Source organism: Moraxella bovis, assembly GCF_025985205.1.
GTDB classification, from domain to species: domain Bacteria; phylum Pseudomonadota; class Gammaproteobacteria; order Pseudomonadales; family Moraxellaceae; genus Moraxella; species Moraxella bovis.
Genome location: NZ_CP087840.1, coordinates 2,022,220 through 2,076,822, shown reverse-complemented (window position 1 = coordinate 2,076,822; position 54,603 = coordinate 2,022,220). Strand labels below are relative to the sequence as shown.

The following is a 54,603-nucleotide window of genomic DNA, read 5'->3' as shown; positions in this document are numbered from 1 at the left end:
AATACACCATCATGCCCATCGATGATGTTATCATAATGCCCAAACGGCACAACCATTCTGCCTTTGGTATCAACCAAGGCGTATCGCATTCTCTCATCAATGATGGTTGCAGTATCAGACTCATCGCTTGCCTTTAACTTATCTAAGCCGTCAAGGTTCAAGGTGGTAATGACAAAAGACTGGGGGCTGACATCCGTGGCGATGGCTTGTAAGCTTTCGGGGATATGGATTTTGTGGTAAATATTATCTAGCAATAATTTGCCGTCTTTGTCTATCATGCCCAAAGGGTGGGGGCTTGACCAAAAGGGGTTTGGACATAATTACCGACCCGAGCAAGCCCTTGGTGATTTGGACATTCTACAAATTCAAAATCAGCAGAAGGCTTCATGCAGGCTTCTGTATTTTGCAGTAGCACATGGTCAAAATGTACGCCATATAACACAACGTCTCTGACATTATCCAAGGTCTTGGCATCGGATAAATCATTTGGGTTATAGACATTGACTGCCGATGCACACATGGCATAGACAAGTAATGCCAGTGGTAAATATCTCATGTGATCACCTTGGTTAATTTTTGGTAAATTATAGCACTTTCCTCCAAATTCTGCTATGATAAAGGCTTTTATTTACACCAGTTACCCAAAAGGCACACCATGAGCGATTTACACCTTTATAACACCCTATCGGCACAAAAAGAGCGGTTTGTTCCTATCCATGACGGCAAAGTGGGTATGTATGTCTGTGGCATGACGGTGTACGATTATTGTCATATCGGACACGCTCGGGTCATGGTGAGCTTTGATGTGATTTATCGTTGGTTGTCTCGTTATTTTGACGTGAACTACGTCCGCAACATCACCGACATTGACGACAAAATCATCAAACGAGCAGGCGAAAACGGCGAAACCATTGGCAAGCTGACCGAGCGTTTTATCAAAGCCATGCACGAAGATGCTGACCGTCTAGGGTGCTTGCGTCCGACCAGCGAACCCAAAGCGACCGACCACATTCCCCAGATGCTGGATATGATAAATACCTTACATTCCAAAGACTTAGCCTATCAAGGGGCAAGTGGCGATGTGTATTATAAGGTGGCAAATTTCCCCGACTATGGCAAACTCTCCAAACGCAAACTTGCCGACATGCAAGCAGGGGCAAGGGTGGAGACGGTGGACGACAAGGACAACCCGTTTGACTTTGTGCTGTGGAAATCCGCCAAACCGTCCGAACCGCATTGGCAAAGTCCGTGGGGCTTGGGTCGCCCTGGTTGGCACATTGAGTGCAGTGCGATGAGTACCTGCTGTTTGGGCGAGAGCTTTGACATTCATGGCGGTGGGCATGATTTGCAGTTTCCGCACCATGAAAACGAGATTGCCCAAAGCGAAGGGGCGACAGGCAAACCCTACGCCAACAACTGGCTACACGTTGGTTTTGTCAATGTGGACGGAGAAAAAATGAGCAAATCCTTAAACAACTTCTTTACCATTCGTGAAGTGTTGCAGGATTTTCATGCCGAGACCATTCGCTTTTTTATCCTATCTAGCCATTATCGCAGTCCGATTAACTTCTCAGATACCGCCCTAAAAGAAAGCCACACCGCCTTATCACGCCTATATCACGCCCTAAAACCGTTTGATGCGGTAGGCACGGACGAGACAGCGTGGGGAAGTGAGTACGGGCAAGCCTTTGTGCGTGCGATGAATGACGACTTTAACACCGCCCAAGCGGTCAGTATCTTGTTTGAGATTGCAGGCGAGATAAATAAAGCGGTCAAGGCGAACGACATGGCAGGCGGACAGCGATTTGCCGTGATATTAAAGACCCTAGCAAGCGTGCTAAATATCGCCCAAACCGCCCCCCAAACCTTTTTGCAAGCCCAAATTGGCGATGAGAGCATTTCTGAAAGCGAGATTTTGGCGATGATTGATAAACGCAAACAAGCCAAAGCCGATAAGGATTTTGCCCTTGCCGACCAAATCCGTGCCGAGCTAAAAGAAAAAGGCGTGGAGCTAGAAGACAGCAGGGCGGGGACGAGCTGGCGGAGAGTGTAAATAAAAAAAATTGAGCTATTTTTATGGCTCAATTTTTGTTTTTAGGATTAAAAAGAATATATCAAAGAGCTTTTAAATTACCCATAATCCGCAGGGGGAAAATTATTAAATTTAGGTTCTTTGGTTAATAAATAAAAGAGAATATCAATGAAACATCTATTTTGGTTATGTGGTATTAGTTTGGCTTTTGGCATGGTAAATGTGACAACTGCCGATGAGTTTGATGTGCCATGTGTCAAACCAACCACACAAATTCCCTTTACTTATCAAGAATGCCTAAATCAAAAAGGCGTGGCACGAGTGGGTAATGTGGTGCAAACGTCATTTGGTGATTTTCCTTATCCGTTTGGGCTGATTGACAAGACAGGCAAGCTCATTTTGCCTGCAATTTATCATGAGATTGATTTTCCTGATGATTGGGCGTATGACAGTTATACAGAGCCAAGTGATGCACTGATTGTGGTTGCACAAAGAGACAGTGGAGAGTCAATGTTTGGTAAGCTCGGTAGAGATGACACTTTTGGGCTTGTCAATGAAAAAGGCGAGTTTGTTGTGCCAATGGGGTTTTATGATGACATTGGCGGTTTTTCTGATGGTTTGTCAAGGGTGGAAAAGGACGGTGAATACGGTTATATAGATAGCCTTGCGAGTGTTGTCATTCCTGTTGTCTATGATTATGCTGGGTTGTATTTTACAGACGGCTTTGCAGGTGTAAAAGGGCAAGGTAAATATGGCATTATTGACAAACAAAACCGTCCCGTCATCGCTTTTGCTTATGACGATGCAGAAGTTTTGTCAGGGCGATTATTTGCCGTTGCCAAAGATAGGCAGTACGCCCTGATAAGTCCTGAAGGCAAATTTTTGTCCGATTATCAGTATGAGATGATAATGCCAACGCATTATGGCGATACTTATGTTGTACAGCAACAGGGTAAATATGGCTTAATCAATGAGCAAGCCGAAGTGCTAATAGCACCTAACTATGATTATGTTGGCGTGGATTTTGAGAAAACCTATGCCGATGATAATACGAATGATAAGATATATTTTAAAGCAGAGCTTGGCGATAGTACCGAGAGTTTTGCTATCACTTGTAAATAAATCATGACAAAACCCATGTATACATAAATCATTACCCATATCATCGCCTTATTATTGGCGGGTGGCAGTGCATTGTTGGCAAATGATGTGATGACATTTGGCGGATTGATGGTGCTGGGTATGATGATGTTTGTGATGACTGCTTATATTGTCTTTGCCAAAGAAGCCAAAAAAGTCGCTGACGGTATTTTTGCCGTGCTGTTTTTTGCCGTGCTGTTTTTTGTGGTGGGGTTTGGTGGTACTTTGTTTGCCTTTTTGTTTGGCTCTAACTGCTTTATCGATAACACTGGGATACAACGTTGTGTCATGCCAACAGGTCATATGTTGGTAGGATTTGTCGTTGCATTTATCGCCACGCCTTTGTCTTGGCGGTTTTACAAAACCAAACGCACTCAAAGAAGTGAGATGATATGGCTGTTGGCGATAGTGATCGGTTGGGCGGTGGGACTATTGATAAATGTGTTGGGGGTGTAATGGTTTATTGTTTAGTGATATTAACAGCTTTACGTCATTATTTATGGGTGATTTTAATAGATAAAACCAAATAATAAAAATTTTAATTTTCAATATCTATTTGGCTATTAAAAATTTGATACAACTCATCTTTCTTTTTTGGGTCTGTATTTTATCTAATAAATCTTTTGATTTTTGAATATACGCCACATTTCCAGCATTTATCTCAGCCAGATAGTACAACAAAATTTCTTTGGTATTGTCTTTTTTGTTATAGTTATTTTTCTTAATTTCTTCTTCTGCTTTTCTGGCAATATGAGAAAAGCAATTTGTTATCTCGTCATTGTCGTAATTATTGATTTTCATAAGTTGGCATTTATAAATAAGTAACCAATGATCGGGGTTTTTCCTAAGAACTTCATCAATAAAATCTATTGCTTTATGAACATCTGTTAATGTATATATTTGCAATAATGCTTTGTACTTTTCATTCTCATCATTCATGCGATTTACTTCTGGCACCAAGTCCAACAACAGCCTTTTCGTTTTTTCGTTGTCATCAATGACGCCATTTATTGCGATGTCATTTATTTTTTGCATGACATAACGGTCGTATTCGTCTGTATTAGTAGCATTAATTTTTGAAGTGACATAATGTCCAGTTTTATCATAACCGCAAGATAACAATGAAGTCATTAATATTGCTATAATAAATTTCATTATATTTTCTCCGTATTTATATAAAATTCATATATGGCAGAGCTTGCGATGGGAGACATTCAACCTGTATTAAATTTCTGTTATCAACGACCGAATCTCATCAGTGCTTGTTTGCTTGGGTCACAGTCGCCATCACGCACATCTACGACAGTTACCCCTTCATCAATAAAACTGTGAGCCGAACAGCGATTGCCAAAGGTCTTGGTAAACTGTTGTCCGTTTTGTTCAAGCGTGGCACACACAGGCATGTATTCCATGGTGCAGTGCTTGGTGGGCATGGCAAGTTTTGGCAGGGTGGATGAGTCTGGCTCTGCGATGTCGGTGGCGATGGGTTCGGCAGGGGTCGCTGTTGGCGTCGCACAGGCGGTCAGTAGTAATGGACAAAGTAGGATAAGGTATTTCATGAGCACTCCGAGCTGAGCTATTGATTGGTATGTTCATTGGGGTATTTTATATCACAAACCGTCCTGCTCTCAACTTTATTTTATAACCCATTGATAAATATGGATTAATCTAATAATTTACAAAAAACATTTGCCAAATCGGATAATCTGGCGTATAATGCACCGCTAATTTTACACGCACAAACCGATACACAATGCTAAAACGAACAAGCAACCGTATATCCAAAGGCTAGGCAGATGACTGCTTAGCCTTTTTCGGTTTTTTGATGTGTATTTTTTTCATTTTTTGCCATAAGGGGCTGTTATGTTAAGACTAAGTTATGAAGCATTGACCTTTGATGATGTACTGCTACTACCTGCTTATTCAGAAGTGTTACCCAAAGATGTGAGCCTATCCACTCGCCTGACTCGTGAGATTAACCTAAATTTGCCAATCCTATCGGCGGCGATGGATACCGTTACCGAATCAAAAATGGCAATCGCCATGGCGCAGCTTGGCGGTATGGGTATTATCCACAAAAATATGGACATCGCTCGTCAAGCCAGCCGTGTCCGCCATGTCAAAAAGTTTGAAGCAGGCACGGTTGCCGACCCCATTACCGTAAGCCCTGACACAAGCGTGGGCGAGCTACTTCGCATTACTCGTGAAAACCACATCTCAGGCGTGCCTGTGGTCGACGACAACCGTCAAGTGGTGGGGATTGTAACGCACCGTGATTTGCGTTTTGAGACCAACCTTGACCAACCTGTCAAAAATGTGATGACCCCAAAAGATAAGCTCGTTACCGTCAAAGAAGGCGAATCTACCGAGAGCATCAAACGCTTACTGCACACGCACCGCATTGAAAAAGTGATTGTGATTGATGATGAATTTCGCCTAAAAGGGCTAATTACTGTCAATGATTTTAGCAAAGCCGAAAATAACCCGAACGCCGCCAAAGATGCCCAAGGTCGCTTGCGTGTGGGGGCGGCAGTTGGTACAGGGGCGGACACCGAAGCCCGTGTGGAAGCGTTGGTGGAAGCGAACGTGGACGTGATTGTGGTGGATACCGCTCACGGTCATAGCCGTGGCGTGATTGACAAAGTCGCCTTTATCAAGAAAAAATACCCCCATATCCAAGTCATCGGCGGTAACATTGCCACAGGCGATGCCGCTCTTGCCCTACTAGACGCTGGGGCGGACGCTGTCAAAGTCGGCATTGGACCTGGCTCTATCTGTACCACTCGTATCATCGCAGGTATTGGCGTGCCACAGATTAGTGCCATTGACAACGTGGCGACTGCCTTGCAAGAGCGTATTCCGCTCATCGCTGACGGTGGCATTCGTTTTTCTGGCGACATGGCAAAGGCTCTGGCGGCAGGGGCAAGCTGTATCATGGTGGGCGGACTCTTAGCAGGGACAGAAGAAGCCCCTGGGGAGATGGAGCTGTATCAAGGTCGCTATTATAAGGCATATCGTGGCATGGGGTCGCTTGGGGCGATGAGCGGACAAAATGGCTCGTCTGACCGCTATTTCCAAGATGCCAAAGAAGGCGTGGAAAAACTTGTCCCAGAAGGTATTGAAGGGCGTGTGCCATACAAAGGCTCGGTAACAGGCATCATCAATCAGCTTGCGGGCGGTCTGCGTTCATCCATGGGCTATACAGGCTGTGCCACTATCGAAGAGCTACGCACCAAACCTGAGTTTATCAAAGTAACATCGGCAGGCATGAAAGAGTCGCACGTTCATGATGTGCAGATTACCAAAGAAGCTCCAAATTATCGTCAAAGTTAAAGACTTATCAAAGCTAATTTGCAAGATGATAAAATCCGCTCAATCAAGGTTGGGCGGATTTTTGTTATAGCGTATATATCTTGTATGCAACCCATACCGCCCCAATCGCCATAACCGTCCAATACACTTTGGCGGTTGATGTCATGCGTTCGTCATTACCGATATAAAACGGCTCATAACGTGGCGGGAATCTGTTTGATGAGTGCAAAAATCTCTTTCTCGTTGATGAGTGTTCGTCCATAACAGCAAGTATTTAATACCAAAAATTCATCATCGCCTGTCTTTAAGCTTATATCCATGCGATACACCATAAATCCAAAACGGTGATTTGCTTGAATGTGCAGTGATAAATCCGCAATGTCGTCAAACCCTATGAGTTTATCATTAAAAATACCCCGACCAATGATATAATCTTTATCAATGATAAGCATGGGTTTTTTGGTGATTAAATTTTTTAAAAAGATAATCAGAAAAAATAACCAAAACAAGCCCGATAATAAAATAGCCCCATTGATAAACCAACTACCAACATCAGATAACACATACCAAAAACAATAAGTCGCCCCGATACAAACGGCAAAAATAAAAAGCTGTATCACAAGGGAGCGTTGGGTAGGATATAGATATAGGGGCAAGCGAAAATTAACCATGTTTTTACCGTCATTTCATCAAATGACCAACAACCAATATCAGCACCACAAAACCAATCATAAACAATCCCCATGTTGTCATTCGGTCATGAATGTCCATATCAAAATCTTCAAATGTGGGCGGTATGTTGCCTTGATGAACTTGATTGATAAGATGAAAGATTTCTTTTTCATTTATCATTACTGTTTCATATTTCATACTTCTAATCGGCAGGTGTAATTTTTTGCCAGTATTTAATAAGATAGCAGTATGCCAATGTTTCACGTCTTGATGAGTATGATAATCCAATTCTAACGAGCGAATGTCTTTAAAAGCAATGGCGTTATTTTTATTAAATAATCTTTTTAATAATTCATGTCCGCCACTAATGCGATAACGGGCAATTACCAAAACGGGCTTGGAGTTGATGAACGAGATGACACACGCCAAGATAACCAACGCCTCAAAAATCATCAGTGCCATAGATAGGGCAATAATAAACCATTCGTCAGCAATCACACTAACAGTCCGCCCAAGCCAAAACATCGCACCGCCAAAAGCCAAAGAAAATAGCAGGAATTTATTGGAATGATAAAGCTCTATCGGTAGGGGGACTTTATTGCTCATGCGTGTTTAATTCCCATGATAATCGCCAATAATAGCATACTTGTCATAAAGACAATCATCAATAAACCGCCTACATTGACTCTGTCAAAAATCTCTATTTTTGTTGCAGGAATGATTAAAACATCTCGACCCTGATAGGCTTGATTGATTAGGTCAAATAGCTGTTTTTCATCAAGATGTAAATGATTGTGGCGATAGGCATTCAAAGATATTTGTTGTATATCATTATTTTTATGGATTTGTATGTACCAAAATTTAAAATCACGATAGCTTTGATAATCCAATATGCCAACATCTTGGTTGTGGGCTTGAATGTCCCTAAAATAAATTGCTTGCTGTGTGATGTGAAAAAATGAAAGGTGGTCTTTATCAATAACAAAGAAAGACTCATCTCTGACCACTTTAAAAAACTGATAAAAAGCAAAACCCAAAGCAATCAAAAATAAAACACCAAATAAAATTCTGATAAAAAATTCATCTTTGGCAACCCAAAATCCCAAACCAAATAATACCGCCAAAAAATATAAAACACAATCAATACCCAATGTACTCGCTTTTTGGGATATAAGATTAGGGGCAGGGGAATTTTATCGCTCATGGTTATGTCTGGGGTAATTTAAAATGCTCTCATAAGGGCGAATAATTATATCCGCCCCTAACAATCTTTTTAAGATACCATTGGTTTTAAAATATCATTAACGCTACTTTTTAATCCCTGTGTATTTCTCAAAATTCTCGGCATAATCATCGATATTATCGCTAAGCATTTTTTGGTATTGCTCGGTATAAAAAGCGATGATGTCCGCTTTTTCTTTGACAAAATCCGACCCCTTGACAAAACCAATGCTCGCTGCTGACACCGCAAAACGAGCAGCGGCATAAGTCAAAGACGCTGCCACTTGCCCTGCGTGGGAGTTTGGCGATAATTGGCTGTTGGCAAGGGTAATCACGCTGTCCGCCCGCTCAAAAAAGGCATTGGCATCTTGGGGTAATTCGGCGGTGTTGTTGGTCATTTGTTCGTTAAGGTTTGACATAAATTTTCCATAAGCTTGATAAAAATTAACAAAAGCCAGTTTTTGACTGGCTTTTGTGGATAAAGAACTTTAAAATTACCACAAATTTATAATTATGTGGGCGTAGGGACGTGCTGAGCATGTCCGATAAATCGCCATATCATCAAGGGCGTGTTCAACACGCCCCCACAAAGCCTGCGGTAAATATCAAATTTGTTAGATATATTTTGGCAAATCACCAATTCGTATCCGCTTTAATCGCTTCTACTTTATCGGTTTTTTCCCAAGTAAAGGCATTGTCCGTACCATGTCGCCCAAAATGCCCATAACTTGCCGTGATTTCGTACATGGGTTGTAGCAAGTCCAGCATACGAGTGATACCATAGGGGCGTAGGTCAAAATGGGTGCGGATAAGGCGGATAATCTCATCATTAGACACATTGCCTGTGTTAAAGGTATTGACCGAGATAGAAGTCGGCTCTGCCACGCCAATGGCATAGGACACCTGCACTTCAATGCGGTCGGCAAGCCCTGCCGCCACGATGTTTTTGGCGACATAACGCCCTGCATAGGAAGCACTTCTATCCACTTTGGACGGGTCTTTGCCACTAAACGCACCGCCCCCATGACGAGCCATACCGCCATAAGTATCCACGATGATTTTACGCCCAGTCAGACCTGCGTCCCCCACAGGACCGCCGATGACGAATTTGCCTGTTGGGTTGATGTGGTATTTTGTGCCTGCGTGGAGCAGTTCGGCAGGAATGACTTGTTTGATAATCTCTTCCATGACCGCTTCATATAGGTCGGCTTGACTGATGTCGGGGTCATGCTGAGTGGATAGTACCAACGCATCTACCGCCAGTGGGCGATGATTGTCATCATAGCGTAGGCTTACCTGTGCCTTAGCGTCTGGGCGTAGCCATGAGAGCGTGCCGTTTTTACGCAGTTCGGCTTGGCGTTCCATAAGGCGGTGTGATAGGGCAATGGGAGCGGGCATAAGTACGTCTGTCTCAACGCATGCATAGCCAAACATCAAGCCTTGGTCGCCTGCCCCTTGCTCTTCGGGGTGGCTTCTGTCCACGCCTTGGGCAATCTCGGGCGACTGCTTGCCAATCATGTTGATGACCGCACAGCTTGACCCGTCAAAGCCCAAATCGCTATGGTTGTAGCCGATTTTATTGACCGTACGGCGGACGATGGCTTCCACATCAATGTTGGCGGTGGTGGTAATCTCGCCCGCAAGCACAACCGCCCCTGTTTTGGTTAGGGTTTCGCACGCCACACGAGCGTTTTTGTCTTGGGTCAAAATCTCATCAAGTATGGCATCTGAGATTTGATCTGCCATTTTATCAGGGTGTCCTTCGGAGACGGACTCTGATGTAAATAATTGATAATTCATAAAAAATCACTTAAATAGATTAAAAAAACTTACGACATTCTGGTGGCTTTTCATTATTTGCCAAAAAACAAAAAGGCAAATCTAGGCTTGACAGAATGAGCAAAACTCTACATCGTAAGGCGAGAATATCTGAATTTTACTTAGATATTTGGCGGAAAATTATACCCCATTTTGGCGGATAAATGTAAAAAAATAGATGAAAAAAATTTGGCAAACCATGAAAAATTTTGTAGGGTTTGTTATTTTCCATGATTTTTTCACAATCATACAAAGAGCGAGTGATTATAATAATGCCAATTATCAACACAAAAGGCATACTATGACACAAAAATATGACATGACCGAGCTTTGGTCAAAATGGACGGTATTGGTATGGTTAAATGCTATTCTTGGATTGTTTCTTGGTGGTTTTTTAGAAATTAGGTTATGGACGTATAATATAGGTATCTTTTTTGGGGCGTTTTTCTTAACGGTGGTAACAGGTGGGATATTGTCCTTTGTGGGGGCGATATTAACGGCAGTGATTATGGCGATAATGATATTTGGCGATTATTTAAAAAATAATGGGGATAAAAGATGAATAATATTTGGTTAAAATGACAGGTCTGGTATGCTCCAATGCAATCGTTGGATTTTTATTCTTGGGGTCTTTTGGGGGTTATTTTAGTCATTGGGTAGAGACATTAAGTTTAATATTGGGCGTATTAGTATTTGTGCCTATTTATGTGATGATAGATAAATATGTCTTAGCACATTATCCGACATTTATTCTGATATTACATGATATGGTAATGGGTAGGATTTTATTACAATTTACCATTCTTATAGAATTTATGGTGGCGTTATCGGCGATAAAAATTTTAACGATAATAGCAGGGTTTTATTATATACCATATTTTAAGGGTTTTATGCTGATGTTTATGTCGGGATTATTGGTGTCTGTTTTTGTTTTAGGATTGTCGTGGATTATTTTTAAAATTAAAACCTAAAATCCTGATAATTGTGGGTATTTTTCCCTAATAATTTTATAAAATCATTTTCATCAACCACTTGGCTATTTTCTAATAATGTCAAATTATCCATAGAAAATAACGGATTTTTGTATATCAAATAAATCATTTGTAAAAATAATTTAGCAAAAAATAAAGGAATATTGATGATAAAAATAGGCTGTTTTTGATAAAAATTATTGGCTAGTATCTGTAAATAATATTTTAATAAAATGGGCGAGCCTACCATATTTATTATTCCATTTTTTTGAAAAGATAAAAGATGTAAAAACCCTAACGCCACATCATCAATATGAACAGGCTGTATGATAAAATGACCGCCATTTGGCAAAACCCAAATCGGTAGTTTGGCAAGTCTCAAAAACAGCTTGATGCTTGCTCCGCCTTGTCCAAACACCAAAGACGGACGAATGATCGTTACGCTAAAATCATCATCTGCCAATGCCAATAACGCCTTATCGCCACGCCCCTTACTACCCACAAAGGCAATGGGCGAATACTCGTCCGCCCCGAGTGCTGAAAGATTGAGCCAATGTTTTATGCCATTTTGTTTGGCGATAGTGGCAAGGCAGGCAGGCGTGTGATGATGAATGTTTTCCATAAAGGCGGTATCATCACTCATCACGCCAACAGCATTAATCACCACATCAATATCATCAAATAAATCAGGCGGTATGATTGGATAATTAAAATCAAGCGTTTTTGATGATAGGGTTTTGATATGACATAAGGGATTTTGGCTTAATAAATCATAAACCTTTTTGCCAATAAATCCTGTATGACCGAATAATAAAATATTCATGGTTTTTTATGTTGATTTAATCGCTCTTTTGGTGGTAACTGACAAATGCTATTATCACATTCATTGATGTCTTGCACATTGCCAAACAGTTTTATGATAAGCCATTTGGGAATTTTATATCGATATTTTGCAAATAAAGGATAGATAATGGCACTTAATGGCTTGATGATTGGCAAGAGAAGTAGTTTGTTAAATTTTGTGTCGGCGGTTTTGTGTAAAAGTCGCACTGCTTTTATGCCTGTGTGCATGACATTATTATCATCTAATATACATAAATAAGTCATGGCGGTTAATTCATCAATAACATGCTTTTGTAATTCTGACAATCCGTCTTTTATGGGAATGATGTGGATATAATCGCTCTTGATATGATAGGCTTCGGTGCGACAAATGAGGCAAGTGTCATCATAATACATTTTAATCATAATTTATTCTCCAAAAAATAAATATTTTTGTCTTGAAATTCAAATCCCATAGAGAGTAATTGATTGGGAAAAACTTTTTGTCCATCTATCAATAAAGTTGCCATTTCACCAAGCAATAATCTTAAAAACCAAGATGGCAAATGAAATAAAGTGGGTTTATTTAATAATTGCCCAATCGCTTTGGTAAAGTCGGCATTGGTTATCGGATTGGGGCTTGTCAGATTATAAAATTGGTGAATGGGCAAATCATCGCTTTTATTTTTGGCAATGATAAACAGCACAGCACGCACCCAATCAGACATACTGATAAAACTTAATATCTGTTTGCCATCGCCAAGCCGTCCGCCAAGCCCCATTTTAAAGGCAGGTAGTAGACGAGTCATTATACCACCTTTGGGGTCTAGTACCACGCCTGTGCGAATGATAGCGACTTTTGTGGCGGAAATATCAGTGGTGGACAGGGCAAGATTCTCCCAAGTTTGACAGAGCTCGCTGGCAAAATCTTGACAAATGGGCGATGAATTTTCATCAAAAGTCGCATTGTCCGACACGCCATAATAACCAATCGCCGACCCGCTTATCAATAATGATGTGGGATTGTTTTTGATAAAGTTTAATATCGCTAAAGTGGGGTTTATTCTACTATCAAAAAGCCGTCTTTTTTGTTTACTGCTCCACCGTTTATCAGCAATTCCTGCCCCTGCTAAATTGATGATAACATCAATGGATATTGATAAATTTTTTAGGGCGTTATAATCAATCACTTTGACATTATTCAAAATTGTTATTCTATTAGGATTTTGGCTTACCCAAATAATATGATGACCTAAGTTTAATAATACTAGGGTTAATTGTCGTCCCAAAAAACCGCTACCGCCAGTAATTAAAATGTTCATAAATTTCCCTTATTTTCTATCACAGATTTCGGTAATACAAACCACCCAATAATGAACGCTGATAATGCTCCCAATAATCCCATGAAACCCATTAAGGTTAAAATATAATAAATATCTTGCAATAATAATTCTCCTGTAAAAAATATAAATAAACCCCACTCTCAACTAACACACCACAACAAGCAGGGTGCTTGAAATAAAAACAACATAGCCCAATCCAATGTTTCACCACAAAACAGTCTAGGAGTAAGCTATGTCGTATGATGATTTTATCATTGTTGTCTATCTTTTGGTAGAGGCTTTGTATCAAAATATTGTAACCAAACCTCTAAGAAGCAAAGGCTTTTTGCCTGCCTTGTCTGACACAGAAATCATCACCATGGAGCTTGTGGGTGAAAGTTTAGGTTTTGACACTGACAAGGAGATTTGGGCTTACTTTAAAAACTGCTATCAACACTATTTCCCCAAATTAGGCTCATACCCAAACTTTGCCAAACACTGTGCCAACTTGGTTTGGGTTAAAGACAAAATGATGAAGGTACTTGGCTCTTTGTGTATTCTTGACAATCAAGACAGCCGTCCCACTAAGCCTTATTTGATTGACAGCTTTCCTTTGCCTGTCTGTGTCTATCAAAGAGCAAAAAGACACAAATCTTTTAAGGGGGTTGGGAGCTTTGGTTATTGTGCCAGTAAGAGCGAACACTACTTTGGGTTTAAAGCCCATTTACTCACAAACCAAGACGGTCAAGTGATTGCTTACACATTAACACCTGCCAATACAGATGACAGACAGGTAGTGTTTGAGTTGACACAGTCCTTGCAAGGAGGGCAAGCCAGTTTGGTCTTTGGGGATAAGGGTTATTTATCCAAAGCATTACAAGAGGAACTTGCTAAGTTGGGGGTTGATCTACAAACACCTCTTAGGGATAATATGAAAGAGGATAGAGGTCAAGGTTTTGTGTCTTATCTTAAACGAACAAGAAAAACCATTGAAACCGTCATCTCTCAATTATCACAAAGATTTAATGTTCAAACCACCAAGGCAAGAGACTTGTGGCATCTGTCCAACCGTTTTATTAGAAAACTCTTAGCTCACAGTCTTTGTGTACAAATCAACAAACAACTTGGCAATCCACCCTTAAGGTTTGAGATGATTTTAAGTTGAGAGTGGGGTATAAATAAGAATACATATATGGCAGATATCATAAATCCTATTAGTTTTATGCTGATAAAATGCCTAAAATTTTTATAAAGTTTAAATTTAGTAATCAAATATCCTGTGGCAGTTTCAGGAATAAACCCAACAAATATCCCGATAAAACCTATGAATAACACGGCATCAATATATGCTGGAATGACTTTAATGCCGTCTGGCTCGCCCACCAATGCAAATAAACCAATTATTACGCCACCCACCAGACCACTCAAGATAGCATAGGTGTATAGTATTTTGTTTGTGGGATAAGTTACCTGATTCATAATAACTCCTACATCGGCTTAAATACCATTAAAAACACAATCCCCAATACCGCCAAAAATGCAGGATAGCCTGCCAATTCCCATTTTTTGGCATAATTCCAATAGGATTGGGGTAGGGCGGTGTCGCCATTGTCGTGCGATTGTTTGGCGATGTCTCGCATTTTTAGTTGCCACACGACCACAGGAAGCCAGCACGCCCCCGAAAAGAAAAACAGCAAAAGACTTGCCCAAATCCAAGTGGCAGAAAATGGCATGCTTAGGGCGTTCATGAGCCACAGTCCCGAGAAAAACTGAAAAAACACCGCAGGGGTGGTAAACCAAAAATCCGCCCGACACACCCAATGGCTGACGACCGATTGGGCAGGGACACAGCCACTGCGATTGGTTACGAACAGATAAAATGCCGTGCCAAAGCCTGTGCCTAAAATTATCATGGCGGATAAGATATGCAAGGTTTTGATGAGTTGATATAGGGTAAAGTCGCTCATGGTTTTTCCTTAGTCTACCATAATTTCTGTAAAAACAGAAAAAATTTAATAAAAAAATAGTAAGGCGTACCCTAACTTATTTTGGGTTTGTGATGCTCATATAAAAATATCACAATTGCCAAACTGGGTAGGGTTTTTATCATACTGCCAAAGGGGTGTAACAATTGTTCTATCAGTAATGTTTTTGGCAAAAGCGTTAAAATCAATGTATTATAGCCAATGATGATAATGATTTGGGCAAGCCAAAGCAGATAATGCGTGCGGTATTTGGTCATGATAAGTAGGGCAAATAACACATCAATGCTACTGGCTCCGATAAATAACACATTACCAATCACGCCATAAAATCCCATACTTTGTAATAAATCAAGCGATGATGAATGATTAAAAACTATGGGAACGATACCGCTATATAGCCATAATAAGGCAAGGGCGTGATAGATATAATTGGGTATTTTCATAAAATGCCTTTATTTTTAATAGATGATGATTGTTAATGTGATAAAATTTTGCTATGATAAATCTTTCTAAAAGACAAACATAAGTCTAAAAATACCTACTTTGACAACCATTTACCCCCCCCAAGATTTTGAGACTCTTGATAATGCCTTAACCGCCTTTCATTAAAAGGTCTATTATGATAAAGCAAGGCGTTGGTATAAAAAACGTTTGGGCTGTTATGAAAAACCGTCCGTTCTAAAACGCAAACGCCAAAAAATGAAACGTCTATTAAGCCAACGACAAACTTATAATGCCCGTGTTTGTGATAACCCATTACCCAATCTTTGGCTAAAAATAGAATTGGATAAAAGCCTAGCACGAGATGCCCTCAATGCCGTTGGGCGTTAAGGTTTTGGATAAATATAACAGTTGCCAGTATCGCATAAGCCATTGATTTTATTTAATTTTACATCATAAACCGCTCCATACCACCATTTTACCAAATAGGCAGGGATTAAATGACGGCGTTTGGCAAAATACGGATAGGCGATATTTAATAAGGCATAAATCACAGGCAGATCAAATAACCAAAACGCCCCCACGCCAAATAGTCGTATATTTGCCGTTTTATACAACACTCGCACCGCTTCCATGCCTTTGTACCAAGCTCCCCATTCGTCTTTGACGCACAGATGAGTCATGGCTTCTTGGTAGCTGATACCTGCTTGGGCAAGCTCGTCTTGACCGTCCGATACGCTGATGATGATAATATCGCCACCACTCAGATGCCATAAAGACATTGCTTCGCTACGGCATAGGGTGCAACTGCTGTCATAGAACATGGTGAGTTTCATGATATTTCCTTTTGAAATTTCTGTTAAAACAGAAATAATAATGCAAAAAAATTTAAAAGTTATTGGGTAATTTTGGCAAAAATAATTTACCACAAATCATCGCTGATATTCCGCCAATGATAGCCAATGGAAAAGATATAAGAAAAAAATCCCAAATTGTAATTTGCATATTCGGTTGTTGATTGCTAAAAACCACCATAAGTAAAGCAAAAATTGACGTTATTAAAAAACCAATGGCAAATATTTTGACATAATCTTTTTTATCAATAAAGATAAAATTTTTAAATGATAAATAAATACCTGTCAAAAAAGCAGGAATGCCACCCGCCCAAGCACCAAGAAAAGCAAATCCAAGTATATAAAATGGTAACTTTAAGAATAAACTTATTATGCCTTTATGACTTATGTGGTTTATTATTTGTTCATAGGTAGTTTCTATCATAAAACCAATGCAACAAAACATAATACCGCCAATCATACCGCCAAGCAATCCAAACCCAAAAATCACTTTTATTTTTGGATAAATAAAGCCATGTTGTTTGGCATAAGCTAAGATTTCTTTTTTGGTTGCCATTTTACTGTCCTATTTATCAAAGTTTTTAGGTAACTTTGGCAAAAATAATTTACCACAAATCATCGCTGATATTCCGCCAATGGAGCCAAGACTAAATAAAGTATGTGTTATTTTCCAAAATTCATCAGGTAAATTTATCCAATGATTAAAATAAATTGACGAAAATATGGTGCCAACAACATACAAATGAAAATAATCTAACTTTTTTATAATAATAAAATTAAAAATCGCACAATAAATTCCTGTTAATACAGCAGGTATACAACCAAATACCGTGCCAAAAATAATGCTAAATAATAGAACAGAAAAAATCTTTTCAATCAAAGAAATTATGTTTATGTCATAAAATAAATTACCGCCATTAACAAGAAGATTAGATATTATATCAATAATAACCACAGTCATTAAGCCAATCATACCGCCAAGCAATCCAAACCCAAAAATCACTTTTATTTTTGGATAAATAAAGCCATGTTGTTTGGCATAAGCTAAGATTTCTTTTTTGGTTGCCATGTCTATTGTTCGCTTATTTTTATTTCAAAAATTTTTGCACCGTTGCCCCAAGTTTTAGGATTTTATTGAGCGTATTTGTGGAGAGTTTTAGCATTTCATTTGCCCAAGTGGTGAGCGTATCCACAAAGCCGTGCGTGTCCTTAATGCGTTGTTTGACCCCTTCATTTTCGAGTTCAAATTCAGGCGTATTCATGAGTTCATCTAAAAACTGCACGGTAGGGGCAAGCTCTCTTTTGTAGCGTTCTTCTACGATAACCCGAGCCAGAGCCCATACATCAGTGTTAGTGGTAAAATAGTCTCGTCTGTCGCCTAATATGTGCGTGGTCTGCACAAGATTTAGGCTTTGCAGTTCCTTAATGCTGTTGGAGACGTTGGAGCGGGCGACCCCGAGCGTATCTACGATTTGTTCGGCGTTCATGGGCTTTGCTGTGATGAATAATAGGGCATGAATTTGGGCGACCGTGCGGTTTACGCCCCATTTACTGCCCATTTCGCCCCAATGCAGGACAAATTTTTCGGTGGTGGGGGAGAGTTTCATGGTGTTTTGCCTTGTTAGAATTTATGATTATTTTAGATATTTTTATAATTTCTGTCAATACTGAAATTTAGAAATTTAACAAAATCATTTTTACAATCAAACAACATTTCGCCCTTGCAATTTGGTCAATTTTAAGATAATTTACAACTGTACATATCGGCAATGCCAATAGCCTGGGCGGGTTTGTACTTAGGTAATTTGTACTTGAGTAAATTGGCAAGCCGATAGGTGCAAGTCGCAGGTTAATACACCTTGCTTTTCGTTTACCATGTTTATAAGGAAATTGTATGCGTTACGCCAATCCCAATACAGACGACTCAAAAGTCAACTTCAAATCCCAATATGAAAACTTCATCGGTGGCGAATGGGTTGCCCCTGTCAAAGGCGAGTATTTTGACGACATCTCGCCTGTGGACGGCAAAGCCTTTGCCAAAGTGCCAGACTCAACGAGCGAAGACATCGAGCTTGCCCTAGATGCCGCACACCTTGCCAAGGACGCTTGGGGTAAGACATCCCCCATGGAGCGAAGCAATATCTTATTAAAAATCGCCGACCGCCTAGAAGAGAACTTGGAGACGCTTGCCGTTGCCGAGACGTGGGAGAACGGCAAGCCTGTGCGTGAGACGTTGGCGGCGGACATTCCCCTTGCCATTGACCATTTTCGCTATTTTGCAGGGTGCATTAGAGCCCAAGAAGGCGGTATCAGCGAGATTGACCATGACACGGTGGCTTATCATTTTCATGAACCGTTGGGCGTGGTTGGGCAAATCATTCCTTGGAATTTCCCCATTCTTATGGCGGCATGGAAAATCGCCCCTGCACTGGCAGCAGGCAACTGTATCGTGCTAAAACCTGCCGAGCAAACGCCTGTGAGTATCCTTGTGCTGACCGAGCTCATCGAAGACATCTTGCCAAAAGGCGTGCTAAACATCGTCAATGGGGACGGCTTAAAGGTGGGTAAACCGCTTGCCACGAACCCACGCATTAGCAAAATCGCCTTTACAGGCTCGACCGAAGTCGGTCAATACATCATGCAATATGCGACCGAAAACATCATTCCTGTAACCTTGGAGCTAGGTGGTAAATCGCCCAACATATTCTTTGCCGATGTCATGGACAAAGATGATGAGTTTTTGGACAAAGCCCTAGAAGGCTTTGCCATGTTCGCCCTAAACCAAGGCGAAGTATGTACCTGTCCGTCTCGTGCGTTGGTGCATGAGAGTATCGCTGATGAGTTTATCAAGCGTGCCATTGAACGGGTTAAAAACATCAAAACAGGACATCCGCTTGATACCGAGACGATGATTGGGGCTCAGGCAAGTCAAGAACAGCAGGACAAAATCCTAAAATACATCGACATCGGTCAAAAAGAAGGGGCAGAGCTTTTGACAGGTGGCGGGGAGCGTAAAGAGAACGAATACGGTGGATTTTATATTGAGCCGACTGTCTTTAAAGGCACCAATGAAATGCAGGTGTTCCGTGATGAAATCTTTGGTCCTGTCTTGACGGTTACGACCTTTAAGGATTTTGATGAAGCCATGCAAATCGCCAATGACACCATGTACGGCTTGGGTGCGGGCGTGTGGTCTCGTTCTGGCACGACTGCCTACCGTGCAGGGCGTGCGATACAGGCAGGGCGTGTGTGGACAAACTGCTATCACATCTATCCTGCCCACGCTGCCTTTGGTGGCTACAAAAAATCAGGGATTGGGCGTGAAAACCACAAGATGATGTTAGAGCATTATCAGCAAACCAAGAATTTGCTTGTCAGCTATTCGCCTAAGGCAATGGGGTTTTTCTAAGTTTTTACTTAGTCTTTAAAGCCTTTAAACAAAAAACAGACAATGAAAAGTTGTCTGTTTTTTATTGAAAATGACGGTCTTGAATGTGATTGAAATTTATGGTTTTGATGCCGTGATTCACTCCAAAAGCATATAAAGGCAAATCTGCGGTAATCAAAACTGTGTGGGTATCCTTTGCTAGCTCAAAAATCGCACCATCGGTTAAGCCTAAATGAATAAAAGCAGGGCTTTTTATGATGTCTTTGGCGGATAAATATATTTTTTGTTTTTGGCTAATAAAATCCGCCAAATAAGCAAACAAAATCTGCCTGTGTTCGCCTTGCACCCAATCAATTAAATTAACTGTTTTAGCCAAAATATGGGGCGTGGTAATAATATCTTTAAATTGGCTGAGTAGGTCGTTTAATAAAATAAAATCATCGCTCGTATATTGACTTGTCTTTTTGTTTTTCTCAATATAGCCCACACCCAATTGACCAACCAATAAGACGGTCAATAAGTTGGTGTCTAATAACGCCACATGGGTGGAATTGGCATAAAAGTGCATGATGACTTTAAAGTGGTCTTATCATCATTGTGATAAGACCACTTTAAAGTCATCATGGGCGTTTATTTCAAAGATTTTGTATTCTCAAATCATTTCTAGTCGCTCGCCTTTTTCGGCATTGAGATTGGCAAAATAGTCCATGGCAAGATTGGTGCGATATCTGGCGTTACTCTCAATTTTGTGGCGTTTGGTATTATAACCCAAAGTAACTTTCCAGTTATCATGTTGGTCGTCAAAATCAATCTCTTCTAGACTTAAATCTTTGATGTCTTCATCAGCATACAGCTCTTTGGCGTAGAATTTGGCTTTTTTGACAGCTTCTTGCATATTTAACATGGTGCAACCCTTGATTGAAATCAGGTTATTGTAGTGAATTTGATGGATTTTGACAAGACTGTTTTGTGATGGGTGTTTTTAAATCACCTTAAAAAAGCAGGGCTTAACAAAGCGTTGATAAAATGTATCACAATGGCAGGTTTGATGATGACGGTGGCAATCACGCCAAATGCCGCTCCTGATAGGTGAGCAAGATGGTTAATCCGTCCTGTACCACGTCTGTCCGCCCAAATGCTATAACTGATGTAGCCAATGGCAAAAATAATCGCAGGGATAGGAATAAAGAATAGGTAAATGGTCTGCCATGGTGCTAGCAGAATAAAGGCAAATAGCACCGCTGATACACCGCCTGACGCCCCAAGACTGGCAAAGCGTGGGTTGTTCTTGTGGCGGATGTAGTCAGGAATGCTAGAAGCGATGATGGCAAGGGTATAAAAGCCCACAAAGCCTAACACTCCTAGCTCATGAATATAAAACCGCTCCATGGTTCGCCCAAAAAAGTATAGCGTAATCATGTTAAACAGCAGGTGCATGCCGTCTCCATGTACAAAGCCACTGGTCAAAAAACGGTCGTATTGCTTATGGCGAGTGATGGAGATGGGGTCGAAGATGAGCCTACCAAGAAACGTTTTGTTTTGCCATGCCATAAGGCTGACAGCGACAGTAATAATAATGATGACAGTGGTGTGATTCATGATAAATAACGGTAAATGATGATAAGTGGTAATAAGTTAAATGATGGTCAGTATATCAAATTTGTACAGGGGTGCAACCATCATTACAATTTGCAACAAATAAAAATGCCATCCTAGGACGGCATTTTATCATCTTTAACATCACGCTTTTGATAGGCTTATTAGCCCAATTTGGCGATGATGTCGTTAAAGGTAGCACTTGGACGCATGGCTTTGTCAAGCAAATCACGGTTGGCAAAATAGTAGCCTTCGGTCTCAACGGCCTCGCCTTGTACGCCATTTAGCTCGCTCACGATGGTTTCTTCTTGCTCGTTCAATGCTTTGGCAATGGGAGCGAACTCATCGGCTAGGGCTTTGTCGTCTGTTTGTTCAGACAAGGCTTCTGCCCAATATTTGGCAAGGTAGAAGTGGCTTCCACGGTTGTCGATAGAGCCCAGTTTACGCTGTGGCGACTTATCGTTCATCAGCAGCTCTTCGGTGGCTTTGTCTAGGGCATCGGCTAGGATTTGGGCTTTTTGGTTGTTTGTTTTTTGAGCTAGGTGTTCAAGCGATACCGCCAATGCCAAGAACTCGCCCAAGCTGTCCCAACGCAGGTAGTTTTCTTTATTAAACTGCTGAACGTGTTTCGGTGCGCTGCCGCCCGCCCCAGTCTCAAACATACCGCCGCCATTCATGAGTGGCACGATAGAGAGCATTTTGGCAGATGTACCCAGCTCCATGATGGGGAATAGGTCGGTTAGGTAGTCACGCATGACGTTACCAGTTACGCTGATGGTGTCTTTGCCAGCCACTAGGCGTTCTAGGGTGAAGTTAGCAGCGGCGACAAGTGGTAGAATGTGAACTTCTAGACCGTCAGTGTCAAGCTCGGCAAGATAAGCATTGACTTTTTTGATGACCTCGGCACTGTGAGCACGTTTTTCGTTAAGCCAAAAGACCGCAGGCGTGTTAGACAGTCTGGCACGATTGACCGCCAAAGCAACCCAGTCCTTGACGGGGGCGTCTTTGGTTTGGCAAGCACGCCAAATGTCGCCTGCTTCAACGTCATGAGACAGTAGGACATTGCCGTCTTGGTCTTTGACTTCAACTTTACCGTCTGATTCAATCTCAAAAGTCTTATCATGTGAGCCGTATTCTTCGGCTTTTTGAGCCATCAGACCCACGTTTGGCACAGTACCCATCGTGGTTGGGTCAAAGGCACCATGTTCTTTACAGAACTCAACCACAGCTTCATATAGAGGGGCATAAGTGCTGTCAGGAATGATGATTTTGGTGTCTTGCAGTTCACCATTCTTGTTCCACATCTTGCCAGAGCTACGCACCATGGCAGGGATAGAAGCATCAATGATGATGTCACTTGGAACGTGCAGGTTGGTGATGCCTTTGTCAGAATCAACCATTGCCACATCAGGGTTGTTGGCGTAGGTCTCATCGATGAGTTTCTCAACATCGGCTTTGACCGCAGGGTCAAGGTTGTCAAGCTTGGCAAGCAAATCACCAAAACCGTTATTGACATTCACGCCAGCATTTTCTAGCTCTTTGCCGTATTTGTCAAAGACAGGTTTAAAGAATGACTTGACCGCATGACCAAAGATGATGGGGTCGGACACTTTCATCATCGTGGCTTTCATGTGCAGGCTGTATAGTACGCCTTTTTCTTTGGCGTCAGCGACTTGTTCGTCTAGGAACTTGACCAATGCTTTTTTGTTTAGCACGGTGGCGTCCAAAATTTCGCCAGCAAGTAGCGGTAGGGGTTTACGCAATTCTTTGCTGTTGCCGTCTTTGTCAGTAAAGACGATGTGAACGGTGGTGGCTTTGTCAAGAGTGATGGCTTTTTCGTTGTGGAAAAAGTCGTTATCGCTCATGGTGGAGACGTGCGTTTTGCTGTCGGCTGACCATTCACCCATTGAGTGCGGAAATTTTTTGGCGAAGTTTTTCACCGCTTTGGGGGCACGGCGGTCAGAGTTACCTTCACGAAGTACAGGGTTTACCGCTGAGCCTTTGACACGGTCATAACGGGCTTGGATGTCACGTTCTTTGTCGTCTTGGGGTTCGGCAGGATAGTCAGGCACCGCATAGCCGTCATCTTGTAGCTCTTTGATGGTTGCTAAAAGCTGTGGCATGGACGCTGAGATGTTAGGCAATTTGATGACGTTAGCGTCAGGCTTGGTGACGAGTTCGCCCAATTTGGCTAGGCTGTCTTCACGTTGTTGTTCAGGTTTTAGATATTCTGGGAATTGAGATAGGACACGGCTTGCCAAAGAGATGTCGCTGGTGGTGATGTCAATGCCTGAGCTTTTGGTAAAGGCTTGGATAATCGGCAGTAAAGAGTGCGTGGCAAGAGCAGGGGCTTCATCGGTATAGGTATAAACAATGGTCGGTTTTGACATAAAAACTCCGAGTTTGGTGATTGTAAATGCAAGTTCGCTTTGCAGGGGAATATGTTGTTTTGGGTATGACAGCCGTTCACAGATAACCCAAAATTAGTGCCTATTATGCCATATTTTTGCCAATTTTCCTAACTTTTTTTGTGAAATAAGTCAAGTATTATTTTTAAATAAAATACCAAACATAAGTCATTTTTGATGATTGTGGGCGTGCATTTGACTTTGTGGCTCATCCCCTCCCATCCCCAACCCTGCCCAACGGCACAGCTCATCAGTATCATCTAAGGCAAATTCAGGAAGCTGATAATAGCCCAATTCGACTTGTTTTTTAACGCCTGCTCGGCTTGTCCAATAGGTAAATTTTTCACACCCTTCATCAATAGACTTCTTTCCAAGCCCTGATTTTTATAGATTTTTAAAAACTTCAAACCCAGTGTTTATAAGGGTTTATTTTTAGTTTGCAAAGAAATTTAATAAAGACTTGGCGGTTGTCATCACCGGCTTTTAGATAAAGCGTGTCATCAGCGACAATGCCAAACATTTTGCCACGTTTAAAAAGGCAACCTACCTCAAACATTCGCTTGACGGTGATGGGGGCGGGGCTAATTGGTCTAAGATAAAAGCGGTAAATTCGCTGTATGCGGTCATGATGTGTGATAAATATGATAAAAACGTGTCTTACTCTAAACCAAAGCTGACCACTTTGCAATGCGTGAATGTATGGCGTTTTGGCAAATCATGCTTTTGTCAAAGCCCATTTTGTGTTATAATCATCGCTGTATCTTTTTCATTCCAATAAGGAAAGCTTATGTCTCTAACCAATCCCACCTTAGTGCTAAACTGTGGCTCATCATCCATCAAATACGCCCTTATCAGCGAAGATGGTAACACTCGCATTGAGGGCCTTGCCGAAGCGTTGGGCAATCCTGATGCCCGTATCAAGCACAAAAACCTAGACGGCTCAAAAGTAGAAATCAATATCCCAAATTCAGGGGCTCATACCGAAGCCTTGCAAATCATCCTAGGTGAGCTTATTGCCGAGCATAAGCCTGTGGCGGTGGGTCATCGTGTGGTACACGGTGGCGACAAATTCAAATCAGCAACTGTCATTACCCCAGAAGTGCTAGCAACCATCGAAGAGCTGGCAAGCCTTGCTCCACTTCACAATCCTGCGAATGCGTCTGGCATTAAGGCGATTAACGCCATTTATCCTGACCTGCCCCAAGTGGCGATTTTTGACACGGCATTCCACCAAACCATGCCTGCACACGCTTACCGCTACGCCATTCCAAAAGAGCTGTACACCGAACACCAAATCCGTCGTTATGGCTTTCATGGTACATCGCACAACTACGTCTCAAACCGTGCCAACACGCTAAGCGGTCAAGATGGCAAGACAGGTTGGCTTGTGGCTCACCTAGGCAACGGCTGTTCGGCAACAGCAGTATATGACGGTCAAAGTCTAGATACATCTATGGGTCTGACCCCGCTCGAAGGCCTGATGATGGGTACTCGCTCAGGCGACATTGACCCAAGCATTCACTTGCATTTGCACCGCACTTTGGGTCTGTCTATCCAAGAGATTGATACTTTGCTTAACAAAAAGAGCGGTCTGTTGGGCGTGTCGGGCGTGTCTAACGACATGCGTAACCTAGAACAAGCCGACAAAGAGGGTAATGCTGATGCCACGCTCGCCCTTGATATGTTTGCTTACCGTGTTGCCAAATACTTGCTTAGCTTGACCGCAGGTTTGCCAGTATTGACGGGCATTGCCTTTACAGGCGGTGTGGGCGAGAATGGTGCGGACATGCGTGCTAAGATTGTGAGCCACTTAAAGCATTTGGGCGTGCAAATTGACACCGCCAAAAATGCCGAGCTGTTCCGTGGGGCAGAGGGTAGCTTCCATGCTGAAGGTTCTGCTGTTGAGCTATGGGTTATCCCAACAGACGAAGAATTCCAAATCGCCAGCGAATCTCGTACGGTACTAGGATTGTAAGTAAAAAGAAAAGCTGGGCTAAGGTCTGGCTTTTCTTAAAATAACCATTGTTAAAAAGTGGTAAATTTAAAAATCTTACTAATAAATCGATAAAGGTAACTTATGAAAACATTATTACTCATCCCCACCACCAGCCAAATCAACATGCAAACGTTGGCTCAAAATGTTGCAAGCCTAGTCGGTGGCGAGATTGTCGCCATTCCAAGCCATGATGAGTTGGTCAGTGCCATTAGCGACAACAACCTTGATGACCTACTAGAAACCGTCATCGCCAAACAATCCGCCCCCGTGAGTGTGGTGGTGGGCGTACTTGCCGATGAAAGCCGTCCTTATGCCAACCGCGTGAACCGTGAGCTGGGGACAGGTTTTGATGCGGACGTGATTTTGGTGGGCGATAATGACGTGCGTCTGCCTGTGTTTGCGTCTGTGTTTGGCGGTATCAAAGGCGAGCGTATTTGGGGCGTGATTGGCACAGCCGAACTGTCTGGCAAAGTGCAAGTGGTGGCACGCACCGACAAAGATGGTCATCTGTCTGAGATTGACGGTGGGGCATTTGAAAGTTACAAAACGTCTGAGCGTACACAAAAGCTGTCGCCCTATGCGTTTCGTAACCAAGTGGTTCGCCTTGCCCAAAACGCCAAAAAACGTGTCGTTCTACCCGAAGGCGATGAGCCACGCACCATTGAAGCGGCGGCGATTTGCCAAAGTCGTGGCATTGCCCAATGCGTGCTGTTGGGCGACCCTGCCAAAATCCGTGCGGTGGCGGACGAGCGTGGCGTAACCTTGCCCGATGATATTGAAATCATCGAGCCGTCCACTATCATTGAAAAATATGTCGCCTCTATGGTAGAACGCCGTAAGGGTAAACTGGACGAAGCAGGAGCAAGAGAGGCTCTACAAGACACCGTGTATCTTGGTACGATGATGCTACAAGTGGGCGATGTGGACGGCTTAGTGTCAGGTGCGGTACACACGACAGCCGACACCATTCGCCCAGCGTTCCAGCTTATCAAAACCGCCCCAGAGTATAGCCTAGTATCTAGCGTGTTCTTTATGCTACTGCCCGAGCAAGTGGTCGTCTATGGCGACTGTGCGGTAAACCCCAACCCAACCGCCGAGCAACTTGCTGAGATTGCCATCCAGTCCGCCGAGTCTGCCAAAGCGTTTGGCATTGACCCCAAAGTTGCCTTGATTAGCTACTCTACCATGAATTCAGGTTCAGGCCCTGATGTGGATACGGTCAAAGGTGCGTTAGAGATTGTCCGTGAAAAAGCCCCCGAGCTAAAAGTGGACGGTCCCCTACAGTTTGACGCAGCGTCTGTGCCAAGCGTGGGCAAACAAAAAGCCCCAAATTCAGCCGTGGCAGGCGAAGCCAACGTGTTTATTTTCCCTGATTTGAACACAGGTAACACCACTTATAAAGCCGTACAACGTACCGCAGGCGTGATTAGTGTGGGTCCTATGCTACAAGGTCTAAACAAGCCTGTAAATGACCTCTCTCGTGGTTGTTTGGTGGATGACATTGTTTATACCATTGCCTTGACGGCGATTCAAGCGGTGTAAATTTGTCATATTTACAATAAATAGGGCGTGCCTGCCTTTGGTATTTGCAATGAAAAACAAGATTTAGCCATTTTTCATGCAAAAATTGATTTAAAATGTAAAATTTTTATCTTATTTTTACAAAAATGTTATCAATGGTAGGCACGCCCTAATAAGAGCGGGTTTTTCCGCTCTTTTATTTTATCAATGTAAAGTTTTGAAAAAGGGCATTGTATTTACCCAAAAAAGTATTATTAAAAAAGTGTTATGTTTAAATTGTTTTAATGCAAATTTTAATTTATACAAACTTTAAAAGGTAAAGATAGCCCATGACCCATCATATCAGCCCTGACCATGCTAGACTTACACGCACTAAACCCAAACTTATCCGCTTACACCGTTCAAAACGTCATCGCCTGATGGCAGGGGTGTTTGGCGGTATTGCTGAATACATGAGGTGGTCGCCTGCGGTGCTACGATGGCTGTTTGTGCTGTCTATTCCACTGACGGCAACGGTGACGTTGTTTGGTGGGATTTTGTTTTATCTTATCATGTGGCTCATCATGCCCGAAGCGAGCGATGAGTCTTATATTTATGAGTCATATTGATTTTGAATTTACCCCTTACCCAAAGACAACTTTGGGTATTTTTACGACAAAAAGCATACTTAGCCTTTAACATGAGATGTTATTTGTGGTAAAATACCCTGCTATTTTCTGTAACACTGGTGTAAATGGGCATGACAAAAAAGCGTGGGCTTGGCACGAAACGTGGCTTAGAAGCCTTAATGGGTAACATTAAACGAGAAAGAGATTTGACCGCAGAAGCCATCATGCCGACAGCGGAATCTGCCCCTGCCCCAAAGTCAGCCAGCCCCAAAAAAACTGGCACAAAAGCCAATGCCGACAAAAGCACCGCCCAAGTAGCCAGCAAATCTGCCAAGACTATCCAGTCTGAGCCCACCCAAGATAGTGAACAGGTCACGCTCATTCAAATCGACCCCGCCAGATTGCAATCAGGTAAATATCAGCCCAGACGAGACATTAAAGAAGAAGCCTTGCAGGAGCTTGCCGAATCGGTACGTCAGCATGGGGTCATGCAACCCATCGTTATCCGTCCTTTGTTAGATGGTGAGAGTAAGGCGGATGGCATTACTCATGAGATTATCGCAGGTGAGCGACGTTGGCGAGCCGCCAAACTGGCAGGGCTTACCACCATTCCTGCCATCGAGCGTGTGCTGTCTGATGAAGTGGCGATTGCCTTGGCACTCATTGAGAACATCCAGCGTGAAGACTTGACGGTGTTAGAGCAGGCGGCGGCGTTGGAGCGGTTTCATACCGAGTTTGGCATGAGTCATGCGATGATTGCCGATGTTGTAGGTAAGGCACGCACGACCGTATCCAACCTGCTACGCCTTAACGCCTTGCATGATGAAGTCAAGGCGTTTATGATGGATAACCTGCTTGACATGGGTCATGCTCGCACTTTGCTGTCTTTGTCCAAAGACCAACAGCCCATCATCGCCAAAAAAATCATTCATGCGGACATGACGGTGCGTGAAGCAGAAAAACTGGTCAAGTCTATCTTGCACCCCGAGCCAAAGGCAGTCTTAGTCAATAGTCGTGAAGTCATCGCCCTAAACCAGAAGCTCTCGGACGCATTGGGGGCGACGGTCAAGCTAAAACAAGGCAAAGATGGCAAGGGTAGTGTGGAGATATTTTTTCATAGCCATGATGAGCTAAGTGGGCTGATGGCACAGTTTGGCGTGGCAAAGTCTTGATGTTTTAATTAATAATTGTGTAACGGTGTAAATTATGTGGGAGCTTGTCAAAGCGGGCGGTTGGCTGATGTTGCCAATCATCGTGTGTTCTATTGTGGCACTGGTCATTATCATCGAGCGTGGCAAAGTGTTACGCATGGGTTTGCTTGCTCCGAGCGGACTTAGAGAACAGCTGATTAGCCAGTTACGCACCAAAGGTGATATCAATAAAAACACTTTGCTTACCATCAAAGGCGAGTCACCATTGGGCGATATTTTGGCAACGGGACTCTTGTATCGCCAGTATGGACTGGACAGTATGACCATGCACATGCAAAACCGTGCGAGTGTACAGATTCATACCTTAGAGAAGAACATTAACATGCTCGGTACGATTGGGGCGATTGCACCGCTTTTAGGTTTGTTAGGGACAGTACTGGGTATCATCATCTCATTTTTGGCAGTAACAGACGGCTCCATGCAAGACCCTGCCATGCTCGCAGGTGGTGTCTCTCAGGCTTTGATTACGACCGCAGGCGGTATGTTTGTCGCCATTCCTGCTCTGATGGCGTATCGTTATTTTCAAAGACGTATTGTGGATATTAATGCCAAATTTGAAAGCGAAGCGGGGCTACTCATCCAAGAGATGTATGATTATGGGCTGATGAAAGATGGTTCGCAAAAAGAGCCAATCCTAGCCAGCGAGCCTGTCGCCTAGCCCCAACACCAATAGCAGTCATAGCCGAGTATCGCCATGAGATTTCGTAAACCAACCGTTGAGCCTTTGGAAATCAATCTGACCCCCATGATTGATTGCTTGCTGTTTTTGATTGTATTTTTGCTGATGGCGACGACCTTTAATCATTTTAGTCGCATTAACATCGTCCTGCCCGAAGCCGAAGGCGTGGCAGTGACCAACGAAGGCAAACAGATAGAAGTGGCGGTACAAAAAGACGGTACTTATTTGGTTAATGGGCTTGCCTTAGGGTCTAGTACCGAAGCTGAGCTCATTAACATGCTCCAAAAAGAAGCGGGCAGTAACCGCAAACAACTGTTTGTCATCGCAGCCGATGCCGAAGCATCACACCAAGCGGTGGTGCGTGTCATGGATGTGGCAGGTAAAATGGGCTTTTTAAACCTAAACATCAGCACCGTCGTGCCAGCACCACAAAGCAGTAGTAAGTAATCGCACGATTTATGCGGTGCGATGTGGCATTTTGTGTTAAAATGCCACAAAACTTTTCTTTTAAAAATCATGTCAAAACCTACCTCCCAAACCAACTTTGACCCCAATGATAAATTGGCGGTCTTTTTGCGTCTGATGTCCTACCTAAAACCTTACTGGTGGGCGGCGATTTTTATGGCGATTGGCATGGTGCTAAGTGCAGGCTCTGAGGTTGCCAGTGCCAAGCTCTTTGAGTTTATTATTGATGCCATTAACAATAATGATGAAAAAGGCAAATTTTGGTTTCCGTTTTTGGTAATTGCTCTGTTTTTCTTTCGGGGGGTTGGGGCGTTTTTGGGGGGATATTATTCGGCGTATATTTCTCGTAATCTTGTCTATCATTTGCGTGTGGCGGTGTTTGAAAAGCTGTTACGTTTGCCGTCTGATTTTTATCTAAAAAACCCTGCCGGCACCATTTCATCCAAACTTATCTTTGATGTGGAGCAAGTTACCGCAGGCAGTAACGAGGCGATTACCACGCTACTAAAAGAAGGTTTGACGGTCATTGCGTTGTTTGGTTATCTGTTTTATAGCAACTGGCGACTTACGTTTGTTTTGATGATAGTCGTGCCACCGATTTTTTGGATTATCAAAAAGGTCTCCAAAAAATTTGCCACACTATCGACAGGCATCCAAGAGTCCATGAGTGCGGTAAGCCATATCACCAATGAAGCAGTGGCAGGCTATCAAGTCGTCAAAAACTACGGCGGACAGACATATGAAGCGAATAGGTTTAATGAGGCAAGCCTAGACAACCTACAAAAAGGCATGAAAATCACCGTGCTTGCCGCCATTAATTCGCCACTCATTCAGCTACTCATGGCGACAGGGATGTGTTTTGTGGTGTGGTTGTCGCTACGTCCTGAAGTGCTTGGGGGTATGACGGCAGGGCAGTTTGCATCTTTTCTTATCGCCGCAGGATTGCTTGCCCGTCCCGTCAAAGCCTTGACCGATGTCAATCAAAAGTTGCAACGAGGCTTGGCAGGGGGTGCGTCTGTGTTTAAACTGTTGGACACGCTCGAGGAGCGTGATACAGGCACGCTAACCCCTGTCATTCATGGTAATATCCGTTTTAATGATGTGAGCTTGACTTATGAGAGTGGCCTGCAAGCGATAAAGGGCTTTAACCTTGACATCAAGGCAGGCGAGACGGTGGCGGTGGTCGGGCGGTCAGGCTCAGGCAAGACCACGCTGGTGAACTTGCTTACTCGTTCACTCACGCCGACATCGGGACAGATATTGATAGATGGCACGCCCATTGATGACATTAAATTATCGTCTTTGCGTGAGCAGATTGCCATGGTCAATCAGCAAGTTACACTATTTTTGGATACGGTCGCTCATAACATCGCCTATGGGGCATTATCCGCCAAATCCCGTGATGACATCATACAAGCAAGCAAATCGGCCTATGCTCATGATTTTATTATGGATTTGCCAGATGGCTATGACAGTTTTATCGGGTCGGACGGCTTGCAACTGTCAGGCGGACAACGCCAACGACTCTCCATCGCACGGGCGTTATTAAAAGATGCACCGATTTTGATATTGGACGAAGCCACATCCGCCCTAGACAACGAAAGTGAATATTATATCCAAAAGGCATTAGAGTCCGTCATGCACGGTCGTACCACGCTTGTCATCGCTCATCGCTTATCCACCATCGCCAATGCCGACCGTATCATCGTCATGGATAAAGGGCAAATCGTGGAAATGGGCACGCATGACGAGCTGTTTGCCAAAGGCGGTATGTATCGCACCATGTACGAGCGTACCTTTGATGAGCAAAGCGAACAGGGCAAGGCATGAAAAACTTAGAACTTCTCATCACAAAGGCATGGCAGGACAACTCCCCCATGCTTGCCACGCTCGCCCCGTTGTCCGCTCTGTATGGCGTGGTGGGTCGTGTGCGTAAGTCCTTGTATGATAATGATAAACTTGCCAAATACCACGCCCCCATTCCTGTGATGGTGGTGGGCAATATCACGGTGGGCGGTAGTGGCAAAACACCGCTTATCATTGCCCTTGTCAAATATGTACAAGACAAAGGCGTAAACGTGGGCGTGATAAGTCGGGGCTATGGACGGGCGGACAGTCGCCCTGCGTTGGTTCGTGAAGGTAGTACCCCCAAAGAAGTCGGCGATGAGCCGTGCCTTATCGTCCAAAATACAAACGTGCCAATGGCGGTGGGGGCAAATCGTGGGCAAGTCATTGATTTATTGATGCAAAATTATCCAACTCTACAACTCATCATCAGTGATGACGGACTACAACACTACGCCCTACACCGAGATGTAGAATGGATAGTCGTGGACGGGGTGCGTGGCTTTGGTAATGAGAAACTCTTTCCGCAAGGCTTTTTGCGTGAGCCGATAGACCGCCTAAATGGGGCGACTGTGATTTATCATGATAGCCGAGCCGAGAAATATGATAATAATGCCCTTTTAATGCACTTAGCCCCAAACAATCCCATGCCACTTTTGGGAAATGACAAATCGGTAAATGATAAAACTTTACCACCCCAAAAGGTCTATGCGGTAAGCGGTATTGGCTATCCTGCTCGCTTTTTTAAAACGTTAAATGAGCTTGGTTTTGACGTGGTGGAGCGTGTTTTTGGCGATCATCATGATTTTACTCTTGATGATTTGGCGGATTTGACCGATTTGCCAATCATCACAACCAGTAAAGATGCGGTTAAATTGCGTGAACTTGCCAAATGCTCGCCCCATGCGATTTTTGACAATGTATGGGTTTTGCCTGTACAGGCGGTGTTGTCTGATGGGGTGTATGGGGAGATGGATAAGGTGCTTAGGGAGCTTAGGATTGGGGATTAAAAAGGCAGGATTTACCTGCCTTTTGTGATTGAAATTATTGAATGTGTTTGCCTGTTTTGTCGATGTAAAATGTTTCGTCATCTAATTTAACCTTAGCCTGATTATTTTTAAAACTGTGAGTGTCATCATATTGAGTGGAAATAACTATTGTGCCTGTTCTATCAATAAATCCATACTTACCGTTCTGTTCAATTACCGCTAAACCTTCACGAAAACTATAAGCACTGTCGTATTGAGCAGGCATTGCTAATTTGCCCATTTTATCAATAAATCCATATTTACCATTTTGTTCAATTGGTGCTAAACCTTCACTAAAAGTATAAACATCGTCATATTGAATGGGAATGACCACCTTGCCTGTTTTATCAATAAAACCCCATTTATTAGCCTGTTTGATTGGTGCTAAACCCTCGCTAAAACCGTAAATATCATCATATTGAGCAGGAATAATTATTGTGCCAGTTTTATCAATAAACCCATATTTACCGTTTTGCTTAACCCATGCCAAGCCCTCATTTAGGCAACTCACATCATCATAACCACTCACCTGTGGTCTTTCGCACGCCCATGCCGATAAGCCAAAAATAGCAACATAGATTAGGGTGGTGCTTAGGGAGAGTTTGGAAAGTTTGTTTTTAAATGATGTCATGACAGTTTTCATTGTAAGGAATTATCACTGATTATAGCGAAATTATCTGGTATGGTTAAGATTTTTTGTAGGGTAATTTGGGTGCCGTTGTGCTTTTCGTTTGGTTGATTTTGCTTTATAATGGGTCTTTTATCGCAACACAAAAAACTTTATGAAAACCCACATCATTATCCCTGCCCGTTACAAATCCACTCGCCTACCTGCCAAACCGTTGCTAGAAATTCACGGCAAGCCCATGATTCTCTGGACAGCTCAAAAAGCCCTGCAAGCGACTTTTGCCGACAGCGTATGTGTGGCAACGGACGATGAGCGGATTTTTGCGGTGTGTGAGTGTGCGGGCGTGCCTGTGGTGATGACGGGTGAGCATTCATCAGGCACGGACAGACTGGGCGAGGTGGCACAGATTTTGGGTTTGGCGGACAATGACATTGTTATCAATATGCAAGGCGATGAACCGCTTGTACCGCCTGTACTGCTAGAACAAGCCAAAAATCTTTTGGTGGAAAATTCTGACTGTGTCATGGCGACTTTGTGTGAAGTGATTGATAATTATGATGATTTTTATAAAAATTCGGTGGTAAAAGTCGTCCACGCTCGCCAGAATGCCTTGTATTTTAGCCGTAGCCCCATGCCTTACGACAGAGATGCTCATTTGACAGGCGAGCTTGGCGAGAGACCAAAAAACGCCTATCGTCATTTGGGGCTTTATGCGTATCGGGTCAAATTGTTAAAGGAATTTGGCACATGGGAGCAGGGCGTATTGGAACGTTTGGAGAGTTTAGAACAGCTTCGCATTTTGGAAAACGGGCAAAAAATCGCCATAGATGTCGCCAAAGTCGCCTTACCGCTTGGGGTGGATACCGAGGAAGACTTGGATAGGCTAAATGCCATGCCGATTGATGAGTTTTTGAAATTCTGATATGAACGAACAAGAACAGTTGTCCTATTTTGCCCCGTTACTGCTTTGGCAAACCCACGCTTGGGAGCAGGTGGTCGGTCAGTTTTATGACGGTAAATTACCGCATGGGCTGTTGGCGTGTGGCATGGCAGGCATTGGCAAGCGTGAATTTGTGTGGCGGTTTGTGGCGTGGCTACTTTGTGATGACAAGGGCGAGCAGGGTGCGTGTGGGTCTTGCCAAAGCTGTGCGTGGCTTAGGGCGGGGACGCACCCTGATGTTATGGTACTACCGTCCGAGAGCCTGCCTACGTCTGATGAGAGTGAGCGGTCGTCCATTAAGATTGATGACGTGCGAGCCTTGCAAGAGTATAGCCACGTCAAGGGGCATGGCGTTCGGCTCATCGTGCTAGATGATGCCGACACGCTCACGATTGGGGCGAGCAATGCCCTGCTAAAAACCTTAGAAGAGCCACGGGCAGGCGTGCATTTGATACTGATAAGCGACAACCCTGCCAAGCTCATGCCCACGATAAAAAGCCGTGTGCAAGCCCTACCGCTTGGGGCTGTTGCTCATGATGTGGCGTTGGCTTATGTGGGTGGGGTGCTGGGCGATGAGAGTCTTGCCAGACTTGCCCTGACACTGACCGACGGGGCGGTATTAAAGGCGGTAGAGTTGCCAAAGGCAGTGTGGTTTGGTAAGCGTGTATTGTGGCTAAAAACATGGCTTACGCTAAGGCATGGCGAGCGGTCGGCAGTGAGTGCGAGCGACTACTGGCAGGGCGTGATGAGTTTTGCTGATTTTGCTGTTTTGACACGGCTCATGCTTATGGACGTGGTGCGAGTGGGGCTTGGGCTTGATAGCATTCATACCGACATGGATGTGGCAGGGCTGATAAATGGGGCGGACAATCTAAGCCTTGACAAGGTAGAAAATTTCCTAGCAAGCCTTGATGACATGGCGGTGGCGGTGGGACAAAACGTACAAGAAAAAATGGCGTATGATGAGCTATTTTGTCGCTTGGTGGATTTGTAACGCTTGGTTTGCGATTGTAGGGGAAAATTATATTTTCCTTCTACATATCAATCACTTGCATAAATTTGAGAATGGGGTAGGAATATATTTGTCTTGCTTTTTAAAACCCCCATTTAATGATAAAATAAATTTCCTTTTAAATAAATACAACGCCATGCCAAAACTTCTACCCCTACTCTGCACCGCCTTAGTCCTATCCGCTTGCCTGAGTACGCACGCCCCACAGGGTAATCCACAAGGCAATTTGTGGCAATCGCCCACGCCCACATTTGCCCCAAATGCCCCAAAATCCGAACGTATCGCCCAAATCGCCCTGCGTGAACACAAGGCATGGGGCGAGCCGTTTATTACCACAAACGGACAAATCGCCAAATACAGCCATTACGAATCCGAAAACGCACGCCTGACAGACGGCTCACGAGCGTGGGAGCGTGTGGTGGCGTATTGGCGTGATAGTGGAGCGTTGGCACGGCTTGATAGAGCGTTGCCTTATGAGCGTTGCGACAAGGCGGACAGGGGCGAGAATGCCAGCACCAACATTTGCCGAGCCTTTGTAAGTGATGTGGCATGGTCGGCAGGCTTTGTGTCGTATGTGATGAGACAGGCGGACGTGGATTTTTATGTGTCGCCACGCCATTTTGATTATATCGCTACATCTTGGCAAGGCGTGGGCGATTATCGCACGAAAGACCCCAAAACGCACCCCCTAAAACAGGGCGATATGCTGTGCTATGTGCGAAGTTATGGGCGTGAGCTGATTGGTAGTTATCAGGATTTGGATAAGTATTTGGCAGAGAGTGGACGTGGCTTGCCTGCTCATTGTGATATTATCGTAAAAACTGATAAGGAAAATCGTGAGATTTGGCTCATCGGCGGTAATGTACTGCATACCGTCATGTTACGCAAAATTCCTATGGACGATGACGGCAAGGCGATATTGCCCGCCCCAAGCGAGATAGAATGTAGTCCCAATCATGAAACGGCGTGTAACTTTAATCGACAAAATTGGGTGGTGGCGTTGGTGTTGCAGGAGTGAATCAAATAACCATTTTAAAATTTGGACGTGTAGGGGCGAATCACATTCGCCTAACTGTATCATTTTTAAATTTCTTTGGGTGTATTATCCGCATTATCTTTAATCGTTTTACTTAATGCTAATAAAGTAGTTAATTCATCATTGGCTTTTCTGTCATTTTGTAATAATGCCATAAGGTTTTTGCCATCAGCCTTATCTGTTTGCCATATCAATTTTTGGGGTGCAGATTTATTATTTGCCATCGTTTAAATTAAGCATAAGCAAAGTTGGATTGGATTTTTAAAGCGTGTATAATTTTATGCACGGTCGCCCATGTTGGCTGTGTTTGCCCTTTCACGGTTTTATATAGGCTTTCACGATTTAGTCCTGTTAATTTAGCAACTTCTGCAACGCCTTTTTTCTCTATCAAATGCGATAAGGCGGTAACAAATAATTGTGGGTCATCGTCATTAAAGCAATCACTTAAATAATCCAAAATCTCATCATCACTTTCAAAATAATCAAATGCGTTAAATTTACTGGTTTTCATTGCTATTCTCCCAAGTTTTGCAATTTCTTTGGCTTTGATAATATCAGCTTGTTGGGTAGATTTATCTCCGCCTGATAATACCAAAATAAAAGTTTCACCCTTTTGTATGGCGTACACTCTAATGCCAACATTGACATGAATGCGAAGTTCAAAAACACCTTGCCAACATTATCAATATCGCCAAAATGCCCCATTTCAAGTCGCAACAAACGGCTAATGACTGCCTTTTTGGCGATTGGGTTTTTTAGTGATTTTAACCATTCATCAAACTGTTCTGTCTTTTCAATCGTAAACATAAAATTACTCTTTTTGAGTATTGTAGCCTGTAAGCTACAAAATTACAAGCTAATATTTCAATTTTTTCAAAACCCCAAAAAACATTTGCCCAAACCCCTAATTTTCATGTATCATTAACCTATTTTTAGCACACAAAAAAAGGGCAGACATGAGCAAGCAAACCCCCAAAGCCAACCTAGACACCAACCAAATCACCGATTTGCGTGGTAAGATTGACAGTATTGATGAGCAAATTCAACGACTTATCAACGAGCGAGCCAGCATCGCCCAGCAGGTCGCCATTGCCAAAAAGAACCACGAGAATCACCCCATTTTTTATCGCCCCGAACGTGAAGCCCAAGTGCTAAAAGCAGTCATGGCAAGAAACACAGGCCCGCTATCGGGTGAGAAAATGGCACGCCTGTTTCGGGAGATTATGTCGGTGTGCCTAGAACTTGAAGCTCCACAAAAGGTCGCCTTTTTGGGGCCTGTTGGTACGTTTACCCATGCCGCCGCCCTAAAACATTTTGGTAAGGCAGCGACCACCGTGCCACTTGCCACGATTACCGATGTCTTTCGTGAAGTGGAGGCAGGCTCTGCCATGTATGGCGTGGTGCCTGTGGAGAACTCGTCCGAAGGCGTGGTCAATCATACGTTGGACGCATTTTTGGGGTCAAGCCTAAAAATCATCGGCGAGGTGGAACTGCCCATTCATCACAACTTTTTGGTGGCAGAACACACCAAAGTGGACAGCCTAAGTCGCATTTATAGCCACCAGCAGTCGCTTGCCCAGTGCCGTCACTGGCTTGACGCCAATTTCCCCAATGTCGAGCGAGTGGCGGTGTCATCTAATGGCGAAGCTGCTAAACGCCTACAAAACGAATGGCACTCAGCAGCGATTGCGGGTGATGTGGCGGTGGCTGAATACGGCTTGCATAAACTTTTTGAGAACATTGAGGACAATCCCAACAATACCACTCGTTTTCTTATCATCGGACACGAAACCGTTGCCCCAAGCGGTCAAGACAAAACGTCCATCGTGGTGTCCAGCCCAGACCGTGCAGGAGCGTTGATTGAGCTACTAGAACCTCTAAAAAAACATGGCGTATCCATGACGAGCATTGAGACCCGCCCTGAGCGTCCGAACAAATGGGCATATGTGTTTTTTATCGACATGACGGGGCATATCGCTGACGACAACGTCAAAAACGCCATTGAGGACATCGCTAAAATCGCCAAAGATGTGCGGGTATTGGGGTCATATCCAAAGGCGGTGATTTGATTTATAAATTTAAATTTTGGAGTAAAAAAATGATAACTGCAACCGTATCAACTAATGAATATGGGCAAATTACTTTCCCTGCTTGGTTTTTTGAAAAAATTGGGGTAAAACAAGGCTCACCATTAACCATCAATTTTGATGAAAATGGTAGAAGTGTTGAATTTTTACCACCCAATACTTCCAATGAAGAACAAACCGAAACCAAATCAGAATTTAAATCAGGTTTTGGAATGGTAAAAACGCATTTGTCTGCAAAAGATTTGGATGTTGATGTGGCACAATTTGCACGGGATATTTTATGATTGGCTTGGATACCAATATTTTGGCTCGTTATTATGTGGAAACAACAGATAATGACATTAAAACTAAAAAGCAAAGAGAGCTTTCTAAATATATTATAGAAAACTCTCCAAATCTGTTTGTTTCCAATACAGTCATTATTGAGTTTGAATGGATATTGCGTGCCGTTTGTAAATATGATTTGCAAACCATTATAATGATTTATAATCATTTATTGACCTTACCCAATATCCAATTTGAAAATAAAGTAATGATACAAAAAGCCATTATTTTTGCTAAATCTGGCATAGAATTTACAGACGCATTTCATCTAGCAAGTTATCAAAATTGTAACTTGGTTTATTCTTTTGATGATAAAGGCTTTGCCAAAAAAGTGGCTAAAAATCAATTTTTGCCAAGTGTAATTATTCCAAGTGAACACTATGTTTAACAATATTCTTATCATCGGCTTAGGCTTAATCGGCGGTAGTATTTTACAGGGGATTATTGATAATCGCCTTGTTAATCACTTATATGCGGTGGATTTTGATAAATCGATTATTGATAATGCCATTAGTGAGAAATTAATTCAAGGTGGCGATGATGATTTACTCGCTTTGGCAAAGACGGGTGTATTAAAAGATTGTGAATGTATCATCATTGCTGTACCTGCTTTTGCGGTGAAAAATATATTATCGCAAATCAAAACCGCCATTGATGATAAATTATTGCCAAATGATATTATCATCAGCGATACCGCCAGCACCAAAGGCAATATTTTAAAAGATGCTTTTGATATTTTTGGCGAATTACCGCCCAATTTGGTTTTGGCTCACCCCATTGCAGGGGCGGAAAAGTCGGGCTTTATGGCAAGAAATGGCGAGTTATTTAAAGCTCATAAACTCATTATTTGTCCGCACGATTTTAATGACAAACAAGCGGTGGATAAAATCGCCACCCTTTGGCAATCGCTTGGGGCGAGTGTGGATTTTATGCCGTGTGATAAACACGATGAAGTGCTGGCATTAACCAGCCATTTACCGCATTTATTGTCCTATGCTTTGACTTATCAGCTTGCCAAAGATGAAGAGAGTTTAAATATTTTTCGTTATGCAGGCGGTGGTTTTCGGGATTTTAGTCGTATTTCGGCAAGCAGTCCGATTATGTGGCACGACATTTTTTTGGCAAATAAACAGGCGGTGTTAAAGGGTTTGGAAAATTATCAAGCGATTTTAGATGAGTTAAAAAATGACATTTTAAATGATAATTCCGATGACTTATTAAAAACTTTTGAAATCGCCAAAAACGCACGAGAACATTTTGGGCGGTTATTGGTGGAGAAAGAGAAATTAAAGAATTTGTAAAGTTGTGCGTAAGGTGTGTGTGTGTGTATTACGCACCATTCATTTAATCTCTATCATTCACAACAGAATAAGCAAATATGCATAATTTTTCAAAATCTTGTTTTGCATTGGGCAAAGTCATAATATCTGACGGAATGATATTGGCATTGATTGGCGAACGAATATTTCTTTCCAATGACAATTCAATTACTTTAAACATTGCCAAATCATATATGTCGTGTGGCGTCAGAAAAGTTTTTGGGGGAAAACTAAACTTTGGGGCAAAAAATTGATGTGGATTTGTCGCTAATTCTTGCATTAAATCGGCGATTGCTCTTTGGTAATTCAGCTGTCTTTGATAACCAGAGAAATAAGCATAAATAAAATAAATTGCAATAATGGCAATTATCCAAAATAATATTTTCATAATTTTTGACCTTATATAAATTTAATATATTAACTATTGGGTGGCAAGGGGTTGCCTGTTGCTTGTCTATATTTAACCGCAAAATTCCAAGTGTTAAGTATGTTATCTTTGATGTTATAAACTCTTCCTTTGACAAGAGATGCGGTTTCGTTGTGTTCGTTGTTATACATAAATCCTGCAATTACTTTTTCCCTAGAAGCCTGTTCTAGGAAATTCTGATACATTTGCAGAAAAATAGGTACATAGTTTTGTTCAAAACCACGATTGCTACGAAATTCATAATGTTGCTCACAAAATTCCAAAAATTTGATGTAAAAATCGCCATTATGGGTTTCTTTCTTTTTGCCTCTTAGCTGTGCCAATATCTCTACATAAAAATCATTTCTTTCTTTTAAGAGATTTTTTACAATAGAAATATTATTTTCGTTGTAATTTAATCCATAAACCTTTAAAATTAACTCAATCCATCTATTTTCAATACCTTGTGCGATATTTTGTCCTTTTTCTTTTTCAACATCCATTCTTTTGTATTCAGCTTGTATTTCGCCCCTTATACTTTCTCTATACACATTTCTACTATTTTCATCTGGCATAGTATCTATTGTATATTTTATCCAGTTAATTCTGCTACGGTCATATAGCATAATACAATGCTTGAAAATAATAAGCTGAAAATAAGCAATTTCTATCTCAAAAGCATAGCTCCAAGCGTTTTTATCGTGATTAGACGAGAAAAAGCCGTTGTTCTCTATAATGTTTTTGGTTTGTTCATAATTTTGTGCCAAGTATTCTAAGCCTAATGCAATTTCTCTTGTGTAATTCTTAGGTTGGGTTGCTTGATTTAATCTTGTTTGTGGGGTTGGATTTTTTTGGTCATTTTGAGCAAAATTGATAATTAGAGCAATAATGCCAAAAAGACAACACAGAAGTAGAAACATTCCCATAAGATATACCTAAAATAAAATCACAAAGCCCAATTAGATTTTAGCAATAATTCATCATCGTCATTTTGTTTTTGATGAATATTATTGATAACTTTTCTTAAATAAAAATAAGGAAAACCAAAAATAACGGCAAAAATTATTTTGATAAAAATAAAGGCAAAAACACTCGTTTCGTCATTTGGTGAAATATTTTCAACTTGACTTAATGTTAGCAATGTACCAAAAGCACCAAGAACTTGCAAAGCAAAGACAAGCCCACAAAATCCACGCACCAAGCGTAAAAAACCAAGCATAATTGCTCCCAAAAAATTTTGAATTTCAACCATTATATGTTACAATAATTTATTTTATTTTTAAACCAACCTGCACTTGTCATTTGACAACTGCGAGTGGTCTTTTGTTAAAAAATATGGGTATTTTTATGATAAATGTTGAAACCATTCGTGAGTTAAGAGAGCAAAACGACTGGACGCAAGAGCAAATGGCGGAAAAATTAGGTATTACCAGAAATGGCTATGCCAAAATAGAAAGGGGTGAGAGTATGCCAAACTTGGAACGATTAAATGATATTGCCAATTTATTTGGTGTTGAAATTAATGAATTATTGGATAATAAAAAATTTGTTTGTCAAATTAGTGAAAATCATAGCAATAATTATTATAATGGCGACCAATATTTGATTGCTGAAATTGAAAAATTAAAATTATCTCTTTCTCACAAAGATGAATTAATTTCCCAAAAAGATAAAGAAATTGAATTATTAAGAAAACTTTTGGATAAAGTTTAATATTTTAGCAGTGCGTACTTTTTATTTAAAAGCAAGCACCTTACCCCCAACAAATTAACAAGCCTTTTTTTAGGAAAACCCTATGAAATACAAACTCACCCCAAGCACGACATTTACAGGCACGCATAAAGTCGCCCCTGACAAATCCATTTCGCACCGCTCCATTATGTTTGGTTCGCTTGCGAATGGCGTAACTCGTGTTACCAATTTTTTAGAAGGCGAAGACGCCCTTTCTACCTTGCAAGCCTTTCGTGATATGGGTGTGCAAATCGAGCGAGACGGCGACAAAGTGACGATTTATGGCGTGGGAATGAATGGGCTACAAGCTCCGCAAAGAGAGCTTGATATGGGCAATTCTGGCACGAGTATGCGACTGCTCTCTGGGATTTTGTCGGCTCAGAGCTTTGACAGCACGATGATTGGCGACCCAAGCCTATCCAAACGCCCAATGGAGCGAGTCGCCAAACCCTTACGCCAAATGGGGGCGGTTGTGGCGACCACAGGCGAGCGTGGCACACCGCCAATGACGATTACAGGCGGTCAAACGCTGTCCGCCATCCATTATGAAATGCCAATGGCGTCCGCCCAAGTCAAGTCGTGCCTGCTGTTGGCGGGGCTGTGGGCGAATGGCGAAACGGTAGTGATTGAGCCTGAAATTACCCGAGACCACACCGAGCGAATGCTCACCGCCTTTGGTTATGATGTCAAAGTTACCCCACTAGAACACGGCAACGAAATCCGCCTAACAGGGGGCGGTACGCTGACTGCCTGCGACATTGAAGTGCCTGCGGACATTTCAAGTTCGGCGTTTTTTATGGTGGCAGGGGCGATTGCAGGCTGTGGCGATGTGGTACTGCCAAAAGTGGGGATTAACCCCACTCGTACAGGGGTAATTGATATTTTACGCCTAATGGGGGCAGATATTACCCTTGAAAATCAAACACTTGTCGGTGGCGAGCCTGTGGCGGACATTTGCGTCAAATCAAGCAAATTGCACGGTATTGAAATTCCGCTCAACCTTGTGCCATTGGCGATTGATGAATTTCCTGTGATTTTTATCGCAAGTGCCTGTGCGACTGGCAAGACTGTGTTGCGTGGGGCGGAAGAGCTTCGTGTCAAAGAATCCGACCGCATTCAAGTAATGGCGGACGGTCTAAAAACGCTTGGCATTGACTGCACGGTGCTTGATGATGGCATTGAAATTATCGGGCGTGGCGAGAGCGAATTTGTGTTTGGCGGTGGGACGATTGAATCTCATCACGACCATAGAATTGCGATGAGCTTTGCGGTGGCGAGCCTACGAGCAAAAGATGAAATCGTGATAAATGGCACGGAGACGGTAGCAACCAGTTTTCCGAATTTTGCTAAATTGGTAAAAGAAGCAGGACTTGGCTTGGAAGTGTTGGAATAGGAAAACTTATGTTAAGTATTGATTTGGGTTCTACCAGTCAAGAATTTATTGATTGGCAAGCGGTCAAAAACGCCTTATTAAAAGGCGAAAAAATCTCCGTTAAACAATCAGGGCAAGAAATTGGGCAATTTTTGCCCAGTTTTGCCCAGTCAAAACCAATGCCAAAAAAACGCAAATTGGGTTTTATGCTTGGCGAAGGGGTAATCCCTGATGACATTCATTGGGGCGATGATGAAGTGATGGCAATGTTTGAAGAAAGTTTTGATGAGAAATTTGACTGATCAAATATTTGCTTGATACGCACATTGTCATTTGGCTCGCCAGAGAACCCAACAAATTATCAAAAACCGTTGCTGACATATTGGAAAATCCAGGAAATACCATATATTTTAGTACGGTTAATTTGTGGGAAATTGCCTTAAAAACCAATTTGAAAAAAGACGGTTTTAAATTTGATACTGTAAAATTATATCAAAGGTTGCTTGAAAATGGGTTTTTGGAATTGGGTATTGACCACAAATACACCAAAATTTTGGAGAATTTACCAATCATTCATAAAGACCCTTTCGATAGAATGCTAATTGCTCAATCAATGATTGATGATTTGTGCTTGATTACCAATGATGACAAAATCGTTCAATATCAAGGCGTAAGATTTTTAACAAATGATTGATAAAAAATGAGCAATAAACCTACCATAACCACCACCCCAAAAGGGCTAATGACGGCTCTTTTGGCGTTTTTAATGTGGGGTAATTTTCCCTTTTATTTTAAGCTGTTGGACGGTTATCATGCTGTTGAAGTCATCGTTCATCGGGTGGTGTGGACGTTTGTGGTGTTAAGCCTTGTTGTCATCATCGGCAAACGGACGGCTTGGCTTGCCCAAATTCGCCAAAATCCCAAATGGCTGTGCCTAACCTTTGTGTCGGCTCTCTTGATTGGCACAAACTGGCTAACCTATGTGTGGGCGGTGGCAAATGATAGGGTGCTTGAAGCAAGCCTTGGCTATTTTATCAATCCTTTAATGGGCGTGGGGCTGTCGCTTGTCATCTTTAAAGAACGCTTGCGACTTTTGCAAAAAATCGCTGTCGCCCTTGCCGTGCTTGCTGTCGGCATTCAGGTGGTGCTGTTTGGCGGTGTGCCGTGGGCGAGTTTGATTTTGGCGTTGTCCTTTGCCTTTGATGGAGTATTGCAACGCCAAACGCCCTTTAATGCCATTGACGGTTTATTTATTGAGACGGCTTTACTGTTGCCTTTGTGCTTGATGTGGTTGGTCGGTGCTGATGTGGCAAGTTCAAATTTGGCATTTTGGGCATCTTATGACATTTGGCTACTGGCTTTGGCAGGTCCAATTACTTTATCGCCACTTTTATTGTATAACCAATCAACCAAACTGTTCAGTTTTAATACTTTATCTTTTTTTGGGTTATTTAACGCCAAGCATTGTCTTTATGATTGCGGTGTTTTACTATCATGAGCCGATTGATTTAAAACGCCTAATGATATTTGGGCTAATTTGGCTTGGGCTTATTATATTGAGTGTGGATATGATAAAATACAGAAAACATTGATTTGATATAATTTGGGATTGTAGGGAAAAATCACATTTGCCCTATGTTAATAGTTGATATTTGGAAAATATAATTTCCCTACCAATTTTATAAATGAGACAGATAATGAACGACATTGTTTTTATTCAAGGTTTAAAGATTAACACCCTTATCGGTGTCTATGATTGGGAGCGAGCCATTAAACAATCACTGGTGATAGATTGTGAAATGGTGTGCGACATGACCCAAGCAAGCCAAAGCGATGATGTGGCGTATGCCATCAATTACAAAACGGTGTGCGAAGACATAGAACGGCTATGCCACAAGATACAGGCGAAGTTATTGGAAAAACTTGCCGAAGAGATTTGTGCCTATCTGCTCGCCCATTACCCTTGCCAAACCATTACGCTCACCATTCATAAACCGAACGCCATAAAACAAGCAGGTAGCGTGGGCGTAAAAATCATTCGCCATAAATCTGCATAAGTGTTTTAATTAAAAATGATACACCAATATATCATCGCCTTAGGCAGTAATCATGATAGCCAGATGAGTTTTAAAATCGCCCTTGATGAATTAAAGTCATGGGGCGATGTGGACTTGTCGTCTGTAATCATTGGTAAAGATTTTACAGGCAAAACAGAGCTGATTTATCATAATGCCGTGATGATGATAAAGTTATACAAGCCGATGAATTATGATAAATTTAATGGTGTATTAAAAAACATAGAAACACAATGCGGACGAGAGCAGAATAATTTAAAAAAGGACAGTTTAAAAAAAGTGGCTATTTTAAAAGTGCCTATGGATTTGGATATTTTGGCGTATTATGAAAATGATGAATGGTGTATTATTAAAAAACGCTTGCCCTTTAAAAATCATGAAAAAACGGGACTGATTGAAATTGCCCCGTTTTTATTAATGAAGCCTTATTCTTAACTTTGTGTAAATAATTGATTTATCAAGGGCGAATTGCAATTCGCCCTTACAACTCAAAATAATTAGCTAATAATCAATCAGTTACCGTTTTAAATTAAAATTAAAGTTTATCAATTTATCTGTTCAACATTTCGCTCATTTAATTTGTCTCGCCATTCATTGACATAATCGCCACTGTGTAAGAATTTGATAATCACGCCATAATCACTATTTTGGCGAATCAAATCCACTTTGCGAAGCACGCCCCTGTCAGGCAGGATACGGCAGTCCACGCCGAGTAGAATTTGGGCGTGTAGGGTGCTGGCGATTTGGGTGAGATACAGCACGTCTTCTTTGGTATCAACCGCCCCTAAGTTTTTGACATCATCGCTCAGTCCGTGCCATAGCTCGTCATCGTTTGCCCATTCTAAGGTTGCCACGACTTTTTTGTGAGTACTAAGGGCAGTTTTGGTGGGTGTTGGCGTGCGTGGGGCAAAATCGTCTTTATCAACAATGGTTTGGTTAAAGGTGCGAAGTAGGTTTTCGTAATAATATAAATTGGGGTCAATGGCGAAACGCTCACGGGCATTAAAATGGCACAGCAGGTAAGCACACAGGCGGGGTATCATGCCATAGACCACCACGGACAACATCATGAGTGTGGCAAGGCGAGCAGGGGGCACATCGCCCCGAGATAGGCTGATTTGGCTGGGCATCTCAAAACCAAACAGGCTCGGCACAAAGCCCAAACCCTTTAAAATTATGGCAAAATGGCTTTGGGATAACAGCGTGGACTCCCACATAAAGGCATAGCTTTTGAACAAAAACAGCATGAGCAGGGCAAGGACACTGCCTGCCAATCCACAGAGCCACGCCTTGTGAATGACTTTGCCGATTTGCCATGCGGTGTTTTTTTGAAATTCTTCTTGGTGGATGTCAAAGGCTTCACTTTCTATGGCGGATTTGGGGCGAAGTCGGTCTAGTATGCCATAAATACCAGAATAGCGGTTGGGGTTGTTTAGCCCCACAAACCACAAAATAAGCGTAACCGTATGCCAGCCGAGCAGTCCAAGCAGTACATAGAAAAAATTAACCACGTGCGTGCTAAGCAGTCCAAGCACCCCCACAAACCCAGCCACGAACGAGATGCCTGCATAGAGCCTGCCGACACCCTTCACCAAAAAATCGCCTTTGTGTAGGGCGGTTTGTAAGTCGCCTTGACTGTCCATGAGCGTGGCACGATAGATGAGCTTATCGGTGGGCGTGCCGTCTGATGAGCGAGCAAGGTCGGTGGCGACTTTGGGGTCGGTGGCAAAGATAAAACCTGACTTCTCTAAGCGTCTGACTAGGTCAAGCTGTTTGTGCGTGGCAGGGTCTATCTCATGGGCATTACCCAGATTTTCTAGGCCGATATTTTCTAATGACATGGCGTGGCTCGTGGGGTTATTACTCCAATTCTCGCAATTTCTGCGTTAAATTGTCAAGTTCATCTTGTATGGCAGGGCTGTTTTTTACGCTTAGCTGTTTGGTGAGTTTTTTGATTTGGGTGCGGATTTTGGCAAGTTCAATGGCGTTTTTGGCGGTGTCTTTGTCCATGGGCGTGCCACTAGGCTCGCTCATGACGTTCGCCATGACCGACTCAACCGAGCTAACCACAGGCTTGGTGCCGTCCGTGATACTTTGGGCGACACGGTCAAGATGGCGATGATAGCGAGTGCGTAGATGTGCCTGCTCGTCCGCTCGCCCCTCTGCCGTAATGGTGCGTGGGTGTACTTCTAGGCGAATGCAGTCCACAGGGCAGGGCGGTAGGCACAGCTCGCACCCTGTGCATAGGTCGGTTAAGATGGTGTGCATGTGCTTGGCGGTGCCGATGATGGCGTCCACAGGGCAGGCAGGGATACATTTGGTGCAACCGATACAGTCGTTCTCATCGATGATGGCTCGTACCTCCACGGGGCGGTCGGTGGCAGGGTCGGTTGCCCATTTGCTGGCAGTGGCGCTCAGGGTGGGGCGTGGGTCGCCATGCTCGGCAAGCACCGTGCCGATGGCGTCCGTTACCGCTTGACCGCCCGGCACGCATAAGTTATGCAACTCGCCACGCACCGCCACGCCATACGCATAGGGCAGACAGCCGTCTGGGTGTCCGCACAGACCGCACTGAGTCTGGGGCAAAAGTTCGTCTATCTGCTGGACGATGATTTTTTGGGTGGGGGTTAGGCGGTCAAGGGCTAGGGTGTTAAATAAAATCGGTAGGCAGGCTAAGCGGTCATTCATGGCGACAGGCTGTGAATAAAAGGGGTATTATAACAAGTTTTGGCAGGTTGTGCGAATTTGTGATTGGTGTGTGGCAGGCGTGATGTTAAATGGTGGATTTTATTTGCCAAAAGGAGTAAAATTCTTTATAATCCAAGGGTTTATTCAATGATTTTTATTTAGGAAAACCCGTGTCAAAAATTAACGTTGCCATCATCGGCGGTACAGGCTATACAGGCGTTGAGCTGATTCGCTTGTTATCACGCCACCCCTATGTCACTATTAGCCACTTGACTTCTCGCAGTGAAAAGGGACGGGCGGTGAGTGAGATTTTCCCGAGCCTGCTTGGTGCGTGCGATGTTGTGTACAGCGACATGACGGACAGCCTCATGGACGAGATTGGCAAGGCGTGCGATGTTGTGTTTTTTGCTACGCCACATGGGGTCGCCATGAGCCACACACCACGCCTTATCGCACAAGGGGTGAAGGTCATTGATTTGGGGGCGGATTTTCGTTTGCGGGATTTGGGCGAGTTTGGCAAATGGTACGGATTAGAACACACTTGCCTTGATGTGTTGGCGGAGGCGGTGTATGGCTTGCCTGAGATTCACCGTGAAAAAATTAAATCCGCCAAGGTCATTGCTAACCCCGGCTGCTATCCCACCACCGCCATTTTGGGGTTAAAACCTGTGATAGACACCCAAAACAGTGCGGATAAACCGTTGATTTTGCCAAACATTATCATTGATGCCAAATCAGGCGTATCGGGGGCAGGACGTAATGCCAAGATGAACCTGCTATTTAGTGAATTATCCGACAATTTCTCTGCCTATGGCGTGGCAGGTCATCGCCATACCCCTGAGATAAGCCAAGGCGTGCATGCGTTCTTAGGGTCTAAATTTACCCAAAAAGTGCGGTTTGTCCCTCACCTTGTACCGATGATTCGGGGTATGTTTAGTACCATTCATCTGACCCTAACCGATGACGGTAAGGCGTTAAATTGGCAAGAGATTTTTGAAAAAACGTATCAAAACGAGCCGTTTGTGGACGTGCTTGCCAAAGGAGTGCTCCCTGATACCCGTTCGGTGCGAGCGTCCAACCGCCTAAAAATCGCCGTTCATCAAGATGATGATGCCTTGACTGTGCTGGTCGTCCAAGATAATTTAGTGAAAGGAGCGAGCGGTCAAGCCGTGCAAAACATGAATATCCTGTGCGGATTTGATGAGATGTGCGGATTGGGTGTGGAGTTTGGCGGTTGTGCGGTTGTGCCTTGAAAAATATGTGTTTATCCCAACATAAAACACACCACTTGATTTTAGCGGTTTAATTTACCAATTTAATTTACCAATTTAATTTACCAATTTAATTTAGCAAAGGAGTATATCATGGCAATTGAAACCCTAACCCTAAAAGTCTTTGGCATGACCTGTGATGGCTGTGTGCAAAGCGTGCATAACGCCATTAACGACATCGCAGGCGTGCAAAATGTGGAAGTCAATCTACCGTTAGAGCAAGCTGTCATTGAATATGACGACACCCAAGTGGATAAGATTGAGCTGATTCGTGCGGTAGAGGACGCAGGATTTAGTACGACCTAAGATAAATATAGACATAAACAAAAGGCTAATCCTATGGGTTAGTCTTTTTGCGTTAAAAGCTAAGGTTAGTCGACCCATACTAGATTTTGACATTATCCGCCATATCTAGCCGATACAGCACGGTGTTATGCATGGGCATGGCGGTTTGAAAAGCACGAAATCGCCTGATGTCGCCATTATTACGCACAGGCAGATTCATGAGCCGATAGGCAAGCAGTCCAAGCCAAATCCCATGCCCAAAAAACAGCGTATTATCATCAAACCCATCAAACCCATCAATCCTACCGATAAATGTATCCACTCGCTTCATAAACCCGCCAAAGCTGTCCGCCCCCACGCCATGTCTGTCATCTGGTTCCACCGTTTGCCACCAGTTGGCATTCATCAGACGGCGTGCACCCACCGAGATGTCTTTGATGACATCAAAGGCAAGGGCGTTTAACTCATCAAGCAGGTCAAGTGTGCTTGTGGGCATGTCATAATACTGACAAAAGGGCAGGGCGGTCTGCTGTGTGCGAAGCATGGCAGAATGATAAATACGGCTTGGGTGTATGCCCAGCCGTTGCCAATGGGCAAGGCGGTCTTTGGCTTGGGTGTGTCCTTTTTCAGTTAGAGGAATATCGGCATTAGGCAGGGGCGTGCCACCAGCATTGGCAAGGCTTTCGCCATGGCGGATAAAATATAGACTTTTCATGGTGTTTGTCCTATTATAAAAGGCGAGCTTTGCCCGCCTTTTATATTTATATCAAATTTTAAATTTACCCCAAAACCGTCTCTTTGATCAAGCCATACTCCGCTTTGGGTAGTCTTGCTCCAAACTGGCTTACCACACGGCTTGCCACCGCCCCTGCCAATGCCAGGCACGCCTGATAATCCGCCCCTTGTGCTAAGGCGTACAAGAACGCCCCTGCAAAGTTATCGCCTGCCCCGTTGGTATCCACCACGTCCGCAGGTGGGACATTATACAGGCGAACGCTGTCTTTGTCTGCCACGGTAGTGGGGTTTGCTCCGTTAGTGATGACAACTACTTTGGCGTGATTTAGCAGGGCATGAACCGCCTGAATGTCATCATCTGTCTTGGCAAAGAGTTTGGCTTCGTCCATGTTGCAAAAAATCATGTCCACACCGTCAGAAAGCCACGACATCACACCGTCTTTGGCAAAGCGAACCACCGCAGGGTCAGCAAAACTTACCACGATTTTGACCCCTTGTGCTTTGGCGGTTTGACACAGTTTGCTAATGGCACCTTGTACGGATGGGGTCATGGCAAGATAGCCTTCTAGGTATAGGTATTTTGCCCCAGTCAGTGCATCAAAATCCACGTTCGTCTCGTCAATCTGCCCACTCACCGCCAGATTGGTCTGCATGGTACGCTCGCCGTCATCAGTAACCAGCACCGCACACGTGCCTGTCGCCCCTGCCACTTCGGCTTTACCGCCGTCTATCGTAACGCCCATGTTTGCCATGTCGGATAGATAAAACACGCCACGCTTGTCATGTCCCACTCGGCAGTTATAAAAGGACGTGCCACCCAATGCCGAAAAACACGCCACCGTGTTGCCTGCCGAACCGCCCCCTGCTTGCTTGGTAGGCGTTAGTCCGTGTGTGTTTAAAATGTCAAATAAAGCGGTCTGCTCGTCCGTGTCGGCAAGGGTCATGTTGCCTTTGGTGAGTCCTGTTTGGGTCAAAATCTCATCGGTAAGTTTAAATTCGGTATCAAGAAGGGCGTTACCAATGGCGACAAGTTGGTACATGGGGTTTCCTTATGATTTAGAAAATGAAAAATGCCATTATAACAAAATTTGCCAAAATTGCCCGTTAAATTCATGACTTTATCAGATTTTTTTTGTATAATAAGCGGTTAATTTTTTAAAATAAAACAACACCATGACCGCCAAAATTCCTGTCATTCACACGCCCGACACGCCAAACACCGACCAAAAAACCAATCTTTTGGGCATGTCAAAAGATGAGCTTTCCCAATTTTTTGTGAATATGGGCGAAAAGGCGTTTCGTGCCACGCAGGTGATGAAATGGATTTATCAGTTTGGCGTTACCGACTTTTTTGAGATGACTAACTTATCCAAAGCCTTGCAAGCCAAGCTCGACAAAGTGGCGTGCGTGGTGCCACCGACTGTCAAATTCAAGCAGTTTAGCGAGGACGGCACTCGTAAATGGGTGTTTGAAGTGGCGGGCGGTTCGCTTGTTGAGACCGTGCTCATCCCTGCTGAGGACGGCAAGCAGTTTGGGCGTAAGACCTTGTGCGTGTCTAGCCAAGTCGGCTGTGCGTTGGATTGCTCATTTTGTAGTACGGGCAAACAAGGCTTTGAGCGGGATTTGACCGCCAGCGAGATTATCGGGCAGTTGTGGGTTGCCAATCAGTCCTATATGCAAGGCGTTGCCCCGACCGAGCGTGAAAACCGTGTTACCAATGTCGTCATGATGGGCATGGGCGAGCCACTGTTAAACTACGAGCCTGTCGTGGCGAGCATGAGCCTGATGCTTGATGACCATGCCTTTGGCTTATCCAAACGCCGTGTTACACTCTCCACGTCTGGTATCGTGCCAAAAATGTATGACCTTGCCAAGGATATTGATGTGGCTCTTGCCATCAGTTTGCACGCTCCTAATGACGAACTGCGTAACGAGCTTGTGCCTATCAATAAAAAGTACCCGTTGGCAGAGCTTATCCGTGCCGCCAAAGCCTACGTCTATGATGAAAATCCCCGCCACAAAAAGCACGTTACCATTGAATACGTCATGCTACATGGGGTAAACGACAGCGATAAGCACGCTCATGAATTGGTGGCGTTACTGGCGGATTTGCCAAGTAAAATCAACCTAATTCCCTTTAATCCTTTTCCGCACGCTCCTTATGGGCGGTCTAGCAACAACCGCATTCATGCGTTTAGTAATATCCTAAATCAAGCAGGCTTTGTGTGTACCGTCCGCCAAACTCGTGGCGATGACATTGATGCGGCGTGCGGTCAGCTTGTCGGACAAGTGGCGGACAGAACACGGCGAGCCAAAAAATGGCAAGAGAGCATCCAAAAACGCCAAGACCAAAAAGCGTGATGGTTTAAAAATACGATGAAACGACAAGATTTTGGTAGGAAAAAGGCAAAAATATTGGCAAAAATTATTGATAATTGTTAGAATGGCGATTATTTGTCCGCTGTATTTGTTCAATGCCAAATAAGTATGTAAGTTTTGGGGCTGTCAGTATGGATTTGATGCCCTACTCAGGTTAAGACAAAACGGTTAATTTTAAATCATAGTCATTATGGTAAAGTCATGAAATATTTAGTCATTCCTGTGCTATTGACCGCCTTATTGGCAGGATGTCAGAGTACCTCACAAAGTTCGAGTACGGTTTATCAAGGCACTGACCCATCACAACGTAAACGTGATAAGTCTGAGCTTGCCCAAGCACGTACTGCTCTGGCGGGACAGTTTATCGCTCAAAGACAACTTGATGCTGCCAAAAGACAGCTTGATGAAGCGTTAGAGGCGGACAGCCGTTATGCTCCCGCCTATGACATGATGGGCAATCTGCTTAGGATAGAGGGTAGTCCTAGCAATGTCGCCAAAGCCGATGGGTATTTTAAAAAGGCGATTAGCCTAGACCCAAATTTTACCCAAGCACGCAACAACTATGGCGTGTATCTGTCAGAGCGTGGGCGTTACCAAGAGGCGATAGAGCAGTTTAACATCGCAGGGGGCACGCTCGGCTACCGTAACCGTGCAGGGGCTCTTGAAAATCTAGGGCTGACTTATTTAAAAATGAATAACCCAGCAGCGGCAGAAGCAGCCTTTAATAAGGCGATGGAAACTGAGCGTGGTACAGTCGTGGCAAAGATGGAGATGATTGACATTCTCATCAACAGACGTGAATCTCTAAAGGCCAAAGAGTATTTTGAGGATTTAAAGAGTTTATCCCAAATGCATGGTCAGCCCATGCCACCACGTCTGATATACCAAGGCATTCGTCTAAATATTTTACAAAACAATCGCCAAGAGATTCAGCGGTTGTCCAGTCAGCTTTTGTCGCAGTATCCGCTGTCCGATGAAGC

69 protein-coding genes and 2 pseudogenes (2 of these 71 cut by a window edge) are annotated in these 54,603 nt (G+C 43.2%); 34 read left to right on the top strand and 37 right to left on the bottom strand.

The features are described from left to right. A protein-coding gene (locus tag LP107_RS10575) for a WG repeat-containing protein (protein WP_078274038.1) crosses the window boundary here: on the bottom strand, window positions 1–278 show its start. 535 nt of this gene lie to the left of the window's left edge; 278 of the gene's 813 nt are visible here — the first part of the coding sequence; it begins with the start codon at window positions 276–278; the stop codon falls past the left edge of the window. Further along, window positions 275–556, bottom strand: coding sequence for a hypothetical protein (locus LP107_RS10570; RefSeq protein ID WP_078274037.1), 282 nt, complete (start codon window positions 554–556; stop codon window positions 275–277). Before LP107_RS10570 ends, LP107_RS10575 begins: the two co-directional genes overlap by 4 nt. A 99-nt stretch (window positions 557–655) precedes the next feature. Between LP107_RS10570 and cysS the strand changes: the two genes are divergently transcribed. From cysS to LP107_RS10555, 3 genes are all read left to right on the top strand, one after another. Further along, window positions 656–2,053 (top strand): cysteine--tRNA ligase, encoded by a 1,398-nt coding sequence (cysS, locus tag LP107_RS10565; protein ID WP_112741912.1) that lies wholly within the window; start codon window positions 656–658, stop codon window positions 2,051–2,053. 192 nt (window positions 2,054–2,245) lie between these two features. Then, window positions 2,246–3,154 carry a WG repeat-containing protein gene (locus LP107_RS10560; RefSeq protein ID WP_158079644.1) on the top strand — a complete coding sequence of 303 codons (909 nt, stop codon included), beginning with the start codon at window positions 2,246–2,248 and terminating at the stop codon, window positions 3,152–3,154. A gap of 87 nt (window positions 3,155–3,241) precedes the next feature. Then, a complete protein-coding gene (locus LP107_RS10555; protein ID WP_264682776.1) occupies window positions 3,242–3,628 on the top strand; it encodes a hypothetical protein in 387 nt (128 codons plus the stop codon). A 96-nt stretch (window positions 3,629–3,724) separates the two neighbouring features. Here LP107_RS10555 and LP107_RS10550 read toward each other — a convergent pair whose 3' ends face one another. Together LP107_RS10550 and LP107_RS10545 are read right to left on the bottom strand one after the other, a co-directional pair. Continuing rightward, on the bottom strand, window positions 3,725–4,327 hold the full coding sequence (locus LP107_RS10550) for a hypothetical protein (protein ID WP_078275447.1): 603 nt from the start codon (window positions 4,325–4,327) through the stop codon (window positions 3,725–3,727). Window positions 4,328–4,410: 83 nt separating this feature from the next. Continuing rightward, window positions 4,411–4,731: a hypothetical protein gene (locus LP107_RS10545; protein WP_078273377.1), complete on the bottom strand. Its 321-nt coding sequence runs from the start codon at window positions 4,729–4,731 to the stop codon at window positions 4,411–4,413. A gap of 304 nt (window positions 4,732–5,035) precedes the next feature. Here LP107_RS10545 and guaB point away from each other — a divergent pair, with 304 nt between their 5' ends. After that, on the top strand, window positions 5,036–6,505 hold the full coding sequence (gene guaB / locus LP107_RS10540) for an IMP dehydrogenase (protein ID WP_078273376.1): 1,470 nt from the start codon (window positions 5,036–5,038) through the stop codon (window positions 6,503–6,505). A gap of 64 nt (window positions 6,506–6,569) precedes the next feature. On the opposite strand, the gene LP107_RS10535 is transcribed toward guaB, so the two are convergent. The 6 genes from LP107_RS10535 to metK all read right to left on the bottom strand — a co-directional run bounded on the left by LP107_RS10535 (window position 6,570) and on the right by metK (window position 10,177). Then, entirely contained in the window at window positions 6,570–6,713 is a 144-nt protein-coding gene (locus LP107_RS10535) for a hypothetical protein (RefSeq protein WP_264676134.1), read from the bottom strand. Next, complete coding sequence (locus LP107_RS10530; RefSeq protein WP_078273375.1) at window positions 6,679–7,155, bottom strand: hypothetical protein; 477 nt, start codon at window positions 7,153–7,155, stop codon at window positions 6,679–6,681. The genes LP107_RS10535 and LP107_RS10530 overlap by 35 nt, the downstream gene beginning before the upstream one ends. 10 nt (window positions 7,156–7,165) lie before the next feature. Beyond that, window positions 7,166–7,762, bottom strand: coding sequence for a hypothetical protein (locus LP107_RS10525; protein ID WP_078273374.1), 597 nt, complete (start codon window positions 7,760–7,762; stop codon window positions 7,166–7,168). Further along, window positions 7,759–8,307, bottom strand: a complete 549-nt coding sequence (locus LP107_RS10520) for a hypothetical protein (RefSeq protein WP_078273373.1) — start codon at window positions 8,305–8,307, stop codon at window positions 7,759–7,761. The genes LP107_RS10525 and LP107_RS10520 overlap by 4 nt, the downstream gene beginning before the upstream one ends. Window positions 8,308–8,463: 156 nt before the next feature. After that, on the bottom strand, window positions 8,464–8,796 hold the full coding sequence (locus tag LP107_RS10515; RefSeq protein WP_078273372.1) for a DUF3144 domain-containing protein: 333 nt from the start codon (window positions 8,794–8,796) through the stop codon (window positions 8,464–8,466). Window positions 8,797–9,010: 214 nt separating this feature from the next. Then, window positions 9,011–10,177, bottom strand: a complete 1,167-nt coding sequence (gene metK / locus LP107_RS10510; protein ID WP_078273371.1) for a methionine adenosyltransferase — start codon at window positions 10,175–10,177, stop codon at window positions 9,011–9,013. Between the two features lie 217 nt (window positions 10,178–10,394). Here metK and LP107_RS10505 point away from each other — a divergent pair, with 217 nt between their 5' ends. After that, window positions 10,395–10,757 (top strand): hypothetical protein, encoded by a 363-nt coding sequence (locus LP107_RS10505; protein WP_078273370.1) that lies wholly within the window; start codon window positions 10,395–10,397, stop codon window positions 10,755–10,757. Window positions 10,758–11,155: 398 nt separating this feature from the next. Here the strand turns inward: LP107_RS10505 and LP107_RS10500 are convergent, their stop codons facing one another. The 3 genes from LP107_RS10500 to LP107_RS10490 are packed head-to-tail and all read right to left on the bottom strand — an operon-like array spanning window position 11,156 to window position 13,310. After that, window positions 11,156–11,989: an NAD-dependent epimerase/dehydratase family protein gene (locus tag LP107_RS10500; RefSeq protein WP_112741915.1), complete on the bottom strand. Its 834-nt coding sequence runs from the start codon at window positions 11,987–11,989 to the stop codon at window positions 11,156–11,158. Continuing rightward, window positions 11,986–12,414: a DCC1-like thiol-disulfide oxidoreductase family protein gene (locus LP107_RS10495; RefSeq protein ID WP_112741916.1), complete on the bottom strand. Its 429-nt coding sequence runs from the start codon at window positions 12,412–12,414 to the stop codon at window positions 11,986–11,988. The genes LP107_RS10500 and LP107_RS10495 overlap by 4 nt, the downstream gene beginning before the upstream one ends. Beyond that, entirely contained in the window at window positions 12,411–13,310 is a 900-nt protein-coding gene (locus LP107_RS10490) for a TIGR01777 family oxidoreductase (protein ID WP_112741917.1), read from the bottom strand. Before LP107_RS10490 ends, LP107_RS10495 begins: the two co-directional genes overlap by 4 nt. A 253-nt stretch (window positions 13,311–13,563) precedes the next feature. Here LP107_RS10490 and LP107_RS10485 point away from each other — a divergent pair, with 253 nt between their 5' ends. Then, on the top strand, window positions 13,564–14,475 hold the full coding sequence (locus tag LP107_RS10485; RefSeq protein ID WP_078275357.1) for an IS982 family transposase: 912 nt from the start codon (window positions 13,564–13,566) through the stop codon (window positions 14,473–14,475). Here the strand turns inward: LP107_RS10485 and LP107_RS10480 are convergent. The 3 genes from LP107_RS10480 to LP107_RS10470 form a co-directional block, all read right to left on the bottom strand. Further along, window positions 14,403–14,789 (bottom strand): hypothetical protein, encoded by a 387-nt coding sequence (locus tag LP107_RS10480; RefSeq protein ID WP_264676135.1) that lies wholly within the window; start codon window positions 14,787–14,789, stop codon window positions 14,403–14,405. The two genes, LP107_RS10485 and LP107_RS10480, sit on opposite strands and share 73 nt — an antisense overlap. 8 nt (window positions 14,790–14,797) lie before the next feature. Next, window positions 14,798–15,277: a DUF2269 family protein gene (locus tag LP107_RS10475; protein ID WP_112741919.1), complete on the bottom strand. Its 480-nt coding sequence runs from the start codon at window positions 15,275–15,277 to the stop codon at window positions 14,798–14,800. 71 nt (window positions 15,278–15,348) lie between these two features. Then, the gene (locus LP107_RS10470; RefSeq protein WP_112741920.1) at window positions 15,349–15,738 is read right to left on the bottom strand and encodes a DoxX-like family protein; all 390 of its coding nucleotides are present in this window, start codon (window positions 15,736–15,738) and stop codon (window positions 15,349–15,351) included. A 256-nt stretch (window positions 15,739–15,994) separates the two neighbouring features. On the opposite strand from LP107_RS10470, the gene LP107_RS10465 reads away from it, so the two are divergent. Next, a complete protein-coding gene (locus LP107_RS10465) occupies window positions 15,995–16,126 on the top strand; it encodes a hypothetical protein (RefSeq protein ID WP_264676136.1) in 132 nt (43 codons plus the stop codon). Here the strand turns inward: LP107_RS10465 and LP107_RS10460 are convergent. From LP107_RS10460 to LP107_RS10445, 4 genes are read right to left on the bottom strand one after another with little or no spacing between them, the layout of a single operon-like run. Beyond that, entirely contained in the window at window positions 16,123–16,572 is a 450-nt protein-coding gene (locus tag LP107_RS10460) for a thiol-disulfide oxidoreductase DCC family protein (RefSeq protein ID WP_078273362.1), read from the bottom strand. The genes LP107_RS10465 and LP107_RS10460 overlap by 4 nt on opposite strands. A 52-nt stretch (window positions 16,573–16,624) precedes the next feature. Then, entirely contained in the window at window positions 16,625–17,146 is a 522-nt protein-coding gene (locus LP107_RS10455) for a hypothetical protein (protein WP_078273361.1), read from the bottom strand. 9 nt (window positions 17,147–17,155) lie between these two features. After that, the gene (locus LP107_RS10450; protein ID WP_112741921.1) at window positions 17,156–17,659 is read right to left on the bottom strand and encodes a hypothetical protein; all 504 of its coding nucleotides are present in this window, start codon (window positions 17,657–17,659) and stop codon (window positions 17,156–17,158) included. Window positions 17,660–17,678: 19 nt separating this feature from the next. Then, the gene (locus LP107_RS10445; RefSeq protein ID WP_078273360.1) at window positions 17,679–18,197 is read right to left on the bottom strand and encodes a GbsR/MarR family transcriptional regulator; all 519 of its coding nucleotides are present in this window, start codon (window positions 18,195–18,197) and stop codon (window positions 17,679–17,681) included. 287 nt (window positions 18,198–18,484) lie between these two features. Between LP107_RS10445 and exaC the strand changes: the two genes are divergently transcribed. Further along, window positions 18,485–19,999 carry an acetaldehyde dehydrogenase ExaC gene (exaC, locus tag LP107_RS10440; RefSeq protein WP_264676137.1) on the top strand — a complete coding sequence of 505 codons (1,515 nt, stop codon included), beginning with the start codon at window positions 18,485–18,487 and terminating at the stop codon, window positions 19,997–19,999. A gap of 61 nt (window positions 20,000–20,060) precedes the next feature. Here exaC and LP107_RS10435 read toward each other — a convergent pair whose 3' ends face one another. From LP107_RS10435 to LP107_RS14615, 6 genes are all read right to left on the bottom strand, one after another. Continuing rightward, window positions 20,061–20,546 (bottom strand): PIN domain-containing protein, encoded by a 486-nt coding sequence (locus tag LP107_RS10435; RefSeq protein WP_078273358.1) that lies wholly within the window; start codon window positions 20,544–20,546, stop codon window positions 20,061–20,063. A gap of 84 nt (window positions 20,547–20,630) precedes the next feature. Further along, on the bottom strand, window positions 20,631–20,882 hold the full coding sequence (locus LP107_RS10430; RefSeq protein ID WP_264676138.1) for a hypothetical protein: 252 nt from the start codon (window positions 20,880–20,882) through the stop codon (window positions 20,631–20,633). 83 nt (window positions 20,883–20,965) lie between these two features. Then, window positions 20,966–21,577 carry a rhomboid family intramembrane serine protease gene (locus LP107_RS10425; RefSeq protein ID WP_112741925.1) on the bottom strand — a complete coding sequence of 204 codons (612 nt, stop codon included), beginning with the start codon at window positions 21,575–21,577 and terminating at the stop codon, window positions 20,966–20,968. Window positions 21,578–21,738: 161 nt separating this feature from the next. Continuing rightward, window positions 21,739–23,964 (bottom strand): NADP-dependent isocitrate dehydrogenase, encoded by a 2,226-nt coding sequence (locus LP107_RS10420; protein ID WP_078273355.1) that lies wholly within the window; start codon window positions 23,962–23,964, stop codon window positions 21,739–21,741. 186 nt (window positions 23,965–24,150) lie between these two features. Beyond that, a complete protein-coding gene (locus tag LP107_RS10415; RefSeq protein WP_162860357.1) occupies window positions 24,151–24,276 on the bottom strand; it encodes a TfoX/Sxy family protein in 126 nt (41 codons plus the stop codon). A gap of 109 nt (window positions 24,277–24,385) precedes the next feature. After that, window positions 24,386–24,670, bottom strand: coding sequence for a TfoX/Sxy family protein (locus LP107_RS14615; RefSeq protein WP_143821642.1), 285 nt, complete (start codon window positions 24,668–24,670; stop codon window positions 24,386–24,388). Window positions 24,671–24,769: 99 nt separating this feature from the next. Between LP107_RS14615 and LP107_RS10410 the strand changes: the two genes are divergently transcribed. The 8 genes from LP107_RS10410 (at window position 24,770) to lpxK (ending at window position 33,317) form a co-directional block, all read left to right on the top strand. Further along, a complete protein-coding gene (locus LP107_RS10410) occupies window positions 24,770–25,957 on the top strand; it encodes an acetate/propionate family kinase (RefSeq protein ID WP_078273352.1) in 1,188 nt (395 codons plus the stop codon). Window positions 25,958–26,059: 102 nt separating this feature from the next. Beyond that, the gene (pta, locus tag LP107_RS10405; protein ID WP_078273351.1) at window positions 26,060–27,520 is read left to right on the top strand and encodes a phosphate acetyltransferase; all 1,461 of its coding nucleotides are present in this window, start codon (window positions 26,060–26,062) and stop codon (window positions 27,518–27,520) included. A gap of 308 nt (window positions 27,521–27,828) precedes the next feature. Continuing rightward, window positions 27,829–28,107, top strand: coding sequence for a PspC domain-containing protein (locus LP107_RS10400; RefSeq protein ID WP_078273350.1), 279 nt, complete (start codon window positions 27,829–27,831; stop codon window positions 28,105–28,107). Window positions 28,108–28,238: 131 nt separating this feature from the next. Continuing rightward, window positions 28,239–29,279 carry a ParB/RepB/Spo0J family partition protein gene (locus LP107_RS10395; RefSeq protein WP_112742792.1) on the top strand — a complete coding sequence of 347 codons (1,041 nt, stop codon included), beginning with the start codon at window positions 28,239–28,241 and terminating at the stop codon, window positions 29,277–29,279. A 34-nt stretch (window positions 29,280–29,313) separates the two neighbouring features. Next, window positions 29,314–29,976, top strand: a complete 663-nt coding sequence (locus LP107_RS10390) for a MotA/TolQ/ExbB proton channel family protein (protein WP_078273349.1) — start codon at window positions 29,314–29,316, stop codon at window positions 29,974–29,976. Window positions 29,977–30,012: 36 nt separating this feature from the next. Further along, the gene (locus tag LP107_RS10385) at window positions 30,013–30,444 is read left to right on the top strand and encodes an ExbD/TolR family protein (RefSeq protein WP_078273348.1); all 432 of its coding nucleotides are present in this window, start codon (window positions 30,013–30,015) and stop codon (window positions 30,442–30,444) included. A 69-nt stretch (window positions 30,445–30,513) separates the two neighbouring features. After that, window positions 30,514–32,292 carry a lipid A export permease/ATP-binding protein MsbA gene (msbA, locus tag LP107_RS10380; protein WP_112742793.1) on the top strand — a complete coding sequence of 593 codons (1,779 nt, stop codon included), beginning with the start codon at window positions 30,514–30,516 and terminating at the stop codon, window positions 32,290–32,292. Further along, window positions 32,289–33,317 (top strand): tetraacyldisaccharide 4'-kinase, encoded by a 1,029-nt coding sequence (gene lpxK, locus LP107_RS10375; protein ID WP_078273346.1) that lies wholly within the window; start codon window positions 32,289–32,291, stop codon window positions 33,315–33,317. Before msbA ends, lpxK begins: the two co-directional genes overlap by 4 nt. Window positions 33,318–33,351: 34 nt before the next feature. Here the strand turns inward: lpxK and LP107_RS10370 are convergent, their stop codons facing one another. After that, complete coding sequence (locus tag LP107_RS10370) at window positions 33,352–33,864, bottom strand: WG repeat-containing protein (protein WP_158079597.1); 513 nt, start codon at window positions 33,862–33,864, stop codon at window positions 33,352–33,354. 253 nt (window positions 33,865–34,117) lie between these two features. Here LP107_RS10370 and kdsB point away from each other — a divergent pair, with 253 nt between their 5' ends. The 3 genes from kdsB to LP107_RS10355 all read left to right on the top strand — a co-directional run bounded on the left by kdsB (window position 34,118) and on the right by LP107_RS10355 (window position 36,933). Beyond that, window positions 34,118–34,885 (top strand): 3-deoxy-manno-octulosonate cytidylyltransferase, encoded by a 768-nt coding sequence (gene kdsB, locus LP107_RS10365; RefSeq protein ID WP_078273344.1) that lies wholly within the window; start codon window positions 34,118–34,120, stop codon window positions 34,883–34,885. A 1-nt stretch (window position 34,886) separates the two neighbouring features. Continuing rightward, a complete protein-coding gene (locus LP107_RS10360) occupies window positions 34,887–35,897 on the top strand; it encodes a DNA polymerase III subunit (protein ID WP_078273343.1) in 1,011 nt (336 codons plus the stop codon). A 154-nt stretch (window positions 35,898–36,051) separates the two neighbouring features. Continuing rightward, a complete protein-coding gene (locus LP107_RS10355) occupies window positions 36,052–36,933 on the top strand; it encodes a DUF2272 domain-containing protein (protein ID WP_158079596.1) in 882 nt (293 codons plus the stop codon). A 65-nt stretch (window positions 36,934–36,998) separates the two neighbouring features. Here the strand turns inward: LP107_RS10355 and LP107_RS10350 are convergent, their stop codons facing one another. The 3 genes from LP107_RS10350 to LP107_RS10340 are packed head-to-tail and all read right to left on the bottom strand — an operon-like array spanning window position 36,999 to window position 37,758. After that, complete coding sequence (locus tag LP107_RS10350) at window positions 36,999–37,175, bottom strand: hypothetical protein (protein ID WP_158079595.1); 177 nt, start codon at window positions 37,173–37,175, stop codon at window positions 36,999–37,001. Window positions 37,176–37,183: 8 nt separating this feature from the next. Continuing rightward, window positions 37,184–37,462 (bottom strand): addiction module antidote protein, encoded by a 279-nt coding sequence (locus LP107_RS10345; RefSeq protein WP_065255417.1) that lies wholly within the window; start codon window positions 37,460–37,462, stop codon window positions 37,184–37,186. A 2-nt stretch (window positions 37,463–37,464) separates the two neighbouring features. After that, window positions 37,465–37,758: a type II toxin-antitoxin system RelE/ParE family toxin gene (locus LP107_RS10340; protein ID WP_228157783.1), complete on the bottom strand. Its 294-nt coding sequence runs from the start codon at window positions 37,756–37,758 to the stop codon at window positions 37,465–37,467. Between the two features lie 149 nt (window positions 37,759–37,907). Here LP107_RS10340 and pheA point away from each other — a divergent pair, with 149 nt between their 5' ends. The 4 genes from pheA to LP107_RS10320 are packed head-to-tail and all read left to right on the top strand — an operon-like array spanning window position 37,908 to window position 40,663. Further along, on the top strand, window positions 37,908–39,020 hold the full coding sequence (gene pheA / locus LP107_RS10335; RefSeq protein ID WP_115369443.1) for a prephenate dehydratase: 1,113 nt from the start codon (window positions 37,908–37,910) through the stop codon (window positions 39,018–39,020). Further along, complete coding sequence (locus LP107_RS10330; RefSeq protein ID WP_112741927.1) at window positions 39,017–39,322, top strand: AbrB/MazE/SpoVT family DNA-binding domain-containing protein; 306 nt, start codon at window positions 39,017–39,019, stop codon at window positions 39,320–39,322. Before pheA ends, LP107_RS10330 begins: the two co-directional genes overlap by 4 nt. Further along, the gene (locus LP107_RS10325) at window positions 39,319–39,750 is read left to right on the top strand and encodes a type II toxin-antitoxin system VapC family toxin (protein WP_112741928.1); all 432 of its coding nucleotides are present in this window, start codon (window positions 39,319–39,321) and stop codon (window positions 39,748–39,750) included. Before LP107_RS10330 ends, LP107_RS10325 begins: the two co-directional genes overlap by 4 nt. After that, the gene (locus LP107_RS10320; RefSeq protein ID WP_264676139.1) at window positions 39,743–40,663 is read left to right on the top strand and encodes a prephenate dehydrogenase/arogenate dehydrogenase family protein; all 921 of its coding nucleotides are present in this window, start codon (window positions 39,743–39,745) and stop codon (window positions 40,661–40,663) included. The genes LP107_RS10325 and LP107_RS10320 overlap by 8 nt, the downstream gene beginning before the upstream one ends. Before the next feature lie 43 nt (window positions 40,664–40,706). Here the strand turns inward: LP107_RS10320 and LP107_RS10315 are convergent, their stop codons facing one another. The 3 genes from LP107_RS10315 to LP107_RS10305 are packed head-to-tail and all read right to left on the bottom strand — an operon-like array spanning window position 40,707 to window position 42,339. Next, entirely contained in the window at window positions 40,707–41,069 is a 363-nt protein-coding gene (locus tag LP107_RS10315) for a hypothetical protein (RefSeq protein WP_264676140.1), read from the bottom strand. Between the two features lie 29 nt (window positions 41,070–41,098). Further along, window positions 41,099–42,013 carry a hypothetical protein gene (locus LP107_RS10310; protein WP_264676141.1) on the bottom strand — a complete coding sequence of 305 codons (915 nt, stop codon included), beginning with the start codon at window positions 42,011–42,013 and terminating at the stop codon, window positions 41,099–41,101. Window positions 42,014–42,033: 20 nt separating this feature from the next. Then, window positions 42,034–42,339, bottom strand: a complete 306-nt coding sequence (locus LP107_RS10305) for a hypothetical protein (RefSeq protein WP_264676142.1) — start codon at window positions 42,337–42,339, stop codon at window positions 42,034–42,036. A gap of 95 nt (window positions 42,340–42,434) precedes the next feature. On the opposite strand from LP107_RS10305, the gene LP107_RS10300 reads away from it, so the two are divergent. The 7 genes and pseudogenes from LP107_RS10300 to LP107_RS10275 all read left to right on the top strand — a co-directional run bounded on the left by LP107_RS10300 (window position 42,435) and on the right by LP107_RS10275 (window position 46,700). Next, complete coding sequence (locus LP107_RS10300) at window positions 42,435–42,800, top strand: helix-turn-helix domain-containing protein (protein WP_264676143.1); 366 nt, start codon at window positions 42,435–42,437, stop codon at window positions 42,798–42,800. Between the two features lie 109 nt (window positions 42,801–42,909). Then, window positions 42,910–44,211: pseudogene (gene aroA, locus LP107_RS10295) on the top strand (3-phosphoshikimate 1-carboxyvinyltransferase); the annotation flags it as partial. Window positions 44,212–44,219: 8 nt separating this feature from the next. Then, on the top strand, window positions 44,220–44,492 hold the full coding sequence (locus LP107_RS10290; RefSeq protein WP_078273335.1) for a hypothetical protein: 273 nt from the start codon (window positions 44,220–44,222) through the stop codon (window positions 44,490–44,492). An 8-nt stretch (window positions 44,493–44,500) separates the two neighbouring features. Beyond that, window positions 44,501–44,884 carry a type II toxin-antitoxin system VapC family toxin gene (locus LP107_RS14500; RefSeq protein ID WP_162860360.1) on the top strand — a complete coding sequence of 128 codons (384 nt, stop codon included), beginning with the start codon at window positions 44,501–44,503 and terminating at the stop codon, window positions 44,882–44,884. A gap of 6 nt (window positions 44,885–44,890) precedes the next feature. Next, window positions 44,891–45,782, top strand: a pseudogene (gene rarD, locus LP107_RS10285) (EamA family transporter RarD). Window positions 45,783–45,887: 105 nt separating this feature from the next. Next, complete coding sequence (gene folB / locus LP107_RS10280; RefSeq protein ID WP_112741935.1) at window positions 45,888–46,247, top strand: dihydroneopterin aldolase; 360 nt, start codon at window positions 45,888–45,890, stop codon at window positions 46,245–46,247. A 15-nt stretch (window positions 46,248–46,262) separates the two neighbouring features. Continuing rightward, complete coding sequence (locus LP107_RS10275; protein WP_078273333.1) at window positions 46,263–46,700, top strand: 2-amino-4-hydroxy-6-hydroxymethyldihydropteridine diphosphokinase; 438 nt, start codon at window positions 46,263–46,265, stop codon at window positions 46,698–46,700. A 110-nt stretch (window positions 46,701–46,810) separates the two neighbouring features. On the opposite strand, the gene LP107_RS10270 is transcribed toward LP107_RS10275, so the two are convergent. Beyond that, window positions 46,811–48,106, bottom strand: a complete 1,296-nt coding sequence (locus tag LP107_RS10270) for a DUF2868 domain-containing protein (protein WP_112741936.1) — start codon at window positions 48,104–48,106, stop codon at window positions 46,811–46,813. A 19-nt stretch (window positions 48,107–48,125) separates the two neighbouring features. Further along, the gene (locus LP107_RS10265) at window positions 48,126–48,953 is read right to left on the bottom strand and encodes an RnfABCDGE type electron transport complex subunit B (RefSeq protein WP_112741937.1); all 828 of its coding nucleotides are present in this window, start codon (window positions 48,951–48,953) and stop codon (window positions 48,126–48,128) included. Window positions 48,954–49,123: 170 nt separating this feature from the next. Between LP107_RS10265 and argC the strand changes: the two genes are divergently transcribed. Together argC and LP107_RS10255 are read left to right on the top strand one after the other, a co-directional pair. Further along, entirely contained in the window at window positions 49,124–50,206 is a 1,083-nt protein-coding gene (gene argC, locus LP107_RS10260; protein ID WP_264676144.1) for an N-acetyl-gamma-glutamyl-phosphate reductase, read from the top strand. Window positions 50,207–50,317: 111 nt separating this feature from the next. Next, window positions 50,318–50,530: a heavy-metal-associated domain-containing protein gene (locus tag LP107_RS10255; protein WP_115369452.1), complete on the top strand. Its 213-nt coding sequence runs from the start codon at window positions 50,318–50,320 to the stop codon at window positions 50,528–50,530. 79 nt (window positions 50,531–50,609) lie between these two features. Here LP107_RS10255 and LP107_RS10250 read toward each other — a convergent pair whose 3' ends face one another. Beyond that, window positions 50,610–51,224, bottom strand: coding sequence for a histidine phosphatase family protein (locus tag LP107_RS10250; protein WP_264676145.1), 615 nt, complete (start codon window positions 51,222–51,224; stop codon window positions 50,610–50,612). Between the two features lie 64 nt (window positions 51,225–51,288). After that, window positions 51,289–52,284: an adenosine kinase gene (locus LP107_RS10245; protein ID WP_078273328.1), complete on the bottom strand. Its 996-nt coding sequence runs from the start codon at window positions 52,282–52,284 to the stop codon at window positions 51,289–51,291. 133 nt (window positions 52,285–52,417) lie between these two features. Here LP107_RS10245 and rlmN point away from each other — a divergent pair, with 133 nt between their 5' ends. Beyond that, window positions 52,418–53,605, top strand: coding sequence for a dual-specificity RNA methyltransferase RlmN (gene rlmN, locus LP107_RS10240; RefSeq protein ID WP_078273327.1), 1,188 nt, complete (start codon window positions 52,418–52,420; stop codon window positions 53,603–53,605). Between the two features lie 219 nt (window positions 53,606–53,824). Beyond that, window positions 53,825–54,603, top strand: the 5' portion of a protein-coding gene (gene pilW / locus LP107_RS10235) for a type IV pilus biogenesis/stability protein PilW (RefSeq protein ID WP_115369455.1). The gene runs 49 nt beyond the window's last position; the window shows 779 of its 828 coding nt (coding positions 1–779); it begins with the start codon at window positions 53,825–53,827; its stop codon lies off the right edge, out of view.

Excerpts from the sequence above, each read along its gene's own strand:
- LP107_RS10515 (WP_078273372.1), bottom strand. The coding sequence starts at position 8,796 with ATGTCAAACCTTAACGAACAAATGACCAACAACACCGCCGAATTACCC.
- LP107_RS10305 (WP_264676142.1), bottom strand. The coding sequence starts at position 42,339 with ATGGTTGAAATTCAAAATTTTTTGGGAGCAATTATGCTTGGTTTTTTA.
- kdsB (WP_078273344.1), top strand. The coding sequence starts at position 34,118 with ATGAAAACCCACATCATTATCCCTGCCCGTTACAAATCCACTCGCCTA.
- LP107_RS10545 (WP_078273377.1), bottom strand. The coding sequence starts at position 4,731 with ATGAAATACCTTATCCTACTTTGTCCATTACTACTGACCGCCTGTGCG.
- lpxK (WP_078273346.1), top strand. The coding sequence starts at position 32,289 with ATGAAAAACTTAGAACTTCTCATCACAAAGGCATGGCAGGACAACTCC.
- metK (WP_078273371.1), bottom strand. The coding sequence starts at position 10,177 with ATGAATTATCAATTATTTACATCAGAGTCCGTCTCCGAAGGACACCCT.
- LP107_RS10300 (WP_264676143.1), top strand. The coding sequence starts at position 42,435 with ATGATAAATGTTGAAACCATTCGTGAGTTAAGAGAGCAAAACGACTGG.
- LP107_RS10480 (WP_264676135.1), bottom strand. The coding sequence starts at position 14,789 with ATGAATCAGGTAACTTATCCCACAAACAAAATACTATACACCTATGCT.
- LP107_RS10410 (WP_078273352.1), top strand. The coding sequence starts at position 24,770 with ATGTCTCTAACCAATCCCACCTTAGTGCTAAACTGTGGCTCATCATCC.
- LP107_RS10485 (WP_078275357.1), top strand. The coding sequence starts at position 13,564 with ATGTCGTATGATGATTTTATCATTGTTGTCTATCTTTTGGTAGAGGCT.
- LP107_RS10465 (WP_264676136.1), top strand. The coding sequence starts at position 15,995 with ATGAAACGTCTATTAAGCCAACGACAAACTTATAATGCCCGTGTTTGT.
- LP107_RS10525 (WP_078273374.1), bottom strand. The coding sequence starts at position 7,762 with ATGAGCAATAAAGTCCCCCTACCGATAGAGCTTTATCATTCCAATAAA.
- LP107_RS10490 (WP_112741917.1), bottom strand. The coding sequence starts at position 13,310 with ATGAACATTTTAATTACTGGCGGTAGCGGTTTTTTGGGACGACAATTA.
- folB (WP_112741935.1), top strand. The coding sequence starts at position 45,888 with ATGAACGACATTGTTTTTATTCAAGGTTTAAAGATTAACACCCTTATC.
- LP107_RS10355 (WP_158079596.1), top strand. The coding sequence starts at position 36,052 with ATGCCAAAACTTCTACCCCTACTCTGCACCGCCTTAGTCCTATCCGCT.
- LP107_RS10445 (WP_078273360.1), bottom strand. The coding sequence starts at position 18,197 with ATGAAACTCTCCCCCACCACCGAAAAATTTGTCCTGCATTGGGGCGAA.
- LP107_RS10430 (WP_264676138.1), bottom strand. The coding sequence starts at position 20,882 with ATGTTAAATATGCAAGAAGCTGTCAAAAAAGCCAAATTCTACGCCAAA.
- LP107_RS10550 (WP_078275447.1), bottom strand. The coding sequence starts at position 4,327 with ATGAAATTTATTATAGCAATATTAATGACTTCATTGTTATCTTGCGGT.
- LP107_RS10455 (WP_078273361.1), bottom strand. The coding sequence starts at position 17,146 with ATGGCAACCAAAAAAGAAATCTTAGCTTATGCCAAACAACATGGCTTT.
- LP107_RS10390 (WP_078273349.1), top strand. The coding sequence starts at position 29,314 with ATGTGGGAGCTTGTCAAAGCGGGCGGTTGGCTGATGTTGCCAATCATC.
- LP107_RS10530 (WP_078273375.1), bottom strand. The coding sequence starts at position 7,155 with ATGGTTAATTTTCGCTTGCCCCTATATCTATATCCTACCCAACGCTCC.
- cysS (WP_112741912.1), top strand. The coding sequence starts at position 656 with ATGAGCGATTTACACCTTTATAACACCCTATCGGCACAAAAAGAGCGG.
- LP107_RS10340 (WP_228157783.1), bottom strand. The coding sequence starts at position 37,758 with ATGTTTACGATTGAAAAGACAGAACAGTTTGATGAATGGTTAAAATCA.
- LP107_RS10345 (WP_065255417.1), bottom strand. The coding sequence starts at position 37,462 with ATGAAAACCAGTAAATTTAACGCATTTGATTATTTTGAAAGTGATGAT.
- LP107_RS10560 (WP_158079644.1), top strand. The coding sequence starts at position 2,246 with ATGGTAAATGTGACAACTGCCGATGAGTTTGATGTGCCATGTGTCAAA.
- LP107_RS10385 (WP_078273348.1), top strand. The coding sequence starts at position 30,013 with ATGAGATTTCGTAAACCAACCGTTGAGCCTTTGGAAATCAATCTGACC.
- LP107_RS10315 (WP_264676140.1), bottom strand. The coding sequence starts at position 41,069 with ATGAAAATATTATTTTGGATAATTGCCATTATTGCAATTTATTTTATT.
- LP107_RS10255 (WP_115369452.1), top strand. The coding sequence starts at position 50,318 with ATGGCAATTGAAACCCTAACCCTAAAAGTCTTTGGCATGACCTGTGAT.
- msbA (WP_112742793.1), top strand. The coding sequence starts at position 30,514 with ATGTCAAAACCTACCTCCCAAACCAACTTTGACCCCAATGATAAATTG.
- rlmN (WP_078273327.1), top strand. The coding sequence starts at position 52,418 with ATGACCGCCAAAATTCCTGTCATTCACACGCCCGACACGCCAAACACC.
- LP107_RS10250 (WP_264676145.1), bottom strand. The coding sequence starts at position 51,224 with ATGAAAAGTCTATATTTTATCCGCCATGGCGAAAGCCTTGCCAATGCT.
- LP107_RS10470 (WP_112741920.1), bottom strand. The coding sequence starts at position 15,738 with ATGAAAATACCCAATTATATCTATCACGCCCTTGCCTTATTATGGCTA.
- LP107_RS10400 (WP_078273350.1), top strand. The coding sequence starts at position 27,829 with ATGACCCATCATATCAGCCCTGACCATGCTAGACTTACACGCACTAAA.
- LP107_RS10425 (WP_112741925.1), bottom strand. The coding sequence starts at position 21,577 with ATGAATCACACCACTGTCATCATTATTATTACTGTCGCTGTCAGCCTT.
- LP107_RS10310 (WP_264676141.1), bottom strand. The coding sequence starts at position 42,013 with ATGGGAATGTTTCTACTTCTGTGTTGTCTTTTTGGCATTATTGCTCTA.
- LP107_RS10475 (WP_112741919.1), bottom strand. The coding sequence starts at position 15,277 with ATGAGCGACTTTACCCTATATCAACTCATCAAAACCTTGCATATCTTA.
- LP107_RS10460 (WP_078273362.1), bottom strand. The coding sequence starts at position 16,572 with ATGAAACTCACCATGTTCTATGACAGCAGTTGCACCCTATGCCGTAGC.
- LP107_RS10450 (WP_112741921.1), bottom strand. The coding sequence starts at position 17,659 with ATGGCAACCAAAAAAGAAATCTTAGCTTATGCCAAACAACATGGCTTT.
- LP107_RS10350 (WP_158079595.1), bottom strand. The coding sequence starts at position 37,175 with ATGGCAAATAATAAATCTGCACCCCAAAAATTGATATGGCAAACAGAT.
- LP107_RS10500 (WP_112741915.1), bottom strand. The coding sequence starts at position 11,989 with ATGAATATTTTATTATTCGGTCATACAGGATTTATTGGCAAAAAGGTT.
- LP107_RS10360 (WP_078273343.1), top strand. The coding sequence starts at position 34,887 with ATGAACGAACAAGAACAGTTGTCCTATTTTGCCCCGTTACTGCTTTGG.
- LP107_RS10265 (WP_112741937.1), bottom strand. The coding sequence starts at position 48,953 with ATGAATGACCGCTTAGCCTGCCTACCGATTTTATTTAACACCCTAGCC.
- pta (WP_078273351.1), top strand. The coding sequence starts at position 26,060 with ATGAAAACATTATTACTCATCCCCACCACCAGCCAAATCAACATGCAA.
- LP107_RS10420 (WP_078273355.1), bottom strand. The coding sequence starts at position 23,964 with ATGTCAAAACCGACCATTGTTTATACCTATACCGATGAAGCCCCTGCT.
- LP107_RS10275 (WP_078273333.1), top strand. The coding sequence starts at position 46,263 with ATGATACACCAATATATCATCGCCTTAGGCAGTAATCATGATAGCCAG.
- LP107_RS10505 (WP_078273370.1), top strand. The coding sequence starts at position 10,395 with ATGAAAAATTTTGTAGGGTTTGTTATTTTCCATGATTTTTTCACAATC.
- LP107_RS10325 (WP_112741928.1), top strand. The coding sequence starts at position 39,319 with ATGATTGGCTTGGATACCAATATTTTGGCTCGTTATTATGTGGAAACA.
- LP107_RS10395 (WP_112742792.1), top strand. The coding sequence starts at position 28,239 with ATGACAAAAAAGCGTGGGCTTGGCACGAAACGTGGCTTAGAAGCCTTA.
- LP107_RS10245 (WP_078273328.1), bottom strand. The coding sequence starts at position 52,284 with ATGTACCAACTTGTCGCCATTGGTAACGCCCTTCTTGATACCGAATTT.
- LP107_RS10290 (WP_078273335.1), top strand. The coding sequence starts at position 44,220 with ATGTTAAGTATTGATTTGGGTTCTACCAGTCAAGAATTTATTGATTGG.
- LP107_RS10320 (WP_264676139.1), top strand. The coding sequence starts at position 39,743 with ATGTTTAACAATATTCTTATCATCGGCTTAGGCTTAATCGGCGGTAGT.
- LP107_RS10270 (WP_112741936.1), bottom strand. The coding sequence starts at position 48,106 with ATGTCATTAGAAAATATCGGCCTAGAAAATCTGGGTAATGCCCATGAG.
- LP107_RS10570 (WP_078274037.1), bottom strand. The coding sequence starts at position 556 with ATGAGATATTTACCACTGGCATTACTTGTCTATGCCATGTGTGCATCG.
- guaB (WP_078273376.1), top strand. The coding sequence starts at position 5,036 with ATGTTAAGACTAAGTTATGAAGCATTGACCTTTGATGATGTACTGCTA.
- exaC (WP_264676137.1), top strand. The coding sequence starts at position 18,485 with ATGCGTTACGCCAATCCCAATACAGACGACTCAAAAGTCAACTTCAAA.
- pheA (WP_115369443.1), top strand. The coding sequence starts at position 37,908 with ATGAGCAAGCAAACCCCCAAAGCCAACCTAGACACCAACCAAATCACC.
- LP107_RS10435 (WP_078273358.1), bottom strand. The coding sequence starts at position 20,546 with ATGCACTTTTATGCCAATTCCACCCATGTGGCGTTATTAGACACCAAC.
- LP107_RS10495 (WP_112741916.1), bottom strand. The coding sequence starts at position 12,414 with ATGATTAAAATGTATTATGATGACACTTGCCTCATTTGTCGCACCGAA.